This window comes from Flavobacterium sp. Arc2, assembly GCF_041431385.1.
Lineage (GTDB): Bacteria > Bacteroidota > Bacteroidia > Flavobacteriales > Flavobacteriaceae > Flavobacterium.
In genome coordinates this window covers 31,105-79,583 of sequence record NZ_JASMRH010000021.1, presented here as the reverse complement: position 1 = coordinate 79,583, position 48,479 = coordinate 31,105, and the positions used below count along the sequence as shown (strand labels likewise).

46 protein-coding genes and 1 tRNA gene are annotated in these 48,479 nt (G+C 35.0%); 32 read left to right on the top strand and 15 right to left on the bottom strand.

The genetic code is table 11. The features are described 5' to 3' along the window. From QO182_RS14665 to QO182_RS14645, 5 genes are all read left to right on the top strand, one after another. On the top strand, nucleotides 1–180 hold a 180-nt coding region (locus QO182_RS14665; protein ID WP_371562373.1), incomplete at its 5' end, for a hypothetical protein. 64 nt (nucleotides 181–244) lie between these two features. Then, on the top strand, nucleotides 245–1,363 hold the full coding sequence (locus QO182_RS14660) for a hypothetical protein (RefSeq protein ID WP_371539348.1): 1,119 nt from the start codon (nucleotides 245–247) through the stop codon (nucleotides 1,361–1,363). A 105-nt stretch (nucleotides 1,364–1,468) separates the two neighbouring features. Next, a complete protein-coding gene (locus QO182_RS14655) occupies nucleotides 1,469–1,807 on the top strand; it encodes a T9SS type A sorting domain-containing protein (RefSeq protein ID WP_371539350.1) in 339 nt (112 codons plus the stop codon). A gap of 110 nt (nucleotides 1,808–1,917) precedes the next feature. Further along, the gene (locus tag QO182_RS14650; RefSeq protein WP_371539498.1) at nucleotides 1,918–2,898 is read left to right on the top strand and encodes an acyl transferase; all 981 of its coding nucleotides are present in this window, start codon (nucleotides 1,918–1,920) and stop codon (nucleotides 2,896–2,898) included. Nucleotides 2,899–2,950: 52 nt separating this feature from the next. Next, nucleotides 2,951–3,625 carry a hypothetical protein gene (locus QO182_RS14645; RefSeq protein WP_371539353.1) on the top strand — a complete coding sequence of 225 codons (675 nt, stop codon included), beginning with the start codon at nucleotides 2,951–2,953 and terminating at the stop codon, nucleotides 3,623–3,625. Nucleotides 3,626–3,766: 141 nt separating this feature from the next. Here the strand turns inward: QO182_RS14645 and tyrS are convergent, their stop codons facing one another. Next, nucleotides 3,767–5,065, bottom strand: a complete 1,299-nt coding sequence (gene tyrS, locus QO182_RS14640; RefSeq protein WP_371562371.1) for a tyrosine--tRNA ligase — start codon at nucleotides 5,063–5,065, stop codon at nucleotides 3,767–3,769. A gap of 93 nt (nucleotides 5,066–5,158) precedes the next feature. On the opposite strand from tyrS, the gene QO182_RS14635 reads away from it, so the two are divergent. Then, nucleotides 5,159–6,160 carry an NAD-dependent epimerase/dehydratase family protein gene (locus tag QO182_RS14635; RefSeq protein ID WP_371562369.1) on the top strand — a complete coding sequence of 334 codons (1,002 nt, stop codon included), beginning with the start codon at nucleotides 5,159–5,161 and terminating at the stop codon, nucleotides 6,158–6,160. A gap of 9 nt (nucleotides 6,161–6,169) precedes the next feature. On the opposite strand, the gene QO182_RS14630 is transcribed toward QO182_RS14635, so the two are convergent. Genes QO182_RS14630 through QO182_RS14620 form a run of 3 tightly spaced genes read right to left on the bottom strand, consistent with a single transcriptional unit; the run spans nucleotide 6,170 to nucleotide 8,742 of the window. Continuing rightward, nucleotides 6,170–6,652: a DUF4296 domain-containing protein gene (locus QO182_RS14630; RefSeq protein ID WP_371562367.1), complete on the bottom strand. Its 483-nt coding sequence runs from the start codon at nucleotides 6,650–6,652 to the stop codon at nucleotides 6,170–6,172. 12 nt (nucleotides 6,653–6,664) lie between these two features. Then, nucleotides 6,665–8,005 (bottom strand): dihydroorotase, encoded by a 1,341-nt coding sequence (locus QO182_RS14625; RefSeq protein ID WP_371539360.1) that lies wholly within the window; start codon nucleotides 8,003–8,005, stop codon nucleotides 6,665–6,667. An 11-nt stretch (nucleotides 8,006–8,016) separates the two neighbouring features. Next, entirely contained in the window at nucleotides 8,017–8,742 is a 726-nt protein-coding gene (locus tag QO182_RS14620) for a polyprenol monophosphomannose synthase (protein WP_371539362.1), read from the bottom strand. Nucleotides 8,743–8,846: 104 nt separating this feature from the next. On the opposite strand from QO182_RS14620, the gene QO182_RS14615 reads away from it, so the two are divergent. The 3 genes from QO182_RS14615 (at nucleotide 8,847) to QO182_RS14605 (ending at nucleotide 11,014) form a co-directional block, all read left to right on the top strand. Then, on the top strand, nucleotides 8,847–9,518 hold the full coding sequence (locus tag QO182_RS14615; RefSeq protein ID WP_371562365.1) for a DUF4271 domain-containing protein: 672 nt from the start codon (nucleotides 8,847–8,849) through the stop codon (nucleotides 9,516–9,518). A gap of 13 nt (nucleotides 9,519–9,531) precedes the next feature. Next, a complete protein-coding gene (locus tag QO182_RS14610) occupies nucleotides 9,532–10,281 on the top strand; it encodes a uroporphyrinogen-III synthase (protein ID WP_371539368.1) in 750 nt (249 codons plus the stop codon). A gap of 262 nt (nucleotides 10,282–10,543) precedes the next feature. Continuing rightward, a complete protein-coding gene (locus QO182_RS14605) occupies nucleotides 10,544–11,014 on the top strand; it encodes an Lrp/AsnC family transcriptional regulator (RefSeq protein WP_091090810.1) in 471 nt (156 codons plus the stop codon). Nucleotides 11,015–11,094: 80 nt separating this feature from the next. On the opposite strand, the gene QO182_RS14600 is transcribed toward QO182_RS14605, so the two are convergent. Then, the gene (locus QO182_RS14600; protein WP_371562364.1) at nucleotides 11,095–11,787 is read right to left on the bottom strand and encodes a zinc metallopeptidase; all 693 of its coding nucleotides are present in this window, start codon (nucleotides 11,785–11,787) and stop codon (nucleotides 11,095–11,097) included. Nucleotides 11,788–12,004: 217 nt separating this feature from the next. Next, nucleotides 12,005–15,238, bottom strand: a complete 3,234-nt coding sequence (locus QO182_RS14595) for a leucine--tRNA ligase (protein ID WP_371562362.1) — start codon at nucleotides 15,236–15,238, stop codon at nucleotides 12,005–12,007. A 326-nt stretch (nucleotides 15,239–15,564) separates the two neighbouring features. Here QO182_RS14595 and QO182_RS14590 point away from each other — a divergent pair, with 326 nt between their 5' ends. From QO182_RS14590 to QO182_RS14570, 5 genes are all read left to right on the top strand, one after another. Beyond that, the gene (locus QO182_RS14590; protein WP_371562360.1) at nucleotides 15,565–16,440 is read left to right on the top strand and encodes a cell division protein FtsX; all 876 of its coding nucleotides are present in this window, start codon (nucleotides 15,565–15,567) and stop codon (nucleotides 16,438–16,440) included. 76 nt (nucleotides 16,441–16,516) lie between these two features. Further along, a complete protein-coding gene (locus QO182_RS14585; protein ID WP_371539380.1) occupies nucleotides 16,517–16,759 on the top strand; it encodes a DUF3098 domain-containing protein in 243 nt (80 codons plus the stop codon). After that, a complete protein-coding gene (locus QO182_RS14580; RefSeq protein ID WP_371539383.1) occupies nucleotides 16,760–17,545 on the top strand; it encodes an undecaprenyl-diphosphate phosphatase in 786 nt (261 codons plus the stop codon). Next, entirely contained in the window at nucleotides 17,545–18,240 is a 696-nt protein-coding gene (gene truB, locus QO182_RS14575) for a tRNA pseudouridine(55) synthase TruB (RefSeq protein ID WP_371562358.1), read from the top strand. The genes QO182_RS14580 and truB overlap by 1 nt, the downstream gene beginning before the upstream one ends. Nucleotides 18,241–18,247: 7 nt before the next feature. Continuing rightward, a complete protein-coding gene (locus QO182_RS14570; RefSeq protein WP_371562356.1) occupies nucleotides 18,248–18,778 on the top strand; it encodes a hypothetical protein in 531 nt (176 codons plus the stop codon). Between the two features lie 7 nt (nucleotides 18,779–18,785). Here QO182_RS14570 and QO182_RS14565 read toward each other — a convergent pair whose 3' ends face one another. Next, nucleotides 18,786–19,403: a thioredoxin family protein gene (locus tag QO182_RS14565; RefSeq protein WP_371562355.1), complete on the bottom strand. Its 618-nt coding sequence runs from the start codon at nucleotides 19,401–19,403 to the stop codon at nucleotides 18,786–18,788. Between the two features lie 107 nt (nucleotides 19,404–19,510). Between QO182_RS14565 and QO182_RS14560 the strand changes: the two genes are divergently transcribed. The 4 genes from QO182_RS14560 to QO182_RS14545 all read left to right on the top strand — a co-directional run bounded on the left by QO182_RS14560 (nucleotide 19,511) and on the right by QO182_RS14545 (nucleotide 24,281). Next, nucleotides 19,511–20,290: a patatin-like phospholipase family protein gene (locus tag QO182_RS14560; protein ID WP_371539394.1), complete on the top strand. Its 780-nt coding sequence runs from the start codon at nucleotides 19,511–19,513 to the stop codon at nucleotides 20,288–20,290. 68 nt (nucleotides 20,291–20,358) lie between these two features. Continuing rightward, entirely contained in the window at nucleotides 20,359–21,066 is a 708-nt protein-coding gene (gene pyrH / locus QO182_RS14555) for a UMP kinase (RefSeq protein WP_371539396.1), read from the top strand. A gap of 39 nt (nucleotides 21,067–21,105) precedes the next feature. Further along, complete coding sequence (gene frr / locus QO182_RS14550; RefSeq protein ID WP_371562354.1) at nucleotides 21,106–21,669, top strand: ribosome recycling factor; 564 nt, start codon at nucleotides 21,106–21,108, stop codon at nucleotides 21,667–21,669. 113 nt (nucleotides 21,670–21,782) lie between these two features. After that, the gene (locus QO182_RS14545) at nucleotides 21,783–24,281 is read left to right on the top strand and encodes a DUF5686 family protein (RefSeq protein WP_371562353.1); all 2,499 of its coding nucleotides are present in this window, start codon (nucleotides 21,783–21,785) and stop codon (nucleotides 24,279–24,281) included. Here the strand turns inward: QO182_RS14545 and QO182_RS14540 are convergent. Continuing rightward, nucleotides 24,278–24,607 carry a multidrug efflux SMR transporter gene (locus QO182_RS14540; RefSeq protein WP_371539403.1) on the bottom strand — a complete coding sequence of 110 codons (330 nt, stop codon included), beginning with the start codon at nucleotides 24,605–24,607 and terminating at the stop codon, nucleotides 24,278–24,280. The two genes, QO182_RS14545 and QO182_RS14540, sit on opposite strands and share 4 nt — an antisense overlap. 3 nt (nucleotides 24,608–24,610) lie before the next feature. Continuing rightward, nucleotides 24,611–26,881, bottom strand: coding sequence for a cation:proton antiporter (locus tag QO182_RS14535; protein ID WP_371562375.1), 2,271 nt, complete (start codon nucleotides 26,879–26,881; stop codon nucleotides 24,611–24,613). A gap of 211 nt (nucleotides 26,882–27,092) precedes the next feature. Between QO182_RS14535 and QO182_RS14530 the strand changes: the two genes are divergently transcribed. The 3 genes from QO182_RS14530 (at nucleotide 27,093) to QO182_RS14520 (ending at nucleotide 33,660) form a co-directional block, all read left to right on the top strand. After that, nucleotides 27,093–29,504, top strand: coding sequence for an RND family transporter (locus tag QO182_RS14530; RefSeq protein WP_371562351.1), 2,412 nt, complete (start codon nucleotides 27,093–27,095; stop codon nucleotides 29,502–29,504). 358 nt (nucleotides 29,505–29,862) lie between these two features. Continuing rightward, entirely contained in the window at nucleotides 29,863–30,693 is an 831-nt protein-coding gene (locus tag QO182_RS14525; RefSeq protein WP_371562349.1) for a mechanosensitive ion channel family protein, read from the top strand. A 336-nt stretch (nucleotides 30,694–31,029) separates the two neighbouring features. Continuing rightward, nucleotides 31,030–33,660 carry a glucosidase gene (locus tag QO182_RS14520; protein ID WP_371562347.1) on the top strand — a complete coding sequence of 877 codons (2,631 nt, stop codon included), beginning with the start codon at nucleotides 31,030–31,032 and terminating at the stop codon, nucleotides 33,658–33,660. A gap of 81 nt (nucleotides 33,661–33,741) precedes the next feature. Here QO182_RS14520 and QO182_RS14515 read toward each other — a convergent pair whose 3' ends face one another. Then, nucleotides 33,742–34,515: a TlpA family protein disulfide reductase gene (locus QO182_RS14515; RefSeq protein WP_371562345.1), complete on the bottom strand. Its 774-nt coding sequence runs from the start codon at nucleotides 34,513–34,515 to the stop codon at nucleotides 33,742–33,744. Nucleotides 34,516–34,680: 165 nt separating this feature from the next. Here QO182_RS14515 and QO182_RS14510 point away from each other — a divergent pair, with 165 nt between their 5' ends. The 3 genes from QO182_RS14510 (at nucleotide 34,681) to rpoN (ending at nucleotide 38,294) form a co-directional block, all read left to right on the top strand. Continuing rightward, nucleotides 34,681–35,055, top strand: a complete 375-nt coding sequence (locus QO182_RS14510) for a hypothetical protein (protein WP_371539417.1) — start codon at nucleotides 34,681–34,683, stop codon at nucleotides 35,053–35,055. A gap of 246 nt (nucleotides 35,056–35,301) precedes the next feature. Further along, entirely contained in the window at nucleotides 35,302–36,738 is a 1,437-nt protein-coding gene (asnS, locus tag QO182_RS14505) for an asparagine--tRNA ligase (protein ID WP_091090873.1), read from the top strand. Nucleotides 36,739–36,827: 89 nt separating this feature from the next. Next, nucleotides 36,828–38,294 carry an RNA polymerase factor sigma-54 gene (gene rpoN, locus QO182_RS14500; protein WP_371539420.1) on the top strand — a complete coding sequence of 489 codons (1,467 nt, stop codon included), beginning with the start codon at nucleotides 36,828–36,830 and terminating at the stop codon, nucleotides 38,292–38,294. 141 nt (nucleotides 38,295–38,435) lie between these two features. Here rpoN and QO182_RS14495 read toward each other — a convergent pair whose 3' ends face one another. Further along, nucleotides 38,436–39,029 carry a thymidine kinase gene (locus tag QO182_RS14495; RefSeq protein ID WP_371539422.1) on the bottom strand — a complete coding sequence of 198 codons (594 nt, stop codon included), beginning with the start codon at nucleotides 39,027–39,029 and terminating at the stop codon, nucleotides 38,436–38,438. Nucleotides 39,030–39,269: 240 nt separating this feature from the next. On the opposite strand from QO182_RS14495, the gene QO182_RS14490 reads away from it, so the two are divergent. From QO182_RS14490 to QO182_RS14460, 7 genes are all read left to right on the top strand, one after another. Then, nucleotides 39,270–40,400, top strand: a complete 1,131-nt coding sequence (locus tag QO182_RS14490; RefSeq protein ID WP_371562343.1) for a hypothetical protein — start codon at nucleotides 39,270–39,272, stop codon at nucleotides 40,398–40,400. A gap of 41 nt (nucleotides 40,401–40,441) precedes the next feature. Then, entirely contained in the window at nucleotides 40,442–41,155 is a 714-nt protein-coding gene (gene rsmI / locus QO182_RS14485) for a 16S rRNA (cytidine(1402)-2'-O)-methyltransferase (RefSeq protein WP_371539428.1), read from the top strand. A gap of 3 nt (nucleotides 41,156–41,158) precedes the next feature. Further along, nucleotides 41,159–42,211: a flavin monoamine oxidase family protein gene (locus tag QO182_RS14480; protein ID WP_371562341.1), complete on the top strand. Its 1,053-nt coding sequence runs from the start codon at nucleotides 41,159–41,161 to the stop codon at nucleotides 42,209–42,211. 12 nt (nucleotides 42,212–42,223) lie between these two features. Then, nucleotides 42,224–42,568, top strand: a complete 345-nt coding sequence (locus QO182_RS14475) for a HopJ type III effector protein (protein WP_371562340.1) — start codon at nucleotides 42,224–42,226, stop codon at nucleotides 42,566–42,568. A 67-nt stretch (nucleotides 42,569–42,635) separates the two neighbouring features. Further along, on the top strand, nucleotides 42,636–44,324 hold the full coding sequence (recJ, locus tag QO182_RS14470) for a single-stranded-DNA-specific exonuclease RecJ (protein WP_371562338.1): 1,689 nt from the start codon (nucleotides 42,636–42,638) through the stop codon (nucleotides 44,322–44,324). Beyond that, nucleotides 44,324–45,604 (top strand): MFS transporter, encoded by a 1,281-nt coding sequence (locus QO182_RS14465; protein WP_371539439.1) that lies wholly within the window; start codon nucleotides 44,324–44,326, stop codon nucleotides 45,602–45,604. The genes recJ and QO182_RS14465 overlap by 1 nt, the downstream gene beginning before the upstream one ends. A gap of 59 nt (nucleotides 45,605–45,663) precedes the next feature. Then, nucleotides 45,664–46,020 carry a hypothetical protein gene (locus QO182_RS14460; protein ID WP_371562337.1) on the top strand — a complete coding sequence of 119 codons (357 nt, stop codon included), beginning with the start codon at nucleotides 45,664–45,666 and terminating at the stop codon, nucleotides 46,018–46,020. On the opposite strand, the gene QO182_RS14455 is transcribed toward QO182_RS14460, so the two are convergent. The 4 genes from QO182_RS14455 to QO182_RS14440 are packed head-to-tail and all read right to left on the bottom strand — an operon-like array spanning nucleotide 46,017 to nucleotide 48,228. Then, nucleotides 46,017–46,769, bottom strand: a complete 753-nt coding sequence (locus tag QO182_RS14455) for a UDP-2,3-diacylglucosamine diphosphatase (RefSeq protein WP_371562335.1) — start codon at nucleotides 46,767–46,769, stop codon at nucleotides 46,017–46,019. The genes QO182_RS14460 and QO182_RS14455 overlap by 4 nt on opposite strands. Nucleotides 46,770–46,792: 23 nt before the next feature. Further along, nucleotides 46,793–47,245 (bottom strand): 6-pyruvoyl tetrahydropterin synthase family protein, encoded by a 453-nt coding sequence (locus QO182_RS14450; RefSeq protein ID WP_371539448.1) that lies wholly within the window; start codon nucleotides 47,243–47,245, stop codon nucleotides 46,793–46,795. Nucleotides 47,246–47,280: 35 nt separating this feature from the next. Continuing rightward, complete coding sequence (locus QO182_RS14445; RefSeq protein ID WP_371539450.1) at nucleotides 47,281–47,454, bottom strand: hypothetical protein; 174 nt, start codon at nucleotides 47,452–47,454, stop codon at nucleotides 47,281–47,283. Nucleotides 47,455–47,457: 3 nt separating this feature from the next. After that, nucleotides 47,458–48,228 (bottom strand): enoyl-CoA hydratase/isomerase family protein, encoded by a 771-nt coding sequence (locus QO182_RS14440; RefSeq protein ID WP_371562333.1) that lies wholly within the window; start codon nucleotides 48,226–48,228, stop codon nucleotides 47,458–47,460. Nucleotides 48,229–48,349: 121 nt separating this feature from the next. On the opposite strand from QO182_RS14440, the gene QO182_RS14435 reads away from it, so the two are divergent. Then, a tRNA-Ala gene (locus QO182_RS14435) sits at nucleotides 48,350–48,423 on the top strand. The last annotated feature ends 56 nt before the right edge of the window (nucleotides 48,424–48,479 follow it).

The window sequence follows — 48,479 nt, the reverse complement described above, 5'->3', positions numbered from 1 at the left end:
AATGAGCCCGATACAATATCGAGCTCATTATTATCAGAATTAATTATAAATTTGTCCAAACTTTTGGGTTCAGTCTATGAACGGCTACCTCTTTTGATGATGTATAAAACATGTAAATTTAATGTTAATTATATTGAAAACCTTAGAAGAATTCTTAACATCAAAGTAATAGTGGCTTAACGTGAAAAAAATAGTAAATATGTTTCTTTGTAGTGTTAAAAAACATAAACAAAATTAAAGACAAATGAAAAAATCAATTTTAGCAATTTTAACCGTAGTGACTATTGCATTTACAAGCTGTACTAGCGATAGCCCAGAAACAACTCCTTCAATTACTTTTGATTTAAAAGTAAACGACTTAAAAGGTGAGATTACAAATAACGAAACAGTAACTCTAGACGCAACACAAACATATACATTAACTGGAGGGTTAATCGTAAGATCTGGTGCTTCTTTAATTATTCCTGCTGGAACAACAATTAAATCTGATCCAACAGCTGATACAGAAATAGCTAAAACAATTTTCATCGCCGTAGAAAGAGGTGCTAAAATCTATGTGAACGGTACTGCTGCTAAACCAGTAGTTATGACATCAGGTAAAGCGGCTCCTACTGAAGGAAACTGGGGTGGATTGATTATCTGTGGTGATGCAAAAGTAAACACAGGAGACAATGGAACTTCTGAAGTAGGTGGATTATTATACGGAGGTAACAACAATGCGGATTCATCTGGAAAAATCAACTACCTGAAAATTTCTTACACTGGATCTAAATTTAGTGATAGTAAAGAATACAATGGAGTTTCATTCTTTGGAGTAGGTAGTGGTACTGAAGTATCAAATATCTATACTTTTGAAAGTGGTGATGATGCTGTTGAATTTTTTGGAGGTGCAGTAAATGCAACTAACCTTGTATTGATCAACTCTTATGATGATTCATTAGATTTCGCAGATGGATACATCGGAACAATCACAAACGTTTACATCAACGGTATTTCATTTGGTGGTGTTGAAGGATCAAACAACGGACAAAACGATATCGCTTTACCGATGACAGATGCAAAAATTTCTAACATATCAATTGTAAAAGGAACAGCTACAAAATTTACAGCTTCTGAGAAAGCAATCAACTTCAAAGAAGGTGGTGGAAAACAAACTTATACAAACCTATTTGTTGATGGTATTGCTACTTTTGCAAAATTAGATTCAGGTACAGGAGCTACAGCTAGAATCACTTTAGGCGAATTTAAAGTAAACGGTTTAAACTTTGTGACTGCAAACAATACTACTGCTGCTTATGTTACAACTCAAACTGGTGCTGGTGCTGGAGCAACTTTACCTTCTTGGGCAGATTGGACTAAATAATTAAAATACACTTATAATAATTAAAACACCCTTTTAAAGAAGGGTGTTTTTTTTATTTTGGTATAGTATTTGTTTTTTGTATATTTACTTTACAAAATCAAGCTAATGGCAAAAAATTACTTTTATATTACAATCTTACTGGTTTTTTTCTTTTCTATGAGTCTTAGTGCTCAAGAGACAAAGCAACAAACAAAACTACAAGAATCCTCCGTAATTGAAGGTTTGAACTTGTATCCTAACCCAGTGACTAACGGGAAGGTTAATATTTCCACAAAAAATGATTCCAATAAAGAAATAATGATTTTTGATCTTTTGGGTAAAAAAGTGCTTCAAACATCAATTAGCTCAAAAGAAGTAAATGTCTCAAGTCTCAACCCTGGTGTTTACATTATTAAGATTAATGAAGATAACGCAACCGCGACCAGAAAACTCATAGTGAGGTAAAAATAACTTAGAAAGCCCCAAATTTAATTGGGGCTTTCTTTCATTCAAATTGGAATGTCTTTTAATATCAAAAAGAGCTATTAAAATTTATACCTTTGCAAAAAAAATTCTTGATTACAGCTACTGATATATTTGCCATTTCGAGCCAAAAGCAATTTGAAAAAATAGCCTTAAAAGTATTTCGTTACCAACACGAAAACAACTTGGTCTACAGGGAATTTTGTGACCTCATGAAAGTGGAGCCTCAAAAAGTGAAAGCTATTCAACAGATTCCGTTTTTACCTATTCAGTTTTTTAAAAGCCATGCAGTGGTTTCTAACACCAATGCGATTCAAAATACATTTACCAGTAGCGGAACGACAGGAATGAGCACAAGTAAACACCTCGTAACAGATATTTCTATTTATGAAGAAAGTTACCGCAAAGGGTTTTCTCAGTTTTATGGAAACATAGAAGATTATGTAGTCTTAGCTTTACTGCCTTCTTACTTAGAAAGAGATGGATCATCGCTGATCTATATGGTCGAAGATCTGATTCAGCTATCCAATCATTCTGAAAGTGGCTTTTATTTGCATAATCACGACGAACTTATAAAAAAATTAACCGAATTAGACCAGTCCGGTCAAAATGTAATTTTAATCGGAGTTACTTTTGCCTTATTGGATCTAATCGAAAAGCATCAGTTTCAATTGCAAAACACTATCATCATGGAAACGGGTGGTATGAAAGGCAGAAGAAAAGAAATGATTCGAGAAGAATTGCATCAACAACTTTGCGAAGGCTTTGGCGTGACAGCGATTCATTCAGAATACGGAATGACTGAATTACTCTCTCAAGCCTATTCTTTAGGTGAAGGAGTGTTTGAGTGTCCTTCTTGGATACAAATTCTCGTTCGCGATACTGAAGATGCACTGACCTATATTCCGCAAGGAAAAACAGGCGGAATTAACGTAATCGATTTGGCCAACATTAACTCCTGTTCGTTTATTGCCACTCAGGATTTGGGTAAAAAAAATCCCAACAACTCTTTCGAGGTATTGGGACGTTTTGATAATTCTGATATTCGAGGTTGTAATTTGATGGTTTTGTAAAAGTTAATCATTAATTTGTTTAACCGAATTAAACAATCAAACCATTTTAATTATGCGAATCAGTACTTTATTTTTTTTATTTTTTTCAATTGGGTTATTAGCACAAAGTACGGAATTAGAAATAAAAATAGATTCGATATCCTCAATTGACGCCGATGCAAATCAAAGAAATTTCGTCATTCATTATCAAATCGAAAACAGAACAAATCATATTATTTCTTTTATTTTAAATCCAAATTCGATACGATCAAATACTACAAATTCTTTAGCTTCAATACCTTCTTACAGATTATACCAAGAAAATGTTGCTATTATCACTGACAACATATTTGATACCAAAAAAAAGGAAAAGTTACACCAAAAAATGATGCTTGAAGTAGTGTCAAACAGAAGCAAATTCAAAGAAAACTTAGATGCTGAACAAAAAAGAATAAAGACACAAACGAGTAAAAATATCATTAAAAATATTATCAAATTAAATCCACAAGAAATTAAAAGTTATACAATCAACTTAGAATGGGATAAAAATAGATACATACAATATGATGATAACGAATATTATATTGATGAAAAAACCACCCACTATATTGACTTACATATTGATTTATTCAAAGAAGAAATATACCAAAAACTACAGCCCGAAGATTTAAATATAATTTTAGAAGACAAAACCATTATAAAAGGCTGGTTGCAATCCAATAAAGTACCGATTAATTTTAACAATTAAGAATAATAAAAGCAAAAAAAATCCCAACAACTCTTTCGAGGTATTGGGACGTTTTGATAATTCTGATATTCGAGGTTGTAATTTGATGGTTTTGTAAAAGTTGATTCGGTTATTTGTTTAATCCGTTAACCGAATAAACAGTTAAACAATCCTCACAACAAAATAGTTTTTCTTTCCGCTTTGCAGCAATACAAACTGATCGTTGATTAAGTCTTTAGCTGAAAGAACAAAATCTTCGTTTACTTTCTCTTTATTAACCGAAATTGAATTTGCTGTCAAAGCACGTCGTGCTTCTCCATTCGATTTAAAAAACGCTGTTTTTTCATTCAAAAGAGCAATAACATCAATTCCAGACTCCATTTCTGCTCTAGCAATCTCTGCTTGAGGAACACCATCAAAAACTTCTAAGAAAGTAGCTTCATCTAGTTCTTTCAAATCATCGGCTGTAGCATTTCCAAAAAGAATATTAGACGCTTTGATTGCTTTTTCTAATTCTTCTTTCGAATGAACAAAAACCGTTAATTCTTCGGCCAATTTACGTTGTAACACTCTTAAATGTGGCGCTACTTTATGTTCTTCAATTAAGGCTTCAATAGTATCCTTATCTAAAAAAGTAAATATTTTTATATATTTTTCGGCATCAACATCGGTAGTATTCAACCAAAATTGGTAAAATTTATATACTGAAGTTTTATCGGCTGTTAACCAAACATTTCCACCTTCGGATTTACCAAATTTAGAACCATCCGCCTTTGTAATCAACGGACAAGTCATCGCGTATGCTTTTGCCTCTTCCCCTACATTCATGCGGCGTACTAACTCAGTTCCAGTAGTGATATTTCCCCACTGATCAGAACCTCCCATTTGTAACAAACAGTTATATTCTTTATGTAAATGGTAAAAATCGTATCCTTGAATTAATTGGTAAGTAAACTCAGTAAAAGACATTCCTTCTCCTTCACCTGCTAATCTTTTCTTTACAGAATCCTTAGCCATCATATAATTTACAGTGATACGTTTACCCACGTCACGTGCAAAGTTGATGAAGGATAACTCTTTCATCCAGTCGTAATTATTTACTAAAACTGGTGAATTAACTTCGTTTGAATTAAAATCTAAAAAACGAGATAACACTCCTTTAATTCCTTCTACGTTATGATTTAAAGTCTCTTCATCAAGAAGATTTCTTTCATCTGACTTCCCAGAAGGATCACCAATCATTCCTGTCGCACCGCCTACTAAAGCAATAGGCTTATGTCCAAAGTTTTTTAAGTGTACTAAAAGAACGATAGGAACTAAACTCCCAATATGTAAAGAATCAGATGTAGGATCAAACCCTATATAAGTAGTTGTCATTTCTTTTAAAAGTTGTTCTTCGGTTCCTGGCATAATGTCGTGAACCAATCCGCGCCACTGTAATTCGGAAATAATATTTTTCATTTTCTAAAAATCAATTTTCACAAAGATAGTTTTAATTGGATAATTTGAAAATCAAACGGTCTAAAAATCAAACAATCTAATTATCTTTACAAAATGATTTTAGTAACAGGAGGAACTGGTTTAGTAGGAGCGCATTTATTGCTGCATTTAATAGAATCCGAAAGTATCGGAGCTGGAAAAATACGGGCAATTTATCGAAATTCAGAAAAAATAAAAAAAACAGAATCTCTATTTCAGCTTTACAACAAATCGGCTTTATTTCAAGCTATAGAATGGGTTAAGGGGGACATTATTGACGTCCCAACATTAGAACATGCCTTTATAGGAGTTGATTACGTATACCATAGCGCAGCCTTAATTTCTTTTGATCCAAAAGACGAAGACGTATTGCGCAAAACTAATATTGAAGGAACTGCAAACATTGTGAATTTTTGCCTTGCCAAAGGAGTGAAAAAACTATGCTACATTAGTTCGACTGCAGCATTAGGCGATTTAACAACTACGGCAACAATTATTACAGAAGAAACAGAATGGAATCCAGAAAAGCCACATAGTGATTATGCTATTTCTAAATATGGTGCCGAAATGGAAATTTGGCGAGGCCAGCAAGAAGGCTTAGATGTTATAATTGTAAATCCGGGAGTTATTATTGGTCCAGGCTTTCAAGAGCAGGGAAGTGGTTTGCTTTTTAATGCAGTCGCAAAGGGATTACGGTATTATTGGCTTGGAAAAACTGGATTCGTGGCCGTTAGTGATGTAGTAACAATGGCGGTTCAATTGATGAAAAGCGAAATTAGAAACGAACGTTTTGTTTTAATTGGACAGAACTTATCCTTTAGAGACATCCTAAACACTATTGCTGACGCATTAAAGGTAAAAAGACCTTCTCGTCACATGAAACCATACTTAATGGAAATAGGTTGGAGAATAGATTGGATTTTAGCTAAGATTCTCAATAGAAAGAGAAAATTAACTCGAGCTACTGCTAAAGCTTCTTATTCTGAACATGACTATTCTAATGAAAAAATAAAAATTACATTAAAAACTGATTTTACAGACGTACATCAGTATATCAAGGAAATTTCAAGCTTATAAAATATGAAACTATTTAATTCGCGACATATCTTTTTTCTTTCTTCGGGCAATATCTAATTTCTTCAATTCTAAAGAATCATTTGCGATAGGGGCGACTTTGATTCTTTTTATAGAATCTGCTTTTATCTTTGCTTCCTTTTTCTCTTGCTTTTTTACCACTGAATCCAAGACAGTTTTTTTTGCTTCAATTCGTTTTATAATCTCGTCATACATCTCTTTGTAATCGGTATAAGTAGAGGCGTAATAAATATTGCTTTGTGCAAATTGTGCACTATCAATCTTATACTTTTTATAAATGTAATCAGGAGGATTTATTTTAAAACTATCTACAGAAGCCAAATTTTGATATTTCAAAGCGTCCAAAATCGACAAATCATACATTACATCAATCATCTTATCTCTATCTATAAGATTGTCAGGCTTACTCACCACTTTTTCTTTGCAGCTAATAAACCCGACTAAAACGGTCAAAAGTAATAGTATCTTTTTCATCTATTTTGTCAATTAACGATCAAACAAGAGTCTTTTTCCTGCACGAACATTTTTTACTTTAAAGGCATTATAAACTAATTGCCCATTTACAAAAGTATGCGTAATTCTGGATTTAAATGTAAACCCTTCAAACGGTGACCATCCGCATTTAGCGAAGATATTCTCTTTCTTTACACTCCACGGCAAACCTGAATTTACAATCACTAAATCAGCATAATACCCTTCTTTAATAAAACCACGTTTTTCAATTTTAAAAATTTTGGCTGGATTATGACACATTTTTTCAACAATTTTCTCCACGCTAATTTTTCCTTGATGAAAAGCTTCAAACATTGCTACAACGGCATGTTGAACTAAAGGTCCTCCAGAAGGAGCTTGTAAGTAAGGTAGTTTTTTCTCTTCTAATGTATGTGGTGCGTGGTCTGTTGCAATTACATCTATTCTACCATCTAATAAGGCTTCCCAAAGCACCTTTCGGTCATTTGCTGTTTTTACTGCTGGATTCCATTTTATAAGATTTCCTTTGGTAGCATAATCCTCATTGGTAAACCATAAATGATGTATACAAACCTCAGCGGTAATTTTCTTTTGTTCCAATGGAATTTTGTTAGTAAACAAATCCATTTCTTTAGCAGTCGAAAGGTGAAAAATATGTAAACGAGCACCTGTTTTTTTAGCCAGCGCAACTGCTTTTGAAGAGGAAATGTAACAAGCCTCTTCACTACGAATTAGGTGATGAACCGTTACAGGCACATCCTCGCCATATTCTGCCTTGTATTTTTCTAAATTGTTTTTTATGGTAGTTTCATCTTCACAATGAACCGCAATAAGCATAGGTGTACTAGAAAATATTTTTTCTAAAGTAGCTTCATTATCAACAAGCATATTACCCGTTGAAGAACCTAAAAATATTTTTATACCCGCAACATTTTTCGGATTTGTTTTTAGAACTTCCTCCAAATTATCATTAGTTGCCCCCATCATAAACGAATAATTGGCAAATGATTTCTCAGCAGCAAGCTGGTATTTTTCTTCTAAAATTTCTTGGGTAACCGCATTAGGAATCGTGTTCGGCTGCTCGATAAACGAGGTGATTCCTCCAGCAACTGCCGCTCTGGACTCCGACTCAATATCTCCTTTATAAGTAAGACCCGGCTCTCTAAAATGCACTTGGTCATCAATCGCACCCGGCATTAAATAATTTCCCTCTGCGTCAATGATGACACAATTTGATGATTTGGCACTGATGCTTTCTGAAACCTCAACAATTAAGTCATTTTCAATTAAAACATCGCCTTCAAAAATCACCCCTTCATTTACTATTTTGGCATTCTTAATTAAAACACTATTCATTGTACTTTTTCTTATAAACTATTAACTAATTTTTTTAATCGTAGAGCAATTACCCCAAAAACGGCTTCAACAATTATTGAATTACTCATTTTTGATTGTCCTTTTGTCCTGTCTGTAAAAATTATTGGCACTTCAACAATACTAAATTTTTTACAAAAGGTTCTGTATTTCATTTCAATCTGAAACGCATAACCAACAAATTTTATTTTATTGAGGTTGACACTTTCAAGCACTTCTCTTTTATAACATATGAAACCTGCTGTAGCATCATGAATTTTCATCCCCGTAATAATTCGAACATATACCGATGCAAAATAAGACATGAGTACTCTATTTAATGGCCAATTGACCACATTAACCCCTGTAACATATCGTGAACCAATCGCTAAATCAGCATTCCCAAAATGACAGGCATTGTATAATTTCTCCAAGTCATTCGGATTGTGAGAAAAATCAGCATCCATTTCGAAAATAAAATCATATTTATTCTCTAGTGCCCATTTAAAACCATGAACATAGGCTGTTCCCAATCCAGACTTCTTTTCTCTATTTTCTAAAAATAAACGACCACCAAATTCCGTTTGAAGCAATCTAACTCTATCTGCGGTATGATCCGGAGAATTGTCGTCAACAATAAGAATATGAAATGGTTTGTGTTGAGAAAGCACCGACCTGATTATGCTTTCGATATTTTCAATTTCGTTATAGGTAGGAATTATAACAATACAGTCGTTCATATTTCTTGTAATTTCACGGCAAAAGTAACGTTTTTATGGCATTTCATTCATAATAAAATTATAATAAAAAGATTGATCTAAAAAATTAGTAATTTTGTCGCGCTATGATCGAACACCTACTTCATCCAAGAATAACAGAAAGCAAAGATTGGGCAACTATTTTATTTGTTCTGGCATTTGCTATTATCGCATTTACTAAATCCATTTATGAAAATCGATTTGCCGATTTTATGAATTTGATATTTTCAGATAAATACTCAAAAGTATATCGTGACGGGAGTCATCTGAAAGGCACTTTTACCATTTCACTGTTTTTTGTGCAAGTAATTTCCTTTGCCTTTTTCATTCAGCTTTCCTTAAGCTTTTTTGGGTACGGCTCAAAGACAGACCTGATACTTTACATTCAGATTATTACTGTTTTGATATTTTTCGTTTTATCGAAATATTTAATAGAAAAAATCATTGCTACAGCATTTAATATTGAGGAGTTTATGGAGCAATTTAACCTTCAAAAGGTTACTTACAGAACTTATATAGGCCTATTTATCCTACCTATCAACATTATATTGTTTTATTACGATACAATATCAAGAAATATTCCACTAATAATAATATCTATTGTATTGATAGTTAACATATTAGTGTATTTGATTTCAATAAAAAGATATCAAAATCTAATATTCAGTAAGATGTTTTATTTTATTTTATATCTTTGCGCTCTCGAAATAGCCCCCTATTTTTTTATGTTTTTTATGTTTAAAAAAGGGGGCGCTTAGAAAACGTTAAAATATGAAAGTGAAAACAATTTTGGTGTCACAGCCCGAGCCTAAAGTAGAGAACTCTCCTTACTTTGAACTCCAACAGAAGCATAAAGTTAAAATTGATTTCAGACCTTTTATTCATATAGAAGGAGTTAATGCCAAAGAGATTAGACTTCAAAAAATCGACCTCAATCAGTATACTGCAATTATTTTGACTAGTAGAAATGCTGTAGATCATTTTTTCAGAGTGGCTGATGAAATGCGATTCAAAGTTCCCGAAGGTTTAAAATACTTCTGCCAATCAGAAGCAGTTGCCTTTTATTTACAAAAATACGTTGTTTACAGAAAACGTAAAATTTATGTAGGTCCTAAGGATTTTGTAGATTTATCTCCATTAATAAAAAAATACAAAGACGAGAAGTTTCTCTTACCAGCCTCAGATCAATTAAATGCTGACGCAACAATCACGCTTAATGGATTAAAAGTAGACTGGACTCCTGGTATTTTTTACAAAACAGTGATGAGCGATTTATCTGATTTAGCAGATGTATATTACGATGTATTAGCTTTCTTTAGTCCAACTGGAATTAAATCATTATTAAAAAACTTTCCGGACTTTAAACAGAACGATACTAGAATAGCCGTTTTTGGAAGTACTACTCAAAAAGAAGCTTTAGACAATGGCTTACGAATTGATATTTTGGCACCTTCTCCAAATGCACCTTCGATGACAATGGCCTTAGAAAAATATATTATTGAAGCTAATAAAGGAAAATAATTCTCGATTTAAATTCAAATAAAAATTACAAAAAACCATCTGGACAACAGATGGTTTTTTTATGCCCAATCCCCTCCTAAAGTAGAATCCTGTCAAACATTTAAAATCTACCTTTTGATGTGTCGTGTTTTCCTTAAGAGTTACAGTCAAAACTTAAGCACATTTCTAAATAAGGTAAAACACTGTGTTATTAGTTGTTTTTGTTTAATTTTGGTTTTCAATTGCAACTAGACACATCCATTTTAGTTCTCAAATAAAAGTTATGAAAATAAACTCCATGGTAGTGGAAATAGACGGAATCGATAAAGAAATTTTAAGATTCCTTATGGAAGACGCCCGAAAACCAATCCTTCAAATCGCCAACAAAATTGGAATTTCAGGAGCTGCAATTCATCAACGATTGAGAAAGCTAGAACAATCTGGCGTAATCTCAGGGTCAAAATTTGTAGTAAATCATAAAGTTCTCGGCTACAACACTATGGCTTTTGTTGGAGTATATCTTGACAAAGCAGCGCGAAATCTTGAAGCCGTTAAAGAACTAAAAAAAATACCCGAAGTACTAGAATGCCACTACACCACTGGAAACTGGTCTATTTTGATTAAAATCATCTGTAGAGACAATCAACATTTAATGAATCTACTGAATACCAAAATTCAAACAATTGAAGGTGTATCCAGAACAGAGACTTTCATCTCTTTAGACCAACAAATAGACAGACAGATACAGCTATAAAAAAACACGACAATTAAAAAGCCGTCTCATTCCTAAAAATGAGACGGCTTGTATACATAAAAGCAAATTAGCTACATACCTTAATCTCTTCGACTACCGCCACCCATATAAATGGAAACGTAATACAACAAAGTAGCAATAGAACCTAACGCAGCAACTACATAAGTTCTGGCAGCCCATTTTAAAGCATCCTTAGCTCCATCATGTTCTTGCTGTGTAAGCATTCTTTTATTCTCTAACCAAGCCAATGCACGATGGCTGGCATCGTATTCCACCGGCAAAGTTACTATTGAAAAAACAGTGGTTGCTGCAAACAGCACGATTCCGACAAGTAACAATTGCGGAAAACTATTCATTAATAAAATTCCACCTATCAAAATCCATTGCATGTACGAAGATGCCACGTTTACAAAAGGAACCAACTTAGAACGCATAGTTAACCATTGATAACCCACGGCATGTTGCACTGCGTGCCCACACTCGTGCGCCGCAACAGCTGCCGCAGCTGCATTGCGTTGATTGTACACTGCCTCACTTAGATTTACTGTTTTATTAACCGGATTGTAATGATCTGTCAATTGCCCAGATACCGAAATCACACGCACATCGCGAATCCCATTATCAGCAAGCATCTTCTCGGCAATTTCAGCACCGCTCATTCCGTTTTGCAATTGCATTTTAGAATAATGTTCAAATTTACTCTTCAGTCTTGAACTTACTGCCCAGCTCGCCAGCATAATTGCACCAGCAAGAATTAAATAACTCATTCCCATATATTTGTTTTTTTGTTTATTTCTTTTTTACACTTACCAATTATAATGCAAATTCTGCACCAAATTTTAATAATGTCAATTTGACACCATACAAATCAAATCCCAAAATAGAGAAATACCAAATTTCAACGTTACAGCCCGCACTATTTATGCAAAAAAAAATCCAAACCTCAGCAATTGAGATTTGGATTTTTAACTATTGCATTTTTTAAGAAATTTAGCCAACCAAATTAATGATCTTACCAGGTACGATAATCACTTTATTTGGTGTTCTGCCTTCTAATTGTTTTATCGTTCTTTCATCTTTCATAATGATTTCTTCGATTTGATCTTTGGTTAAATCCAAAGGCAATTCGATAGTGAAACGCATTTTTCCGTTAAAAGAAACTGGATATTCTTTACTACTTTCTATTAAATGTTTTGGTTCGAAAACAGGAAAAGGAACCGTCGCAATAGAACCTTTATTTCCTAATAACGACCATAACTCTTCGGCAATGTGCGGCGCATAAGGCGAAATCACAATTGCCAATGGTTCTAAAATAGCACGAGAATGACAGCCTTGAGTTGACAATTCATTCACACAAATCATAAATTGTGAAACCGAAGTGTTGAAAGAGAAATTCTCAATATCATCTGCCACTTTTTTAATGGTTTTATGTAATGTCTTCAAGTTGTCTTTTGTTGGTACCTCATCAGTAACAATCAAGTTATGTTCGTCAAAATACAAACGACATAGTTTTTTCAAGAAACCAAACACTCCCGAAATCCCTGCCGTATTCCAAGGTTTTGCTTGCTCTAGTGGCCCTAAGAACATTTCGTACAAACGTAAAGTATCTGCTCCGTATTCATTACAAATATCATCTGGAGTAACTACATTATACTTGGATTTGGACATTTTTTCTACTTCGCGACCAACGATGTATTTACCGTTTTCATCACAAATGAATTCAGCATCTTTATAATCTTCTCTCCATTTTTTGAAAGCTTCAATATCCAATTCATCGGATGAATTTACCATTGAAACATCTGCATGAATTGGTTGAACATTTTGTCCGTCAATTTTATTTTTAGAAACAAAAGTATTTGTTCCTTCTAACCTATAAACAAAAGCACTAGTCCCCAAAATCATTCCCTGATTGATCAGTTTTTTGAATGGCTCTTCGGTAGGTGCAAAACCTTTGTCTTTTAAGAATTTATTCCAAAAACGAGAATACAACAAGTGACCCGTAGCATGTTCGTTACCGCCAATGTATAAATCCACGCTTTCCCAATATGCCAAAGCTTCCTTGCTAGCAAATTCGTTTTCATTCTTTGGATCCATATAACGCATCCAATAAAACGAACTTCCTGCCCAACCTGGCATCGTATTCAATTCTAAAGGAAAAATCGTTTTGTGATCTACTAAGTCAGTATTAACTACTTCGTTTTTATTTTTGTCCCAAGCCCAAACTTCGGCATTTCCTAAAGGTGGTAGTCCATCTTCCGTTGGTAAATATTTTTCTACTTCAGGAAGTACAATTGGTAAATATTTTGCATCAATCATTTGCGGCAAGCCATTTACATAATACACCGGAAACGGTTCTCCCCAATATCTTTGGCGAGAGAAAACAGCATCACGCAAACGGTAATTTGTTTTTCCTTTTCCTTGATTTATTTTTTCTAAAGCTTCAATCGCCTTATACGTCCCCTCTTTATATCCTAATCCGTTTAAGAAATCAGAATCTACTAATTTGAAACCGTCTTTGACTCCAAAAGCCGATTCAGAAATGTCTTTATCAAAAATATTTTTGATTGCCGGCATTCCGCTTTGTCCTTTAAAGAAATTAGCAAAAGCATAATCACGTTCATCACCACAAGGAACCGACATAACAGCCCCTGTACCGTAACCAGCCAATACATAATCACCAATCCAAACTGGAATAGGTTCTTTTGTAAAAGGATGTTCAGCATAAGCTCCAGTAAAGACCCCTGAAATAGTTTTTACATCAGCCATACGTTCTCTTTCAGAACGTTTTGACGATGCTAAAATATACTCGTTTATTTTGGCTTGGTATTCTGGCGTTGTGATTTCCTGAACCAAAGGATGCTCTGGAGCTAAAGTCATAAATGTAACCCCGAATATGGTGTCAGGACGAGTGGTAAAAACTTCAATCTTCTTAATAACAGAAGCTACACCTTCACTTTCATCTAATTCTTGCGTGATCGCATCTAAAACTCCATCAATATTTCTTAGAATTTCTTCTTTATTGAAACGAATTATTTTAAACCCTTTTTCAATAATAACTTTCGCTCTTTCTACATTTGCAACTTCTTGAAAATCTAAAGTCTCTTCGTTAATTACAACAACCAGTTTTTTTGAAAGACAAACAAAATCAACGATATAATTACCTATTAAATATTGGTGTTTGAACTTATAATCTAATGCTTTTGACTTTAAACTTTGCCATAATTTTTGTTCAGTCACCGTTGAATCCCCTCTAAGTTCTAGTGCTTTTTCGAGCGAGAAACTATTGTTATTTTCGCTTTCAATACCTACTGACACAACTGGAAAACTAACCATCGCTCCAACACTCTTCCCTATCCAGTTTCGCTGACTTTCTTTAATGCTTTCGCTCCAGTCAATACCATTCAAACCTTGCAACAAGCGCTCTGCATAAGCAGAAATACGCATGCTCCATTGCGTCATTTTTTTACGAACTACAGTAAATCCACCACGTTCCGAAACTCCATTTACAATTTCATCATTTGCCAAAACCGTTCCTAAACCTGGACACCAGTTGACTTCCGTCTCTGCTAAATAGGTCAATCTGTATTGCAACAAAATTCTCTCTTGTTGCTCTTTTGCAAAAGCATTCCATTCTACCGCAGTAAAAGGAGTAATCTTGTCATCACAAACGGCATTAACATTTGCATTTCCTTCTTTTTCAAAAATAGCAAGCAAAGTTGAAATATCTTCGGCTTTATCGTTGTCTTTGTTGTACCAAGAATTAAATAACTGGATAAAAATCCATTGGGTATGCTTGTAATAATCTGGATTAGAAGTACGTACTTCCCTACTCCAATCGAATGAAAACCCAATTTTATCCAATTGCTTTCTATATCCAGCAATTTTATTTCCTTCTTTATCATAACCACCATCAATATTTACTGAAGTGGTATCTTCCGGACGTTGCCCAGTTTGAATGGCATATTGTTCAGCCGGTAATCCAAAACTGTCATAGCCCATAGGGTGCAAAACATTAAACCCTTGATGCCTTTTATATCTTGCATACACATCTGAAGCAATATAACCCAGAGGATGCCCAACATGAAGCCCTGCCCCTGATGGGTAAGGAAACATATCTAACACATAATGTTTTGGTTTTTCAGAATTGTTTACAGCGGCAAAAGTTTGATTCTCTGCCCAATATTTTTGCCATTTGGCTTCTATCTCGTTCGGATTATATTTCATTCCCTTTTTATATTTTTATTTTAACGGAGTCATGCTGTCGCTAAAGCTCAAGTCATTCCCTTTTTATATTTTTATTTTAACGGAGTCATGCTGTCGCAAAAGCTCGAGTCATTCCTTGTTTCTATTTTATGTTTTAATGGAACCGTGCTTTCGTGCGCTCAATTCATTATATACAGCTTGCAAATTTGCAATGTGACAAAGTTTATCACGATGTGTATTTTAAGGTGGCAAATTTACGTTTATTGTACGAAAGTTGAAACTTTGGACGTTATTAACTTCAAATAAAGAAATTCTTTATTATTTTTACCCCATAATTAAAGTAAACTATGAGTTCTTCATTTGATAGGTTTCAAAAACGCAGGTTAATTTCCTCTTATTTTTCGGTTGTGCTAAGTGTATTCTTAGTACTATTCCTATTGGGAATATTAGGCCTTTTTATTATAAATTCTAAAAAACTGGCTGACGACTTTAAGGAAAAAATCGCCATGACAGTATTTTTCAAAAACGAAGCTAACGACAGTATTTTAAAAGCTTTTGGAAAAGAATTAAAAGTTGCACCCTACGCAAAATCTACCGTTTATGTAACTAAAGAGCAAGCTGCAAAACAACATACAGATATAATAGGCGAAGATTTTATGACGTTTCTAGGCGAAAATCCATTGCAAAACTCATTTGACATTCACTTAAAAGCAGATTACGTCGAAAAGGATTCTATAGCTAAAGTGGAGAAAAAACTGCGACTAAACCCTATGATTTCTGATATTGTTTACGACAAACAGTTAGTCAATTTAGTCAATGACAATATTAAAAAAGTGAGTATGTGGATTTTAATAATCAGCGGATTCCTGACTTTTATTGCCGTTTTACTGATTAACAGCTCTTTACGCCTTTCGATTCACTCCAACCGATTTATCATTAAAACCATGCAAATGGTAGGCGCAACAAAATCATTTATTAGAAAACCATTTGTCATGCGTAGTATCAAACTAGGTATGCTAGGCGCTGCTCTAGCCATTATTGCCTTGATTGGTGTATTAATTTACGTTGAAACTAGTTTTCCTGACCTAGGAATTCTTGACAACAAAGCTCCTATCGCAGGCGTATTATTGGCTGTCTTTGGAATTGGTGTTTTGATTACTTGGTTAAGTACTCATTTTGCAACCCAAAAATTCTTGAATTTGAGAACAGACGATTTGTATTAATTACCTACTCTTGACTCGAGCCCGAAAGTGCAAAAGCACCACAGAATTTCAGAATTAAAAAAACAAAAAAGTATCAATGAAAGATAACGACACAAAACAAGATTTTCTTTTTGGAAAAATAAATTACACCATTTTACTTATTGGTATTGGAGTAATTGCTCTCGGATTTATATTAATGTCTGGCGGAGGAAGTGATGACCCTAATGTATATAGCGATGCTATTTTTAATTTTAGAAGAATCCGTCTCGCTCCAACAACTGTTTTAATTGGTTTTGGAATTACAGTTTACGCCATATTAAAAAATCCAAAGAAAGCATAAATGAATACATTACAAGCGATCATCCTTGCTATTATTGAAGGAATTACTGAGTTTTTACCTGTTTCGTCCACTGGACATATGATTATTGCTTCTTCCTTTTTTGGGATTGCAAGTGATGATTTCACAAAACTTTTTACAATTGTAATTCAACTTGGAGCCATTCTCTCGGTTGTAGTTTTATATTTCAAACGTTTCTTTCAGACTTGGGACTTCTATTTTAAATTGTTCGTTGCCTTTATTCCTGCTGTAGTTTTAGGGCTATTATTCAGCGATATGATAGATGAATTATTAGAAAGCCCAGTCACGGTTGCGGTTTCTCTTTTACTAGGTGGTATCGTTTTATTAAAAGTAGACGATTGGTTTAATCACTCAGAGGACACTAAAGTAACCTACCTAAAAGCATTTAAAATTGGTTTATACCAATGTCTAGCAATGGTTCCAGGAGTTTCTAGAAGTGGCGCAAGCATTGTGGGTGGAATGTCCCAAAAATTATCGCGTACATCAGCAGCTGAATTTTCATTTTTTCTTGCCGTTCCGACTATGTTTGGTGCAACAGCAAAAAAATGTTACGACTATTACAAAGATGGTTTCGTCTTGACACATGACCAAATAAACTTATTGATTATTGGTAACGTTATCGCTTTTATAGTGGCGCTTTTAGCCATTAAAAGTTTTATAGGATTTTTAAGTAAAAAAGGTTTTAAAGTTTTTGGTTATTACCGAATTGCTGCCGGAATCATTTTACTGATTATTCATTTTTTCATTCATCCCCTGACTATCATTTAATGACAGACGAAGACTACTTAAACGGACAAATTTTATTGATTGACAAGCCTTTGAATTGGACTTCCTTTCAGGCGGTAAATAAATTAAAATATGCGCTGATTAACAAACTGGGGCTTCCTAAAAAATTTAAAATTGGTCACGCGGGAACTTTAGATCCGCTAGCTACAGGATTACTTTTAGTATGCACTGGGAAATTCACAAAACGAATTACAGAACTTCAAGGTCAAGCCAAAGAATATACCGGAACTTTTTTCATTGGAGCCACCACTCCCTCTTATGACCTAGAAACTGAAATAGACGAGACATTCCCTACTTCACATATAGACGAGGCTTTAATTCATGAAACCGTGAAGCAATTCCTAGGGGAGATAGACCAAATACCACCTATTTACTCTGCTATAAAAAAAGAAGGCGTTAGACTATACGAGCATGCACGTGCAGGTAAAACGGTAGAAATCGCATCCCGAAAGACTACAATTCATGAATTTGAAATTACCAGAATTGCACTTCCTGAAATTGATTTCAGAGTGGTTTGCAGCAAAGGTACTTACATACGGTCTTTAGCTTTTGATTTTGGAAAGGCAATGAATTCAGGATCGCATTTAACAGCTTTGCGCCGTACAAAAATTGGGGATTATGACGTAAAAGATGCTGTGGATGCTATTGCATTCGAAGATAATTTAGAATCAAAATAACCCTGTTTTGAAATTTTTAAAAACGTTATTGTTCATAGTTTTCTTTTCCGGGAGTCTTTTTGCCCAAGATAAAAAATTCACTTACGTTCAATTTGACGTCACTCTAGCCTTCACTGGAAACCCTAAAAGCGGAGAAGTTGACCAATACACAAACAAAAAAGAACCTTGGATTATACCAGACGGTATTGGGACAAAGTTAGGTTATGGCCTGGACTTTAAAAAATGGGTTGGCTTAGGAATTCATGGAGGATTAAACTGGGACTGGTCTAACAAATTAGTTGTCGCTCCTGTTTTTACCAATTTTAGATTAAGTCCAAAAATAAGTGACGAAACCAGAATTACACTTCAGTTAGGCCTGGGGAAAGCAATTGCATTGGGTCGTGGTAACTTAACAGGTGACTATAAAAAAATTAGTCTTGGAATACAAAACGACGATGATATTTTACTATTTATCGAACTAAACCACTATGCATTCCCTATTAACAATCAAAGAGACTCAGGAAATATAAGTTTAGGGATTTCCTTAATCAGCTTCTAAAATAAGTTTATTCTAATTCCTTGTCCAAGTCTAGCATCATACCAATAATTTCTTCTTGGGATGACATTCCTTTATCATGTAAATACCACATTTGCAAATCAGCTTTAGCCGTATCATCAATGGCCCCATGCTCTTTTTTATAGTTCTCAATTAAATCGATAGCGCCTTTAGGTCGTGGTCCCCAATGTGCTAATGCACCACCAGTTTCCTTATTAATGACAATAAGTTTTGGAACTGCTTTACCTTTATTAGTTAAAAACAGATTCATCAACTCTTCATTTTCATCACGCAAAACAATTCTCATCTCTATATTCCCTTCAGAGGCACCAACTAATTTATCAAAAACTGGAAGTAATTGTGCAGCATCACCACACCAACCTTCAGAAATGACCAACCAAATGTATTCGTTATTTAAGGACTCTAATTTCTGAGCACTCTCTTGAGGTACCTTTAACGTCTTGTCTAAACGATTCATACGAGTATCATTCAGATGACTGTAATTAGTTAAAGCAGGCGACTGCTCATTACCAGTAGATTTATCATCCTTCAATAAATCTGAAACTAATTTTCTGTATTCGAAATAGGAATGACTATGGAACAACGCTGTAGCAATCGATTTTTTCATGATTTGTCTTTATTTATGTAAAGTTAAAACAATTTACTAATTTTTAACATGACAAAAGTCACTTAAAAAGAAGCAAAGCAGTAATTTTAGAACAAAGAAAAAAGAAAATGGATTTTAATTCAAAATCAATTGGACTTGTCCTTTCCGGAGGAGGTTCAAAAGGTATTGCTCACGCAGGTGCTATTAAATTTTTAGAAGAGCAAAACATTCGCCCCTCCCGAATTGCAGGAACAAGCGCAGGAGCAATCGTAGGAGCCATGTATGCCTGGGGAAAGACTCCTGATGAAATTTTAAGCTTTTTCAAGTCGGTCTATCTTTTTCAGTGGAGGCATTTTACTTTTAAAAAAGCGGGCTTGATCGATTCAGCATCCTTTGAAGAATATTTTCACGCTATTTTCAAAGATGCCTCATTAGCAGAATTAAAAATTCCTATGCAAATAACTGCTACAGATATGGTTAGAGGCAGATTGAAAATATTCGAATCAGACACAAAAATTAGCGATGCCCTTTTAGCATCTTCTGCTTTTCCCGGAATTATATCACCATTTGAAATTAAAGGAGACTTGTATAGTGATGGTGGAATTTTAAATCATTTCCCAACTGACGTCCTGCAAGGTCAATGCGATAATATAATTGGTGTTTATGTTAGTCCAATTCAAAAAATAGACGCTAAAGACTTAAATTCGATCAGAGCAGTGACCACCAGAGCATTTGATATCCTTTCTGCTAATTCGAATATGCAAAAATTCAACATCTGCGAATGGGTAATAGAACCTAAAGAACTCAGTATATACAGCACTTTTGAGATGAATAAAGCAAAAATGGATGCGATTTTTAAGATTGGTTATGAAGCGGCCAAGAGTTCCTTTGAAAAACTAAATTTATAAAAACTAAGCCACACTATTTCAAAAAAAAAGAATATCACTATATTTGCACGAAACAACTCAACATAGACATGAAATATAAAAGAATTCTTCTGAAATTAAGTGGTGAAGCTTTAATGGGCGACAGACAATACGGTATTGACCCAGTAAGATTAGCTGAATATGCCGAAGAAATCAAAAAAATTCACGATAAAGGAATTGAAATTGCCATTGTAATAGGTGGTGGAAATATCTTTAGAGGAGTTGCAGGGGCCAGTAATGGAATGGACCGCGTACAAGGTGATTACATGGGAATGCTAGCCACAGTTATCAACGGAATGGCATTGCAAGGCGCACTAGAAGACAAAGGAATGCTTACCCGATTACAAACTGCATTAAAAATCGAAGCAATTGCTGAACCCTATATTAAAAGAAGAGCAGTACGTCACCTTGAGAAAGGTAGAATTGTAATTTTTGGAGCTGGAACTGGAAACCCTTATTTCACAACAGATACCGCAGCTGTTTTACGTGGTGTAGAAATTCACGCAGATGTAATTCTAAAAGGAACACGTGTTGACGGAGTTTATGATTCAGATCCTGAAAAAAATGCTGACGCTCTAAAATTTGATTTCATTTCTTTTGACGACGTTATTAAAAAGGGATTGAATGTAATGGATTCTACTGCATTTACATTAAGCCAAGAAAATAAATTGCCTATCGTAATTTTCGATATGAACAAACAAGGTAATTTATTAAAAATCTGCGAAGGAGAAAACATAGGAACAGTAGTAAATATATAATCCCCTAAATCCCCGAAGGGGACTTAAAAATTGGAAACAATGACTGAAGAAATTGAATTTATATTAGATAGTACTAAAGAATCGATGATTGGTTCTATTGCCCACTTAGAAAAAGAGTTTCTAAACATTCGAGCAGGAAAAGCATCTCCAGCAATGCTAGGAAGTGTTTTTGTAGATTATTATGGCTCAGCCACACCGCTTTCGCAAGTAGCAAAATTAAGTGTTCCTGATGCCAGAACAATCACGCTTCAGCCGTTTGAAAGAAACATGCTTCATGCTATTGAAAAGGCGATTATGGTAGCAAATATAGGATTTAATCCAATGAATAATGGTGACCTTATCATTATTAGTGTTCCGCCATTAACAGAAGAAAGAAGACGCGATCTTGCTAAACAAGCAAAAGTAGAGGCAGAAGACGCAAAAATAGGGGTTCGTAATGCTCGTAAAGATGCTAATACAGAAATCAAAAAATTAGAAAAAGAAGGAACATCTGAAGACATTTGTAAAAGTGCCGAAGAAGAAGTTCAAACTTTAACTAATAATTACATCAAAAAAGTAGATGAACTTCTTGTTCATAAAGAAGCTGAAATCATGAAAGTATAACTTTCAATAAATTAATAGCATGATCCGTCCCGTTTAAAAGCGAGACGGATTTTCTTATTCTTATCTCATACATACCATAATTTGATTATGGTCGTTTTGTAATAAAACTTTTTATGAAGCATTTTTGCCTACTGTTTTTCTTCTTTACTTTTTCAATCCAAGCTCAATTTCAGCTCAACGGAATTGTAAAAGAATCCACAGCAAACAAACCGCTTGCTTTTGCAACAATTACTGCTACTGACGGCTCCACAACCATTTCAGATGTAGACGGAAAATTTAGTATTTTCTCAAAAAACAGCATTTCATTTTTTGAAGTTTCCTACATTGGACATTTTAAAACTACGGTTCCTGTCATAAAAGAAAAAAATTATTATGCCATTTTCCTAACCCCAAAAAGAGATGACTTAAAGGAGGTTTTGATTTCGAATAAAAATCCTGCATTGGCCATTATTAGAAAAGTAATCGCCAATAAACAGAATAACAATCCTCAAGAAAAGCTTAGCAGTTTTGAATTTAAGTCCTATAATAAACTAATAGTTTCCGCAAATCCTGACTCGTTAAAAGGAGCTATTGACTCGGTATTTATTGAAAAAAAGATTGGTAAGACCTTCTCTAAAATCGACTCCTCTGCTTATAAATTTAAAGAGATTGTAAGAAAGCAACATCTATTTCAAACGGAGAAAGTATCGCAATATCAATTTGGGAATCAAAAATTAAAAGAAACTATTTTAGGAACAAAAATGGCAGGATTTAAACAACCTATTTATGAAATTTTAGCGTTCAATCTACAATCCTTCTCAGTCTATGATTCTCGTTATGAGCTTTTTGAAACTAAGTACAACAGTCCTATCGCTACTGACGCCCTAAATGATTACAATTATAAATTACTGGACACCATCTCCCTAGATGGAAGAATGTCATACATGATTTATTTTAAGAACAAAAAGAAAAGTAAGGCTTCAGGACTCGAAGGCGTGCTATATATTGACCAAAATAATTTTGCCATTTCCAAGGCGATTATGCGAATAAAAGGAGTTCTTGATATCAGTGGCATTCATGAATTCCAATACATTCCCGAGGAAGAGATTTGGTTCCCCATTCGCAAAACGTTTAAAATTATAAAAGGAAAAAATGACGATGATATAAAAATACTTGGTGGAACGATTCAATTTGACGGTGACGTTGAAAAGGATTTCAAGTCGAGAAAAAAAACAGCTTCCGACTTTACATATCTACTATCTAAAACCGATAATTTTGACATTCAGTATAACATCCCAATCAAAATAAAGCAAAGCTATATTTCTGTCGAAATAAAAAACGACGCCATTAATAAACCAGAACGTTTTTGGAATTCCTATCGTAAGGACAGTTTGGACATTCGAAGCCAAAAAACCTATTTAGCTTTAGACAGTATTGCTGTCAAAAGAAGAATTGCAAGCCGAATTCGTTTTGGCAGAAAAATTATCAACGGGTTTTTACCTTTAGGTTTTTTTGATATGGACTTACGGAAAATTATAAGTTACAATAACTATGAAGGGTTTCGATTGGGTTTTGGAGGAATTACAAATGATCAGTTTTTAAAAAATTTCAGAATTGAGGGCTATACCGCTTACGGTACAAAAGACGGGAATTTCAAATATAATGCAGGGCTATCTGCACGTGTGGGTAAACTTTCTGATTCCTGGATTGGCGTATCCTACACGAACGATGTCAGGGAGATAGCTAACAGTTTATACACTATCGAAAAAAGACCTTTTAAACTGTACGATCCTCGACCTATAAACATTAGTACATTTTATAATTACGCGAGCTGGGAAGCCTCTTTAAAAACCCAAATCATTCCTAAAACAGAAAGTATCTGGACTTTGAATCGCTCTGAAATCGAACCCAAATTCAACTATGTATATAATTTAAACGGTAAATTATACTCCAATTACATTATGACAACAGCTATGGTTTCCTTGCAATGGAATCCTTTCAGTGATTATATGCAAACGCCAACTGGCAGAGTTGAAGTAGAAAAACGTTTTCCAAAATTCACTTTTCAGTTTACGCAGTCCTTACCAAAAGCACTAGATAATGACTTTAAATTCAGTAAAATAGATTTTAAAACAGAGTTTGAGAAAAAATATTTGAATGGTCAAAAAACAAATTTACTTTTCGAAGCAGGTTATGCTATAGGCGACATTCCTTTAACCCATTTGTACAACACCTCTCCAAATAATATTACGAAAGAAACCATCATTCAAAGAATCACCTTTGCAGGAAAAAATAGTTTTGAAACGATGTTCTTCAATGAATTTTTCTCGAATGAGTTTGTCTATTTCCAATTTAAACATGGCTTCAATAGAGTTACTATTTTTAAGAAAGTAAAACCTTCTCTAGTTCTGGTATCCAGAATGGCTTGGGGAAATTTACAAAAACCCGAACAACATGCAGGATTGAATTACAAAACCCTGAATGAGGGTTATTTTGAATCTGGAATCGAACTCAATCAAATTTTTAAAGGACTAGGTCTTACCGCATTTTACCGCTATGGCCCCAATCAATTACCTCAACTTGAAGACAACATTGCTGTAAAACTTAGCTATGTTCTTAATCTAGGACTTTAGTGACTAGAGACAAACTTTAAACCAATAATGGAAGCTATTAAAGTCGTCAAAAAGAAAATCCTCCAGAAAGTAGCTGGCTCTTTGAATACAAGAATCCCTACCAAAACAGTCCCCACTGCTCCTATACCAGTCCAGACAGCATAAGCAGTACCAATAGGTAGTTCTTGGGTCGCCTTATAGAGCAACAGCATACTTGCACTAAGGCAAATTAAGAAACCCAACATCCAATAGGTAGATTCAATTCCCTTTGTTTCATTGGCCTTGCCTAAACAAGATGCAAATCCAACCTCGAACAATCCTCCTATGATTAATAAAATCCAATGCATAAGTTATGGCTTAATAATTAAAACAGAGGGAACGCCAATCAACCAATCGCTATCTGACTCTAATAATGATTTCCAACTTTCAAGACTAATAAGCATTAAGTCTTGTTTATCAAGAAAAGGCAAACTTACAATCTTATCGGTTACTATTGCTAAATTATTAGGATGTATTTGTTCTAAAGAAGCCACTGCGCTTTGAAGAACAAAGTTATTCTTTACATGACCGTTTACATCTAGAATAGTAACCTTTGAATCATTATTATAAATTAATTTTTGGGCATAATCAATTAAAAAAGAATCCTCTGATTTAAAAATTGGAATAAATACTTGATCTATATTTTGAAATTCTTTATCGATCAAGATTCCCAGTGGCATTTTTGTTTTGGCAACAATTTGTCGGGTTCTTTCGTCAAAAGGAGAATTTTCAAACAAGCCTTCCTTGCCCGTGAACTTATCAATTAATCGGTCCGGGTTCATAATTCTGGTGGTAAAACCAATTACTTTACCAAGAATAGTTCCCTCAAAAATTGATTTTCCTAAACCTACAAGCAACAAGTCGTAATCCCCTTGATTTGCCACATCTGCAATCTCAGATTCGATATCTATCGTTGCTTTAAAAATGGTGTTAATTTCTATATTCAATAACTCTGACTCTTCAAAAATGGGTAAGAAACTATCTTTTTCTTTCTCGTCCATATTAAAAGTATGTAGCTCATCGCTCAGGGAGAGATGCATCGCAGTAACAATAGATTTACTTTTCTGTTTTTGGGTCAGGCTATTCGCTAATCGCAAGAGTGATTTTCCCTTCTCGTTATTTCCAAAAGAAAATAGTATTCTGTATTTACTTTGATTGTTTATTTCTTCGGCATCAGGCTCACTTTTGTCTTTAAATAAATAATTTATTAAGTCTAAAGCAGGTCCCGTCATAAAAGTAGTAACCAATGCCATAATTACCATCATTGTAAAAACCTCAGGAGTTAGAACCTTAAGCTCTAACCCAATGTTTAACACAATCAACTCCATTAATCCTCTGGTATTCATTAAAGCACCTATCGTAAAGCTGTCTTTCCAGTTTTGTCCCACAAATTTTGCAGCCAGCGCACTTCCCAGGAACTTACCCACGACAGCAACCATAATAATTGCTCCAGTAACTTTCCATAAATACGGATCATTTATAAGTCCGATTTCTGTTTTTAATCCTGTGAAAACAAAAAACAAGGGTAATAAAAGAATCACCGCAACATCTTCTACCTTTTCGATAAATATCATTCGGAATTTAGTCACATCTGGCATAATGGATCCCATCATAAAAGCTCCAAAAAGAGCATGAATACCAATTACTTCTGTAGCATAAGAAGACAGAATTAGAAAAAGAAAGAAAATAGCCATTACCGGTTTTCCAATACTATCCTTAGAACCATACAAATCACCTATTCTCTTCAAAAAAGGCTTAACAATAAAAATCATTGCCACAACATAAATTACGGCAAGCGAAATTACATATAACGAACTAATAAAATCGCCCGCTTTTACTATTGCAATCACCACAGCAAGCAGACACCAAGCCGTAATATCATCAGCGGCAGCACAAGTAATTACTATAGCTCCAAGTTTAGTTTTATGAATTTCTCTTTCCTGAACGATTCTTGCCAGAACTGGAAAAGCCGTTATACTCATGGCAATTCCCATAAATAAACTGAAGGAAAGAAACTGAACACCTGGAGGTGCAAATTGGTTAAATACAAAATAAGACAAACCAATACCTAGCGCAAAAGGAATGACAATACTGGCATGACTTATTACAACTGCTTCACTGGCTTTATTTTTTAGCACCTTAATATCGAGTTCCATACCAATAACAAACATGAAAAGAATAAGCCCTATCTGACTAAGAAATTTTAAATTCCCTAAGGATTCAACAGGAAATAAAGCCGCCGAAAAACCAGGGAAATACATCCCCAATAAGGAGGGCCCTAGAACTATTCCCGCTATTATTTCACCAATAACGGTTGGCTGCCCAATCTTCTTAAAAACCCAGCCAAAAAGACGGGCCACTAGGATAATCATTACAATTTGAGCCAAGAGTATAGCCAAAGGATCTTCAAAATTATGTTCCATGGAAGATATAAAATCATTCCAGGAACTATTTCCTGTTTCTGAAACTATTAGATTGTTTCTTTTTTCCAGTAGTTTCCCCTTAGTAATAATCCAATAAATCAACGCAGTAAAACCTCCGGTCACCCCTATATAAAACAGGGTGTTTTTATATTTTTTCAAATCCATTGTACATTGGCATATTAATTTCAAAAATCATACAAAGATGTAAAATTCTATAATACGTTTTACAAGGCTAAAATTAATTTTTCAGCGAAAGAAAAAAGCGAGATAAAACAGATAAAAACCAGGTCTAAACCACATAAAAAGATTCATATAAATTGTGGCTTTTGTGTTGGTTTTCACTACATTTGCACCCATTTTTAAAACACTTATGAAAAAGAAATCAAAAGTAGGATTTTGGGAACTTATTGCCCGTATTGTACTTAAAAACAGAATCGTCATCCTTGGTGTTATTGTTTTAATAACACTTTTTTTAGCACTGCAATGGAAAAACATACAGTTTTCATTTACGGAGGCCAATCTACTTCCAGACAACCATATCGTCAATAAAGAATACAATGCCTTTCTAGACAAATTTGGAGAAGAGGGAAATTTAATTGTCATAGGTGTGAAAGACGATGCTTTTTTTACTCCAAAAGCATTTGCTGCCTGGACTAAATTAATGACTGAACTCAAAGCACAAAAAGAAGTGGATCTGATTATTTCAATCAGCGACTTGAAGAAATTGCAAAAAAATGATTCCCTTCAAACTTTTGAATTAGTTCCGTTTGTTGATCAAGCCAAAACTGTCAACAAAGCTTATCTTGATACGATCAAAAAAGATTTGTTCCAAAACATGCCTTTTTACGAAGGCTTACTTTTTAATAAGAAAAATGGAACAATCCGCTCAGCCATTTATTTGGATAAAAAAATCGTCAATACAGCACATCGTAAAGACTACATTGTCCAGGATTTCATCCCAAAAATTGAAGCTTTTGAAAAACAGACTGGTATAGATTTACGTGTTTCTGGGATGCCTTACATAAGAACACTTAATGCAATGAGCATTATGAACGAAATTAGTTTGTTCATCGGAGTTTCCTTATTACTGACTTCGTTGATATTCTTTTTCTTTTTCCGTTCTTTCAGAGCTACATTAATCGCCATGTTGATTGTAATCATAGGTGTTATGTGGACTTTTGGACTACTTGGATTATTCCATTATCAAATCACGGTGCTTACCGCTCTGGTCCCTACACTGGTTATCGTAATCGGAATTCCCAATTGTATTTTCCTTACTAATAAATACCAGCAGGAATATATTGCTCATGGAAATAAAGCCCGTGCATTACAGCGTGTAATTACAAAAGTAGGAACCGCTACTTTGATGACCAACTTAACCACAGCTGCTGGTTTTGCCACTTTTATTATTACTAATAGTGAGTTATTAAAAGAGTTTGGTATCATTTCCTCATTAAGTATTGTTGCCCTGTTCTTTTTATGCCTTATTATTATACCAATTTATTATAGCTACCAGCCTGTTCCAAAAGAAAAACACTTGAGACATTTAAGTCGTAATTATACAAAAGTGTTCATGGCTTGGATCGAAAAAATGGTAAAATACAACAGACGCCATGTCTATCTTGTGGCTATCTTTTTATTTTTAATAAGTAGCATTGGTGCTTTAAAAATTAAAACCTCTGGAAGTTTGATTGAAGACATGCCTAAAAACACTGGCTTTTATCAGGATATTATTTTTTTCGAACAAGAATTTGATGGAATTATGCCATTGGAAATTACGGTAGACACCAAAAGGAAAAAAGGAGTCATGAAGCTTTCCACATTGAGAAAGATGGATGAACTTCAAGAGACTATCGAAGAAATCCCTGAACTTTCAAAACCAATCTCCATTCTGAATTTAGTTAAATATTCTAAGCAGGCGTACTATAACGGTAATCCTGAGTATTATGACTTACCTACTTCTCAGGAGCAAAGTTTTATTTTGGGTTATGCCAAAAACGCAACTAAAAACACCCAAAACAACATCATGAAAAGTTATGTGGACAGCACCGGTCAGGTGGCTCGTATTACGACTTTCATGCGAGATATTGGAACTGGAAACATGGCGAACATTGAAAATAAGCTTTGGACCAAAATCAATAAAATCTTCCCTTCTGATCGCTACAAAGTGGTGATGACTGGAAAGGCATTAGTTTTTGAAAAAGGAACAAAATACTTACTTGACAACTTACTGATGTCCCTACTTTTTGCAGTCTTTCTGATTTCTTTACTGATGGTATTCATGTTCCGCTCCTTCAAAATGGTGGTCGTTTCCTTAATCCCTAATCTGTTGCCGTTAATGATTACCGCCGGATTAATGGGTTATTTTGGCATTCCGTTAAAGCCATCAACGATATTAGTTTTTAGTATTGCTTTCGGACTTTCGGTCGATGACACCATCCACTTCTTAGCACAGTACCGTCAGGAATTAACTCGAAATAACTGGAAGATAAAAAAATCTGTTTTTGCTACCATTAGAGAATCAGGCTTGAGTATGTTTTATACCTCGGTCGTTTTATTCTCAGGTTTCTCTGTGTTTATGCTTTCTGATTTTGGTGGTACCGTTGCCCTTGGTGGATTAATTGCAATCACGTTGGCTTTCGGGATGTTGTCTAACCTGATGTTATTGCCTTGTTTGGTATTAACCTTGAACAAGTCGTTAACCAACAAACAGGAATTTATCGAGCCAAAAATTGATGTTTTAAGCAAACCAGATAAAGAGACTGAAGATTCAGATAAATAATTAGTACGCTTAAAAAAAACGCCTATAAAACTCAAAAAAGCTTCCCTTCCTTACAGATGGGAAGCTTTTTTTATACCCGAAACCCCCCGTTTATTATGAGTTACTTTTTAAAATATGTATATTTGAAAATCGCGACAATTCGAGTGGAGAAGACTTAACTCCGTTAAGAAGATGTATTAACTCTCACCAAAAGGCTATGAATACAACCAACCGAAACGATAGTTTAAGAAAAAAACCAACAAATTTTAGCCCGCTCACTGATGTAGTGCTAACACTAAAAAGTGGAGACCAGTGACCACTATAAAAACGGGGAGAAATTGAAAAGCCTAAAGAGTAGAAAAAATTAAAAACAATAAAAATGGATCAACAAGTTATAGCTGTAAACACCTACCTTGACAAGATAATCGACTTCGGTTTTGAATACGCACCTAAATTAATCGGCGGCATACTAGTGCTGTTTATTGGTTTATGGGTTACCAATTTAATTACAAAAGCAGTTGGAAAATCATTGGAAAAATCATCAATCGATCAATCTCTTGTCCCATTTTTAAGAAGTATTACAAACATCATACTAAAAGCCCTAGTCGTCATTACTGTAATGGGAATGATTGGTATTGAGATGACCTCATTTGTTGCAATTATTGGTGCTGCAGGTTTAGCCGTTGGATTGGCATTATCAGGAACATTACAAAACTTTTCGGGTGGTGTAATTATCTTGATCTTGAAACCTTTTAAAATTGGCGATTTTATTGAAGCACAAGGTTTTTCAGGAACAGTAAAGGAAATCAACATTTTTTCGACTATGCTGAATACTCCAGATAAGAAATTAGTGATTATACCTAATCGACCTCTATCTACAGATGCACTTATCAATTATTCTACTGAACCATTACGAAGAGTAGACTGGAAATTTGGTATCGCTTATGGCGATGATGTTGAGAATTTTAAAAAAGCCATTAACCAATTTATTGCTGAGGACGACCGTATTTTAAAAGACCCTGCATCTTTTATCGGTTTATCTGAACTCGCAGATAGTTCTGTGAATTTTGCCGTACGTGTATGGGTTGATAGCCCTAACTATTGGGGAGTATTCTTTGATATGAACGAGAAAGTGTATACTAAATTCCCAGATTACGACCTCAACATTCCTTTTCCACAAATAGATGTTCATGTTCAGAATAATAAATAAATCACAACGGACTTAGAGTCCTTTAGTTTTTATCAAACAATTAAAACTTCCGTCATGAAAGACGGAAGTTTTTTTATGCATTATCCGAAAAAAACTCAGTATGAGTTCGACAATTAATACTATTTATTTTTACGAGATACTAAATGAATCCTCACAATAGCTAACAATTAAGCAATAGTAACCAATTGCTTAACTACTTATTAAAAATAAATCCTATTTTTACCCCACACTCTAAAGAAAAGAATTGATTAGAATATTTTAACGTTCTAGCTGTTCGGTTTACAATAAAGGCTTGATCTTTTTAAGCCTAAGAAATTAATTATTACATCACAATATATGACTCATAAAATTTCTGAGGCAGAAAAATTAGCCGTTCCCGATAATTACAAAAATTGGAAAAAATGGGGCCCTTATTTAGCCGAAAGACAATGGGGAACCGTTCGTGAAGATTACAGTGAAAATGGGGATGCATGGGAATTTATTAATCACGACAAAGCACGTAGTAATGCGTATCGCTGGGGTGAGGAAGGAATTGGTGGTTTTTGTGATTCTCGTGAAATTTTATGTTTGGCTCCCGTCTTTTGGAACGGAAAAGACCCCATTTTAAAAGAACGCTTATTTGGACTCACTAATAATCAAGGAAATCACGGAGAAGATGTTAAAGAACTTTATTTTCATCAAGTTTCAACACCATCCCATTCCTACAACAAATACCTCTATAAATACCCGCATAATGAATTTCCTTATGAGGAAATAATAGCAACCAACAGCCACCGAAGTAGAGAAGAAACAGAATTTGAACTACTAGACACTGATAGCTTTAAAGACAATGCTTATTTTGATTGTTATATCGAATATGCAAAAGGGGATATTGATGATATCCTGATGAAAGTTACCGTAGTCAACAGAGGAAAAGATACAGCAGTAATTCATGTACTTCCCCATCTTTGGTTTCGTAATTTCTGGAAACACAACAACAGACATCCACGTCCTAATATGGAATCTGTTTCTAAGAACACCATTGTTTCTAAAAGTAGCCGAAGTGACGACTACTATCTTTATCATAATGAAGGTGAACAATTATTCTGCGAAAACGAAACAAACAACGAGCGCATTTATAATTCCCCTAATGAATATGAGTATGTTAAAGACGGAATTAACAACCATGTTATAAGCGGAGAACCAACTATAAATCCAGAGAAGTCTGGTACTAAAGCGGCAATTTGGCATCATTTTAATTTAAAAGGAGGCGAAGAAAAAAGTGTCAACATACGTTTAAGCAATGTCGCTTTAGAAAATCCTTGGGAAAATTTTGATGCGATATTTGATTTAAGAAAAACGGAATGTGAAACATTCTACAACGAAATCATAAGCGAAGATATTCCAAAAGAGCACCAAGCTATTGCAAAAAGTGCTTTTTCGGGATTGTTATGGACCAAACAATTTTATTATTACAATGTTCACAAATGGATATTTGGTGGCACTGATGAAACAGCAGCCAACAGAAGAACTGACTCCCGCAATTTTAGCTGGCAACACCTTAATAACAGACATGTTATTTCTATGCCTGATAAATGGGAATACCCTTGGTACGCCGCTTGGGATCTAGCTTTTCATATGGCATCTTTTGTAGAAATAGATCCTTATTTTGCTAAGCAACAACTTTTATTAGTCTTGCAAGAAAGTTACATGCACCCCAATGGCCAAATTCCAGCGTATGAATGGAACTTCAGTGATGTAAATCCACCAGTTCATTCCTGGGCAGTCTGGACTGTTTATGAAAAAGACAGAAAGCGAACAGGCAAAGCAGATACTCCATTTCTAGAAAAAGCTTTTCAAAAACTCCTTATCAATTTTACGTGGTGGGTAAACCAAAAAGATACTAGTGGTACTGACTTATTTGAAGGAGGATTTTTAGGTTTAGACAACATTGGAGTTTTTGACCGCAACCATATGCCGGAGGGAATTAAAAAAATGCAACAGGCAGATGCAACGAGTTGGATGGCGATGTTCTCTTTGAACATGTTGCGCATGTCACTTGAATTAGCAAAAACCAACAAAATTTACGAAGAAATATCGGCTAAGTTTTTCAGGCATTTTTTAAATATCGCTTGGGCAATGCACCATATTGGAAAAAAAGATCTTTCGCTTTGGGACGACGAGGACAATTTCTATTACGATGTTGTTGAAATGTCTGATGGAAGTACAGAACGTTTAAAAGTGCGTTCTTTAGTTGGTGTTATTCCAATGTTTGCTGTCGAAATCTTGAATATCGATTTATTTAAAGAGTTAAAAGAATTTCAAAGACGAGCAAAGGAAATCATAAGAACACGTCCAGATCTGGCTTCCTTAATTTCAAATATAGAGAACGCCAATAAAGACGGTAATTTTCTATTCTCGATTATGCGTGGTTTTAGATTAGAACACCTTTTGAAACGCTTATTAGATGAAGACGAATTCCTTTCTGATTACGGTATTCGTTCTCTTTCTAAATACCATAAAGAGCATCCTTTTGTTTTTGGAGATGAAGGTCATCACCAAATTCAATATGAACCTGGCGAAAGCCGTTCGGGTATGTTTGGTGGAAATTCAAACTGGCGTGGTCCTATCTGGATGCCATTGAATTATATGATTATCCAGTCGTTACGTAAATACTATACGTTTTACGGACCTACGTATGTGTATGAATTCCCAACAGGATCAGAAAAAAAATTGAACTTAAACGAAATTGCAAACGAATTAACAAAAAGACTAATTAAACTTTTTGAACGAAATGACGAAGGTAAGTTTCAATACCATTCTGATGATCACAACCATGTTTTCTCAAAAGACGAACATTTTAAAGGACAGCATTTATTTTATGAATTTTTTGATGGCGATAATGGAAAAGGACTTGGCGCTTCACACCAAACGGGATGGACTGCACTTATTGCCAATTTAATCATGGAAATGGAGGAGAATAAATAAATATAAAATCTATTAAAATTCCCGTCGTCAAAGGCGGGATTTTTTATGTTTAAAAACCATCCGATAAGCTAAATAATGAATTTATTCCTCACTTACTTTTACCAATGCAACCTCTAAAGCTTTGTAATCTGATAACACTTTTACGATAAATCCTTTTTTATTGATGATGAAATGGGTGGGAAAAGCATTGAGTTGTAAGGTCAAATTCATATACGTTTTCATATTAGGCACCACAGCATAAGAAAGCGGTTTTCTAATTAAAAAAGGCTTTAATTGTTCTGGCGAATCTTCGGCTAGACTTAGGAATACGATGTCTTTTCGATCTTTATACTTGCTTGCCAATTGATTGACATCAGGAAATTCTTTGACACAAGCTGCACAATGAATGTACCAGCATTTTACAACAACAATCTTTCCTTTTAGATTCTCATTTGTAATCAAATTGTCGTTTAAATCTTTGAATGAAAATTCTGGAAATGGTTCGCCTTCTTTTTTATAATTTTGAATCTCATTGAATGCCGTTTCAGCGATGGAAGCCTTAATACTTGTATCTGATGTTGGTTCAATTTTAAAAAGCTTGTAATAAAAAACGTCCTTGTCTGATTCTAACCGAATCGGAATATAATTTCCTTCACTTAACACTTTCAGAAAAGCCTCTTTAGTAATTTCTTTTGAATTAGAATCTAATGCTACAAAATCTCTAGAAAGCATGATCTCATTGTATTGATATGTCCACCAATCCATAAACTTTCTCTGGATTTCAGCTGGATTCACCTCTGGGTTTCCTAATTTGGTTTGACTTGTACAAGAAGTGAATATCACAACTAAGGAAAGGGCAAAAAATATTTTTTTCATTACAGATAATTGAGCTAGCAAATTAGGCGTTTTTTGTTACAAACAAGAAATTAGCTTTATAATTATAAAATTGTCCGCTAAAATTACTAATTTTATTAAGCACCACATACTTAGGTTAATCAAAATTCATAAGTCAACTATTTTATTTCAATAAACTACGCAAAGGTGAATACTAATAATTTACAAAATAACTTTCATTTTTTACTTTTGGGAATTGCATTTATCATATTTCTATTTGGTGTTGTGATGCCGCTATTCTATGATTATTTCATAATAAATAAATTCTTTGAATTATATATTTTAATCATCTATGTATTTCTATTCACGGGATTTACTTTACCCATTGGAATAGTCTTTATTGCAAAAAAAGAGTATCAAGCGCTTAAAACTATTTCAATAATTTACTTGCTGATTATTGTGTTTTCATATCTTGGCTTAACCATTTCGCTAATAGCTTTGCCTTTCTTTTTTATCTATGGAGCTTATTTCAATTTCAGTACTTTTATAAAAAGAAGTAAATCTACAAGCGCTTCGGTTTGAAGTACTGCTACACTTTTTAAAACCTTTCTTCAAAAACCATAATCCCACCATTTCCTAGCCCCGATAGCAGCGGCATCCTTTTACTTTTTTCTTTAAAAAGTAAAAGATATAGCGAATAGCGGGAAAAAGCTCCATTTTGACACATTCCCTATAATGACAATTAAAACAAATCAATTATATTTGCATTTACTATTCTTCGATACCCTTTGATATCATCAATGGTATAGTTAAAAATCTAAAATTAAAATGAGACATACAAAAGTTAAAGACTTACTAAACAGTACAACGGCGCTTCATGAAGTAAATGCAAAAGGATGGGTACGAACTTTTAGAAACAATCAATTTATCGCTTTAAATGATGGATCAACCATCAATAATATACAATGTGTTGTTGATTTTGAGAACACTCCTGATGAAACTTTAAAAAGAATTACTACTGGTGCTGCTATTTCTGTAACTGGAACTTTGGTAGAAAGTAAAGGTGCTGGACAAAAATTTGAGATTCAAGTTGCAAAACTAGAGATCCTTGGAGATTCAGATGCTGAGAAATTCCCAATACAACCAAAGAACAAACCAAGTTTAGATTACTTGCGTGAAAATGCACATTTACGTGTGCGTACGAATATGTTTGGTGCTATCATGCGTGTGCGTTCTGTATTATCTTATGCCGTTCACAGTTATTTCCAAGAAAAAGGATTTGTGTATGTAAATACGCCTATCGTAACTGGATCTGATGCTGAAGGTGCTGGTGAAATGTTTAAAGTAACCGCTTTGCCATTTGATGGTACACCAAGAACCGAAGACGGAAAAGTAAATTATAAAGAAGACTTCTTTGGGAAAGAAACTAACTTGACGGTTTCAGGACAACTAGAAGCAGAAACTTATGCTATGGCTTTAGGTCAGGTATATACTTTTGGACCTACATTTAGAGCCGAAAACTCAAATACTTCTCGTCACCTTGCTGAATTTTGGATGATTGAACCAGAAGTAGCGTTTAATGATTTGAATGACAACATGGACTTGGCCGAAGATTTCATTCAGTACGTGATCAAGTACACGATGGAGAAATGTCCAGAGGATTTGAAATTTCTAGAAACTCGTTTATTAGACGAAGAAAAATCAAAACCACAGGCAGAAAGAAGCGAAATGGCTTTACTTGACAAGCTGAATTTTGTTTTGGAAAACAATTTTAAACGCGTGTCTTATACTGAAGCAATTGACATTTTAAGAGATTGTACTCCTAATAAAAAGAAAAAATTCAACTATATCATTAACGAATGGGGTGCTGACTTACAGTCAGAACACGAGCGTTACTTAGTAGAGAAACACTTTAAATGCCCCGTAATCTTGTTTGATTACCCAGCAAATATCAAAGCGTTTTACATGCGTTTGAACGAAGACGGAAAAACAGTTCGCGCCATGGATATCCTTTTCCCTGGAATTGGAGAAATCGTGGGAGGATCACAAAGAGAAGAGCGTTTTGATGTTTTGGTCGAAAAAATGAAAGCCTTAGGAATTGACGAAGAAGAATTATGGTGGTATTTAGATACTAGAAGATTTGGTTCAGCGGTTCACTCTGGTTTTGGACTTGGATTTGAAAGACTAGTATTATTTGTTACTGGTATGACAAACATACGTGACGTAATTCCTTTTCCAAGAACACCATTGAACGCGGAATTTTAATACAATTTTGTTTCAAGTTTAAGGTTTAAAGTTGTTTGAAAGTTCTGCAACCTTAAACCTTAAACCTTACACTTTCATACAAAAAATAAATGCTAAAGCAATTTTTAAATTTAAAGTTATCCCAGAAATTATCTCCTCAGCAAATTCAGCTGATGAAGTTAATTCAATTGCCTACGCAAGCATTCGAACAACGTTTGTTGGAAGAAATGAATGAAAACCCCGCTTTAGAAGCCGGTAAAGAGGAAGATGAGTACGAGAAAGACGAGTTTGAAAACGAAGATTATGACGACTATGATGATTCTGAATCCGATAGAGTGGATGCAGAAGACATTAATATCGACGAATATCTAAGTAGCGACGACACCCCTGATTATAAAACCCAAACCAACAACTACAGTGACGACGATGAAGAGCGCGAATCTCCATTAGCCGCACCTGTTAGTTTTCATCAGGATCTAATCAATCAGTTGAATACATTTATCCTGAACGATGATGAACGAGATATTGCAGAATTTTTAGTAGGCAGTATCGACGACATGGGTTATATCCGTCGCAGTGTTCCTGATATTGTTGATGATATGGCGTTTACACAAGGACTTTACACTGATGAACCTACTGTAGAAAGAATGCTACATGTAATCCATGAATTAGAACCTTCAGGAGTGGGTGCCCGTGATTTACAAGAATGTTTATTGTTGCAATTGAAACACAAGACACCTACAGAATCAGTAGAACTGGCGACTGACATTATCGAAAACCAATTTGATGCCTTTACAAAAAAGCACTACGAGAAATTAATCCAAAAATACAATGTTTCGAATGAGCAGCTTAAAAAAGCAATTCACGAAATAGAAAAACTCAATCCAAAACCGGGAGGAGCTTTTACTGGAAACAATAAAATTACAGAAAATGTAGTTCCAGATTTTGCCATTAGAATTGTTGATGGCGAACTAGAATTGACTTTAAACGGAAGGAACGCCCCTAGCCTGCATGTTTCTAAAGATTATCAGGAAATGATGCAGACCTATAAGGAGTCTACTGATAAATCAGGCCCTCAAAAAGATGCCGTTCAATTTATCAAACAAAAACTAGATTCAGCTAAGTGGTTTATAGATGCAATCAGACAACGTCAGGAAACGCTTTTTGTCACTATGAATGCAATCATGCATTATCAGGAAGAATATTTTCTAGAAGGCGATGAGACGAAGTTGAAACCAATGATTTTGAAAGATATTGCTGATTTGGTTGGTCTTGATATATCAACTATTTCCCGCGTAGCTAACAGCAAGTATGTTGAAACTCCTTATGGAACTAAACTAATTAAAGAATTCTTCTCGGAAGCGATGAAAAATGATCAGGGAGAAGATGTTTCTACATTGGAAATCAAAAAAATTCTTCAGAATATCATTGAGGAAGAAGACAAGAAAAAACCATATCCAGACGATCAATTGGCAGAATTGCTAAAAGAAAAAGGCTATCCTATTGCAAGAAGAACCATTGCAAAATATAGAGAACAACTGGACATTCCTGTTGCACGAATGAGGAAGAAGATATAAGAGTGTTGATCTTAGATTTCTGATTTATTGAAAAATAAAAAAACCTTTCTGACACTCAGAAAGGTTTTTTGTTATCTAGATTTTTTTGATTCTAATTAAATTCAGCCTCCCTTTCCTTCGGAGAGGGCTGGGGAGAGGATCCTACTTTTCCTCCTCATCTTTCCTCATCGCATGATAATAAGCAGCACGACTTAGTGGTTCATATTCTTCGGTTTCACCAAGCATAACTAATTTCTCATTGTCTGTTTTACGGAAACTGTAATTTGCTAAATTCCCAGTACGCGTGCATACTGCATGAACTTTGGTCACATATTCGGCTGTAGCCATTAACGCCGGCATGGGTCCAAAAGGATTTCCTTTGAAATCCATATCTAATCCAGCTACGATAACACGAATTCCTTGGTTAGCTAAATCATTGCAAACTCTTACGATTTCATCATCAAAAAATTGCGCCTCATCAATTCCTACAACATCACATCCTTGTGCTAAAATAGCAATGTTTGCTGCGGCAGGCACTGGCGTAGAACGAATTTCATTAGCATTATGCGATACAACCATCTCATCATGATACCGGGTATCGATTTCTGGTTTAAAAATTTCCACTTTTTGTTTGGCAAATTGCGCTCTTTTCAGACGTCGAATAAGTTCTTCGGTTTTACCCGAAAACATCGAACCGCAAATAACTTCGATCCAACCAAATTGTTCTTTATGATTTACTGTATTTTCGAGAAACATTTTTGTATTTTTCTAACTTAAAAAATGAATAGTTTTTATTACTTTGTAACGTAATAAACCGACTTAAGATTTTATACTTTTACGTAGTCTCAAAAATAGAAAATTTTTATCAATTCGATGATTTGTGAACGCTTAATTAAAAATTAAATGTTCCCTACTAAAGGACCTTATTCCCTACGTAGGATAAAAATTATAGAAAATTATAAACACATACGCCATACATACCATAATTCAAACGTCATGAAAAAAAGATTGGAAGCCGATTTAGTCAGCATTGCTCACAGAATATTACAACTTAAGAATAAGTCTGACATCAATCAATTGTTTTTGGAAACCCAAAAACTATATGAAAAACTGTCGGTTTTACGCTTTGTTAATGAGCATTATGGTACTGTCCAACCTACAATAGGCCATGCTGAAATCGAAAAAGATATCCAAGCTTTTTATGACAAAAGTGAAGAACTACCTGTTGAGACTATGATTGAAATGACTGAAATAGTCCCCGTTAAGGAAGTTCCTGAGAAGGAAGAGCCAACAGAAGATGTAATTTTTAAATATGCTCCTATAGAAGAAACTCCTGCCGAAGAAGTAAATATACAAGAGCCAGCTGCAACGGAAGAACCTACCGAAGAGAAAAGTACTACTGAAGAGGTAGATGAAGAACTTACTGCCGAAGAAGCAGAAGAGTTAGGTGACTTTGCGGCAGATATAGCAGAGCAGCCGTTAGAAGATATCGAAGCTATCGAAGAAGAAGCCGAGGAAAACAAAACTGAGACCGAGGAAACAGACGAAGTTGAAGATCGTGAGGATGAAGAGGAAAACACTGAAGAAGAAATGGTTGAAGATGAAGAGCCAGTAACTGAAAAAGAAGCTGTAACTGACTTTAACACTGATTTTGAACTAACAGAAGAAACCGAAGTTGAAACACCTAAGAAAGAGCAAACCATGCAAATTTCTTTTGAAGATCTACTTGGAGGACATTATAGCGAACCACACTTTGTAAAAGTCGACGAAGTACCAGCATTACCTCCAGAAACAGTATTTGAAGCTGTAGAAAAAACAGAAGAGAAGGAGATAGCGCCAATTAAGGCACCCGAAAAAACAGTTGAATCAAAAACGGTTTCACTAAACGATAAACTTTCAAAAGGAATTGAGATTGATCTTAATGACCGAATCGCATTTGTAAAACATCTTTTTGGCAACAGCAATGAAGATTACAACCGTGTACTAAGTCAATTAATCACTTTTGATAATTTCTATGAAACACGTAATTTCATTGAAGAAATGGTAAAACCAGATTATAATAATTGGGAAGGAAAAGATGATTATGCCGAACGTTTTATGGATATCATAGAAAAAAAATTCCTTTAAATAAATTTCGAAATACTAATAAAATTCCCGCATAACAGCGTATGTCAAAATTATATATAGTTCCCACACCAATCGGTAATCTTGAAGACATGACCTTTAGAGCCATCAGGATTCTAAAAGAAGTAGACTTGATTCTTGCCGAAGACACCCGCACCAGCGGAAAACTCCTAAAGCATTTTGAGATTGGCACACACATGTACAGTCACCACATGCACAATGAGCATAAAACCATTGAAAATTTAATCTCACGATTAAAAGCTGGCGAGACCATTGCGTTAATATCTGATGCTGGAACACCTGCCATTTCAGATCCAGGTTTTTTATTGACCCGTGCTTGTGTAGAGAACGGCATAACCGTGGAGTGCCTGCCAGGCGCCACTGCTTTTGTCCCTGCTTTAGTCAATAGCGGATTGCCAAATGACAAATTTATTTTTGAAGGATTCCTACCCGAGAAAAAAGGACGCCAAACTCGATATTTAGAGCTTGCCGAAGAAACTAGAACAATGATTCTCTATGTTTCTCCACATAAATTATTAAAAACACTGGCAGAATTCATCACCTATTTTGGCGAAGACCGACAGATATGCGTATCGCGTGAACTTTCAAAATTACACGAAGAAAACGTCAGAGGAACAACCCGAGAAGTTTTAACTCATTTTGAAAAAATAGCTCCACGAGGTGAAATTGTTGTCGTGATTGGTGGAAAACCAATAACTAAAGAAGTGAAAAAAAGTAAATTTCAGAAAGACGAATAAAACATGAATAACGCAAAAATCATAATCATCGGTGCCGGTCTATCGGGTTTAATGATCGCTTATTTGTTACAAAAAAAAGGGCTTGAAGTCATTATATTAGAAGCCCACAATCGCATTGGCGGCCGTATAGAAACAGTCACCGGCACAAGTGGAGCCACAATGGAAATGGGCGCCACTTGGTTCAGCAAGCCGCACCAAAATCTTATTGCCTTACTAGACGAACTCGAAATAAGCTATTTTAGGCAACATACCCAAGGCATCTCTTTCTTTGAAACTATGTCCTTTGTGCCTCCGCAAAAATTTGAAATTTCAGATGCCGAAGAACCCTCTTATCGCATCGTTGGCGGAACGTCTACATTAATTGAAAAATTAGTGGAAAAAGTGGGGATTCAAAACATCAAAACACAAACTAAAATAACGACTATAAAGGAAGTTGATAATCATTTAGAGGTTTCAACTTCTGACGGAATCGTGTGCAAAGCCGAAACAGTTATCACCACTTTGCCGCCACATTTGTTAGTTCAAACTATAACCTTCGAGCCACGCTTACCTGATTTTATTCAGCAATTAGCGCGAAAAACACATACTTGGATGGGCGAATCCATAAAATTTGCAATGGAATACGCAAGCCCCTTTTGGAGAGATAACAAGTATTCCGGTACGCTATTCAGTCAAGCCAGCATCATCCAGGAAATGTATGACCACAGCACTGCTGACAACAAGGGTTATGCATTAAAAGGATTTCTAAACGGCGGTACACATATGCTGTCAGAAGAAGAACGAAAAGCGAAAGTAATCCTTCAGCTCACCAAACTTTTTGGGCCTGAAGCTGGAAATTACGTAGCTTATCACGAAAAAGTATGGCGCGAAGAATCACTTACCTTTTTCCCTTACGAACATCTGCTCATGGGACATGAGAACAATGGACATCCCGACTATAAAAAACCGTTATTAAACGACAAATTATATATTTCTGGTTCAGAAACTGCCTCCGCAAATCCAGGATACATGGAAGGAGCAGTAGTTGCGGCCATAAACATTGCCTCCCAATTTTAACAAACTAAGCACATGAATCTAAACGTCTTTTTAGAAAAATTAAAAGAAACTCCACAAAACATCACATTTACAGAAACGATTGCGGTAATTGAGGAAAATTATGTTTTTTCACCAACAGCATTCGAAAATGGATTACTCCACAATGCAGCGGGAGAGAACTCTGGTTCGTGTAAATTGTTTGCTTTTGCTGAATTGCAAAACTTGTCTGAAGCAGCAACATTATCTTGTTTTGGTGCTTATTATTATGAAGAAGTTTTAGGGGATCCTGAAGGAACAAACCACCAAAACATTCGGAACTTTATGAAAACGGGTTGGGACGGAATTGCATATTACGGTGAAGCTCTAGTTTTAAAATAAACAGTTTTGCAACCTATTTTGATTTTTAAAATCGATATAACAACATAATTCATACCCCACATAGACTATGCGTTGGACCATTAAACCAAAACCTTCCGAAGATAAAATCAAGCATTTGGCGCAAGCCTTAAATGTGGAGGATTTTGTGGCTACCTTATTAGTACAGCGCGGGATTGAAACTTTTGAAGATGCTAAGAATTTCTTTCGTCCGTCTCTAGACCACCTGCATGACCCCTACCTGATGAAGGATATGGAGAAAGCAGTGGCTCGCATTGAATTAGCAATCGAAAATCAGGAAAACATTCTTGTTTTTGGCGATTATGATGTCGATGGAACTACTGCTGTCTCGCTAGTATCTTCCTATTTAAAAACATATTATCCTAACGTTGCCACTTATATTCCAGATCGTTATGACGAGGGTTATGGAATTTCATTTAAAGGAATTGACTTTGCTGATGACAATGGCATCTCGCTAATAATTGCCTTAGATTGTGGTATAAAATCAATCGATCATGTGGCTTATGCCAAAGAAAGAAATATCGATTTTATCATTTGTGATCACCACAGACCCGGAAAAACGCTACCAGAAGCTGTTGCCATTTTAGATCCTAAAAGAGACGACTGCAGCTATCCTTATGATGAATTGTGCGGATGCGGAATTGGTTTTAAATTAATTCAGGCGTTAGGATCAAACCAAGGCCAGAAAATAGAAGATCTGACTTCTTATCTCGATTTGGTTGCGGCCGCAATCGCTGCAGATATCGTACCTATGACTGGAGAAAACCGCGTACTCGCTTACTTTGGTTTGCAAGTGATTAATAGTGATCCAAGACCGGGAATCAAAGCTTTAGTTCATCAAGTCAAAAAACAAACCTTAGATATTACCGATGTTGTTTTTATCATCGCACCAAGAATTAATGCCGCAGGACGAATCAAACATGGCAATCATGCCGTAGAATTATTAACGGAATTTGATTTTGAACAAGCACAGCAATTTGCTTCAGAAATAGAACAATACAACTCAGATCGAAAAGATTTAGACAAGCAAATTACTAAAGAAGCCCTGTTACAAATTGAAGTAAACGAAGAAAAAGACCGCTTTACCTCAGTTGTCTATCAGGAAAACTGGCACAAAGGCGTAATTGGTATTGTTGCCTCTCGATTGATTGAAACCTATTATAGACCTACTTTAGTTTTTACAAAAAGTGGTGATAAATATGCCGCCTCGGCACGATCCGTAAAAGGGTTTGATGTTTATAATGCACTAGAAGCCTGCTCGCAACATCTGGAGCAATTTGGTGGACACATGTACGCCGCCGGAATGACATTAAAAGAAGAGAATTATTCCATTTTTAAAGAAGCCTTTGAAAAACAAGTGCAGGAAACGATTCATCCCGATATGCTAATCCCAGAAATTGAGATTGATGCCGAAATAGATTTTGCAGATATTACCCCTAAACTCACCCGAATATTAAAACAGTTTGAACCTTTTGGTCCGCTAAACATGACTCCTGTATTTCTAACAAAAAATGTAAAAGATACTGGCTACGCCAAAAAACTAGGTGAAGACAATGCTCATTTGAAACTGTTTGTAAAACAAAATAATTCTGAAGGCATTCCGGCCATAGGTTTCGGATTAGGCAATAAAATGGAATTAACTACAAATCAAGAACCCTTTGAAGCGGTGTATTGTATAGATGAAAATGAATGGAACGGTAAGATTTCGATTCAACTGAGATTAAAAAATATTAAATAATGAGTACCCCTAAAGTTAAGAAAGATCCCTACGCAGCATTGCGTTATAAAGAGTTTAATACTTTTTTGTTATTGCGTTTCGCCATGGTTTTTGCTTGGTCTATGCAATTTATAGTGATTGAATGGCAAGTTTACAGCATCACCAAAGATCCGCTTTCACTGGGAATTATTGGATTAATGGAAGTAATCCCTGCTATTTCTATGGCTTTGTTTGCCGGTCACATAGTGGATCAAAAGGAAAAGAAAGGACTTTTAGTAAAATGTATTTTGGCTTTTTCAGTAATCAGTTTCGGGCTGTTTTTATTGACCTGGCCAGCAATAGTACATGATTATTCTCTAAAAACGATTTTGTACTCCATCTACTTTTTAGTTTTTCTTGGCGGATTAGTTCGCGCCTTCTTAGGACCCACTATCTTTTCGTTATTATCCTTGCTTGTTCCTAAAAAAGTATATCCTAATGCGGCGACTTGGAGTAGCTCTGTTTGGCAAATAGCTTCAGTTGTAGGACCTGCCGTTGCTGGTTTCTCGATTACTTTGATTGGTGTACATTGGTCAATGTGTTCTGTTTTCGCCTGTTCTGTTTTTGCATTATTATTTTTATCGCAAATAGAAAAAAAACCGATATTAAATCCGAAAATAGGAGAACCCGTAATGCAGAGTTTGACCGAAGGAATAAAATTCGTTTTCAATAACAAAACTATTTTAGGAGCGATTACTCTTGACATGGTCTCTGTTCTATTTGGTGGTGCCATAGCGCTATTACCCATCTTTGCACAAGACATACTAAAAGTTGGTCCGGAAGGATTTGGTTTTTTAAGAGCAGCCCCAGCAGTAGGAGCCTTTATTACAATGTTAATCACAGCCTATGTTCCGTTGAGTAAGAATGCCGGAATGAAGTTATTGATCGCAATCTTTTCTTTTGGTATTTGTATTATAGTATTTGGACTTTCCACGATTTTCTGGGTATCGCTTTTGGCCTTGTTCTTTAGTGGTGTATTTGATGGTATCTCAGTTGTAATCCGTCAAACGATTCTACAACTTAAAACTCCTGATCATATGCGCGGTAGAGTTTCGGCTGTAAACTCAATGTTTGTAGGTTCTTCAAATGAACTCGGTGCTTTTGAAAGTGGTGTTACTGCTAAATTAATGGGAACAGTAACGGCTGTTGTTTTTGGCGGAAGCATGACACTCATAATAGTGGCATTTACGGGATTCATTTCTCCTTCTTTTAGAAAACTTGATTTGAGAAAAGATTTAGAAGAACACGAAAACCTAGAATGATTAGTATTTATTTAGAATTATTATAAATAATGTTTATATTTGTTTCAAACATTATTCAAATGCAAGAAATAAAACAAATATACCATAATGATTCAGGGACTTCTTTTTATTGGAGAAAAGAGAATGACGTACTAGTCGACAAAGTGCAATTGATCTTTAGAGAAACTGGATTTTATTTTTCACAACAAGAACTACAAGTCTTTAAGAAATGTATAGAAGAAAGTTATGCCTTAAATAGCTGTTGTGATGATTGCGAACTAAAAAATAAATGCCATAAATTTTTACTAAAAACGCCTTGTTCTCAGATTGATTTAGCCGTTTCCATGCAAGAATTAAATGCCGTAAAAGACTTGGTTGAAGGAACTTTATTTAAAATTAATTTGGACTCTTATTTATATGGCGAAGGAATGAATTAGTACTTTTTTATTTCGAATGTATCTCCGTCAAAAACTCCATAAGTGAAATAGCTAATCCAGTCGCCAAGATTAACGTATTCTGAATTTTCCCCTACGTTCACTTTCATCGGTAAATGACGGTGTCCAAAAACAAGGTAGTTGTAATGTTTAGTTTCCAATTTCCTTTTAGAATAGAGAATCAGCCATTCGTTATCTTCACCTAAAAAAGTTACGTCCTCATCTCCAGATATCAGTTTGTTTTTTACCGATAGATATTGCGCTAAACGCACTCCAATATCAGGATGGAGCCATCTAAAAAGCCATTTTGAAAAACGATTTGTAAACACTTTTTTCATTCTCTTGTAGCCCATGTCGCCTGGTCCTTTACCATCCCCATGGCCAATAAGGAATGTTTTATCCCCGAAAGTAAATTCTTGATTATCATAAAATACAGGGATATTCAATTCTTTTTGGAAATAATCTTCCATCCATAAATCGTGGTTCCCAACAAAGAAATAGATTGGAATTCCGCTATCTCTTATTTCAGCTAATTTACCTAAGACACGAACAAAGCCCTTTGGAACAACTGACTTATATTCGAACCAAAAATCAAACAAATCTCCTAAAAGAAAAATCGCTTCAGCATCTTCTTTTACTTCATCAAGCCAAGCCACAAATCGCTTTTCTCTTGGCAAACTATTTTCTGCTGTTGGAGCACCAAAATGCTGATCTGAGGCGAAGTAAATTTTTTTATTGTTGGCTAATTGCATGAAATTAAAGTATGAATTTTGAATTACAAATTATCGCTAGCGTACCATTCAGCAAAAGAAGAATCTGTTTCTTGTAATTTTAAAGAAAAAAGCTTGATACCTGCGGGTAACCTACCAATTATTCTTTGCGCAAAATCAATTACCATGTTTTCGCTTGTAGGCTGGTAATTCACCAATATAACATGATGACCTCGATTTTTTAATTCGTGTGCCAATTCTACATGAGGGGTGGTTTCATTAAAAACGGTGGCATGATCAAACTGATCTACAATTTCTTCTTTTACAATTTTTTTTAAGTCGGTAAAATCGATAACCATTCCAAATTTTACATCATTACGATTCTCGATAGGACTCCCGATAACAGTTACTGACAATTTATAACTATGTCCGTGAACATTTTTACATTTGCCATCATACCCATATAGCGCATGACCAGTTTCGAAACTAAATTTTTTTGTAATTCTGATATTGCTCATTTCCGTATAATTTTGCTTGCAAATTTAGTGAAAAATTAACCGTTTTCATCTCTTTTTTTTGCAGAAGCATACATCCAATAAGCCAATCCTAGTAAAACAACAAATGGAATGACGGAACCAATAATCACACCTATCTGGTAATTACTATCAGTTGCATTTTTCAATTTTCCCGCTATATCGACTTGTTGTATTAGAGCTGTAATTTTCATTTCTTATTGTTTTTTAAATTGACCTAAAGCATTTTTAGTAAAATCAGACAGTACTAATTCGCCTGAAATTGCTGCTCTTTTCAGCAATAAGGCATCCCAGTCCTCAGTTCCTTCCCAAATTATCTTCTTCATTTGCACCAAGGCTTCTGGATTGTAGGAAGCTAGCTTTGTAGTAAAGTGAGCTATATCAATATCTAACTCCACCTGATTTTCCAAAACTTTGGCGTAAAGCCCTTTGTCTTGAGCCCAATCTGTATTTTTCCATTCGGTGGCCGCTAGAGTCATTTCTGTCATTGCCGTCTTACCAATTTTACGGCTTACCGCAGGCTCAATCACAAATGGACCAATCCCTATAGCAAGTTCCGAAAGTTTAATACTACTATCAATGGTCGCAAAAGCATAGTCGCAGGCTGCGGCAATACCTACACCACCTCCTACTGCTTTTCCATGAATACGTCCCACTATAATTTTAGAACATTTGCGCATGGCGTTTATTAAATTAGCAAATCCCGAGAAAAATTGCGTTCCTTCTTCCTGATTGGATACTGCCAAAAGTTCGTCGAAAGAAGCTCCGGCACAAAAAGCAGCTGTTCCTTCACTTCGTAAAATAATTACAGAAATGCCAGCATTAACACTCAGCTCGTTCAACTTTTCAGTTAACGCATCTAACAATTTCCTTGGAAAAGAATTACTTGCTGGATGACTAAATTCTACCGTTGCAATCGTATTGTCGATTGTAGTGGTTAATGAACCTGTTGGATTTTCTAGTGCCATTTTAGTTGTTTTTATGTAAAGTTAAAAATATTATGAAGAAAGTCATCCTTTTATCAGAACAGAAAGTTGTTTTTTAATTTGTCTTTTCAATGTAAAATAATGTTATATTTGCCAAAGAATTGGGGGATTAGCTCATTTGGCTAGAGTGCTTGCCTGGCAGGCAAGAGGTGACGAGTTCGAATCTCGTATTCTCCACAGTTTAAAACTCAAGTCAGATGGCTTGAGTTTTTTTATTTTAAAGCCTATGTTTT

What these genes read in the sequence shown, in the direction of transcription:
- QO182_RS14660 (WP_371539348.1), top strand. Translation starts at nt 245, where the DNA reads ATGAAAAAATCAATTTTAGCAATTTTAACCGTAGTGACTATTGCATTT.
- QO182_RS14655 (WP_371539350.1), top strand. Translation starts at nt 1,469, where the DNA reads ATGGCAAAAAATTACTTTTATATTACAATCTTACTGGTTTTTTTCTTT.
- QO182_RS14645 (WP_371539353.1), top strand. Translation starts at nt 2,951, where the DNA reads ATGCGAATCAGTACTTTATTTTTTTTATTTTTTTCAATTGGGTTATTA.
- tyrS (WP_371562371.1), bottom strand. Translation starts at nt 5,065, where the DNA reads ATGAAAAATATTATTTCCGAATTACAGTGGCGCGGATTGGTTCACGAC.
- QO182_RS14635 (WP_371562369.1), top strand. Translation starts at nt 5,159, where the DNA reads ATGATTTTAGTAACAGGAGGAACTGGTTTAGTAGGAGCGCATTTATTG.
- QO182_RS14630 (WP_371562367.1), bottom strand. Translation starts at nt 6,652, where the DNA reads ATGAAAAAGATACTATTACTTTTGACCGTTTTAGTCGGGTTTATTAGC.
- QO182_RS14625 (WP_371539360.1), bottom strand. Translation starts at nt 8,005, where the DNA reads ATGAATAGTGTTTTAATTAAGAATGCCAAAATAGTAAATGAAGGGGTG.
- QO182_RS14620 (WP_371539362.1), bottom strand. Translation starts at nt 8,742, where the DNA reads ATGAACGACTGTATTGTTATAATTCCTACCTATAACGAAATTGAAAAT.
- QO182_RS14615 (WP_371562365.1), top strand. Translation starts at nt 8,847, where the DNA reads ATGATCGAACACCTACTTCATCCAAGAATAACAGAAAGCAAAGATTGG.
- QO182_RS14610 (WP_371539368.1), top strand. Translation starts at nt 9,532, where the DNA reads ATGAAAGTGAAAACAATTTTGGTGTCACAGCCCGAGCCTAAAGTAGAG.
- QO182_RS14605 (WP_091090810.1), top strand. Translation starts at nt 10,544, where the DNA reads ATGAAAATAAACTCCATGGTAGTGGAAATAGACGGAATCGATAAAGAA.
- QO182_RS14600 (WP_371562364.1), bottom strand. Translation starts at nt 11,787, where the DNA reads ATGGGAATGAGTTATTTAATTCTTGCTGGTGCAATTATGCTGGCGAGC.
- QO182_RS14595 (WP_371562362.1), bottom strand. Translation starts at nt 15,238, where the DNA reads ATGAAATATAATCCGAACGAGATAGAAGCCAAATGGCAAAAATATTGG.
- QO182_RS14590 (WP_371562360.1), top strand. Translation starts at nt 15,565, where the DNA reads ATGAGTTCTTCATTTGATAGGTTTCAAAAACGCAGGTTAATTTCCTCT.
- QO182_RS14585 (WP_371539380.1), top strand. Translation starts at nt 16,517, where the DNA reads ATGAAAGATAACGACACAAAACAAGATTTTCTTTTTGGAAAAATAAAT.
- QO182_RS14580 (WP_371539383.1), top strand. Translation starts at nt 16,760, where the DNA reads ATGAATACATTACAAGCGATCATCCTTGCTATTATTGAAGGAATTACT.
- truB (WP_371562358.1), top strand. Translation starts at nt 17,545, where the DNA reads ATGACAGACGAAGACTACTTAAACGGACAAATTTTATTGATTGACAAG.
- QO182_RS14565 (WP_371562355.1), bottom strand. Translation starts at nt 19,403, where the DNA reads ATGAAAAAATCGATTGCTACAGCGTTGTTCCATAGTCATTCCTATTTC.
- QO182_RS14560 (WP_371539394.1), top strand. Translation starts at nt 19,511, where the DNA reads ATGGATTTTAATTCAAAATCAATTGGACTTGTCCTTTCCGGAGGAGGT.
- pyrH (WP_371539396.1), top strand. Translation starts at nt 20,359, where the DNA reads ATGAAATATAAAAGAATTCTTCTGAAATTAAGTGGTGAAGCTTTAATG.
- frr (WP_371562354.1), top strand. Translation starts at nt 21,106, where the DNA reads ATGACTGAAGAAATTGAATTTATATTAGATAGTACTAAAGAATCGATG.
- QO182_RS14545 (WP_371562353.1), top strand. Translation starts at nt 21,783, where the DNA reads ATGAAGCATTTTTGCCTACTGTTTTTCTTCTTTACTTTTTCAATCCAA.
- QO182_RS14540 (WP_371539403.1), bottom strand. Translation starts at nt 24,607, where the DNA reads ATGCATTGGATTTTATTAATCATAGGAGGATTGTTCGAGGTTGGATTT.
- QO182_RS14530 (WP_371562351.1), top strand. Translation starts at nt 27,093, where the DNA reads ATGAAAAAGAAATCAAAAGTAGGATTTTGGGAACTTATTGCCCGTATT.
- QO182_RS14525 (WP_371562349.1), top strand. Translation starts at nt 29,863, where the DNA reads ATGGATCAACAAGTTATAGCTGTAAACACCTACCTTGACAAGATAATC.
- QO182_RS14520 (WP_371562347.1), top strand. Translation starts at nt 31,030, where the DNA reads ATGACTCATAAAATTTCTGAGGCAGAAAAATTAGCCGTTCCCGATAAT.
- QO182_RS14515 (WP_371562345.1), bottom strand. Translation starts at nt 34,515, where the DNA reads ATGAAAAAAATATTTTTTGCCCTTTCCTTAGTTGTGATATTCACTTCT.
- asnS (WP_091090873.1), top strand. Translation starts at nt 35,302, where the DNA reads ATGAGACATACAAAAGTTAAAGACTTACTAAACAGTACAACGGCGCTT.
- rpoN (WP_371539420.1), top strand. Translation starts at nt 36,828, where the DNA reads ATGCTAAAGCAATTTTTAAATTTAAAGTTATCCCAGAAATTATCTCCT.
- QO182_RS14495 (WP_371539422.1), bottom strand. Translation starts at nt 39,029, where the DNA reads ATGTTTCTCGAAAATACAGTAAATCATAAAGAACAATTTGGTTGGATC.
- QO182_RS14490 (WP_371562343.1), top strand. Translation starts at nt 39,270, where the DNA reads ATGAAAAAAAGATTGGAAGCCGATTTAGTCAGCATTGCTCACAGAATA.
- rsmI (WP_371539428.1), top strand. Translation starts at nt 40,442, where the DNA reads ATGTCAAAATTATATATAGTTCCCACACCAATCGGTAATCTTGAAGAC.
- QO182_RS14480 (WP_371562341.1), top strand. Translation starts at nt 41,159, where the DNA reads ATGAATAACGCAAAAATCATAATCATCGGTGCCGGTCTATCGGGTTTA.
- QO182_RS14475 (WP_371562340.1), top strand. Translation starts at nt 42,224, where the DNA reads ATGAATCTAAACGTCTTTTTAGAAAAATTAAAAGAAACTCCACAAAAC.
- recJ (WP_371562338.1), top strand. Translation starts at nt 42,636, where the DNA reads ATGCGTTGGACCATTAAACCAAAACCTTCCGAAGATAAAATCAAGCAT.
- QO182_RS14465 (WP_371539439.1), top strand. Translation starts at nt 44,324, where the DNA reads ATGAGTACCCCTAAAGTTAAGAAAGATCCCTACGCAGCATTGCGTTAT.
- QO182_RS14460 (WP_371562337.1), top strand. Translation starts at nt 45,664, where the DNA reads ATGCAAGAAATAAAACAAATATACCATAATGATTCAGGGACTTCTTTT.
- QO182_RS14455 (WP_371562335.1), bottom strand. Translation starts at nt 46,769, where the DNA reads ATGCAATTAGCCAACAATAAAAAAATTTACTTCGCCTCAGATCAGCAT.
- QO182_RS14450 (WP_371539448.1), bottom strand. Translation starts at nt 47,245, where the DNA reads ATGAGCAATATCAGAATTACAAAAAAATTTAGTTTCGAAACTGGTCAT.
- QO182_RS14445 (WP_371539450.1), bottom strand. Translation starts at nt 47,454, where the DNA reads ATGAAAATTACAGCTCTAATACAACAAGTCGATATAGCGGGAAAATTG.
- QO182_RS14440 (WP_371562333.1), bottom strand. Translation starts at nt 48,228, where the DNA reads ATGGCACTAGAAAATCCAACAGGTTCATTAACCACTACAATCGACAAT.